Annotated in this window: 49 protein-coding genes and 2 pseudogenes (2 of these 51 running past the window's edge); 9 read left to right on the forward strand and 42 right to left on the reverse strand. The window is 45.1% G+C overall.

All coding sequences use genetic code 11. The features are described from left to right. The 3 genes from R7M92_RS13850 to R7M92_RS13860 form a co-directional block, all read right to left on the reverse strand. Window positions 1-353, reverse strand: partial view of an aspartate aminotransferase family protein gene (locus R7M92_RS13850; RefSeq protein ID WP_318133653.1) — the beginning only. The gene continues 979 nt to the left of window position 1, outside the view; 353 of the gene's 1332 nt are visible here — the first part of the coding sequence; it begins with the start codon at window positions 351-353; its stop codon lies beyond the left edge, outside the window. A 208-nt stretch (window positions 354-561) separates the two neighbouring features. Further along, complete coding sequence (locus tag R7M92_RS13855) at window positions 562-1830, reverse strand: O-acetylhomoserine aminocarboxypropyltransferase/cysteine synthase (protein ID WP_318133655.1); 1269 nt, start codon at window positions 1828-1830, stop codon at window positions 562-564. Between the two features lie 117 nt (window positions 1831-1947). Beyond that, window positions 1948-2859 (reverse strand): LysR substrate-binding domain-containing protein, encoded by a 912-nt coding sequence (locus R7M92_RS13860; RefSeq protein ID WP_017635708.1) that lies wholly within the window; start codon window positions 2857-2859, stop codon window positions 1948-1950. Window positions 2860-2965: 106 nt separating this feature from the next. On the opposite strand from R7M92_RS13860, the gene R7M92_RS13865 reads away from it, so the two are divergent. Then, the gene (locus R7M92_RS13865; protein WP_213877597.1) at window positions 2966-4222 is read left to right on the forward strand and encodes a D-amino acid dehydrogenase; all 1257 of its coding nucleotides are present in this window, start codon (window positions 2966-2968) and stop codon (window positions 4220-4222) included. Between the two features lie 308 nt (window positions 4223-4530). Further along, window positions 4531-6078 (forward strand): alanine/glycine:cation symporter family protein, encoded by a 1548-nt coding sequence (locus R7M92_RS13870; protein WP_005381681.1) that lies wholly within the window; start codon window positions 4531-4533, stop codon window positions 6076-6078. Window positions 6079-6178: 100 nt separating this feature from the next. On the opposite strand, the gene R7M92_RS13875 is transcribed toward R7M92_RS13870, so the two are convergent. The 5 genes from R7M92_RS13875 to guaB form a co-directional block, all read right to left on the reverse strand. After that, on the reverse strand, window positions 6179-6769 hold the full coding sequence (locus R7M92_RS13875) for an acetate uptake transporter (protein WP_005381682.1): 591 nt from the start codon (window positions 6767-6769) through the stop codon (window positions 6179-6181). 182 nt (window positions 6770-6951) lie between these two features. Continuing rightward, a complete protein-coding gene (locus R7M92_RS13880; protein WP_206949575.1) occupies window positions 6952-8655 on the reverse strand; it encodes a chitinase in 1704 nt (567 codons plus the stop codon). A gap of 212 nt (window positions 8656-8867) precedes the next feature. Continuing rightward, window positions 8868-10391 carry a Na+/H+ antiporter NhaC family protein gene (locus R7M92_RS13885; RefSeq protein WP_005381684.1) on the reverse strand — a complete coding sequence of 508 codons (1524 nt, stop codon included), beginning with the start codon at window positions 10389-10391 and terminating at the stop codon, window positions 8868-8870. A gap of 165 nt (window positions 10392-10556) precedes the next feature. Further along, window positions 10557-12110, reverse strand: coding sequence for a glutamine-hydrolyzing GMP synthase (guaA, locus tag R7M92_RS13890; protein ID WP_005381685.1), 1554 nt, complete (start codon window positions 12108-12110; stop codon window positions 10557-10559). Between the two features lie 99 nt (window positions 12111-12209). Next, the gene (gene guaB, locus R7M92_RS13895) at window positions 12210-13676 is read right to left on the reverse strand and encodes an IMP dehydrogenase (RefSeq protein WP_017633908.1); all 1467 of its coding nucleotides are present in this window, start codon (window positions 13674-13676) and stop codon (window positions 12210-12212) included. A 231-nt stretch (window positions 13677-13907) separates the two neighbouring features. On the opposite strand from guaB, the gene xseA reads away from it, so the two are divergent. Further along, on the forward strand, window positions 13908-15239 hold the full coding sequence (gene xseA, locus R7M92_RS13900; RefSeq protein ID WP_085569930.1) for an exodeoxyribonuclease VII large subunit: 1332 nt from the start codon (window positions 13908-13910) through the stop codon (window positions 15237-15239). A 13-nt stretch (window positions 15240-15252) separates the two neighbouring features. Here xseA and R7M92_RS13905 read toward each other — a convergent pair whose 3' ends face one another. From R7M92_RS13905 to trmJ, 20 genes are all read right to left on the reverse strand, one after another. Next, entirely contained in the window at window positions 15253-15477 is a 225-nt protein-coding gene (locus tag R7M92_RS13905; RefSeq protein WP_005381691.1) for a zinc ribbon domain-containing protein, read from the reverse strand. 309 nt (window positions 15478-15786) lie between these two features. Then, on the reverse strand, window positions 15787-16662 hold the full coding sequence (locus R7M92_RS13910) for an alanyl-tRNA editing protein (protein ID WP_318133669.1): 876 nt from the start codon (window positions 16660-16662) through the stop codon (window positions 15787-15789). 59 nt (window positions 16663-16721) lie between these two features. After that, window positions 16722-18218 carry a ribosome biogenesis GTPase Der gene (gene der / locus R7M92_RS13915; protein WP_017820569.1) on the reverse strand — a complete coding sequence of 499 codons (1497 nt, stop codon included), beginning with the start codon at window positions 18216-18218 and terminating at the stop codon, window positions 16722-16724. Window positions 18219-18385: 167 nt separating this feature from the next. Beyond that, a complete protein-coding gene (gene bamB / locus R7M92_RS13920; protein ID WP_005381696.1) occupies window positions 18386-19546 on the reverse strand; it encodes an outer membrane protein assembly factor BamB in 1161 nt (386 codons plus the stop codon). 12 nt (window positions 19547-19558) lie between these two features. Further along, on the reverse strand, window positions 19559-20173 hold the full coding sequence (locus tag R7M92_RS13925; RefSeq protein WP_318133658.1) for a YfgM family protein: 615 nt from the start codon (window positions 20171-20173) through the stop codon (window positions 19559-19561). 126 nt (window positions 20174-20299) lie between these two features. Continuing rightward, entirely contained in the window at window positions 20300-21568 is a 1269-nt protein-coding gene (gene hisS / locus R7M92_RS13930; protein ID WP_005381698.1) for a histidine--tRNA ligase, read from the reverse strand. 26 nt (window positions 21569-21594) lie between these two features. Further along, complete coding sequence (ispG, locus tag R7M92_RS13935; RefSeq protein WP_005381699.1) at window positions 21595-22713, reverse strand: flavodoxin-dependent (E)-4-hydroxy-3-methylbut-2-enyl-diphosphate synthase; 1119 nt, start codon at window positions 22711-22713, stop codon at window positions 21595-21597. A gap of 6 nt (window positions 22714-22719) precedes the next feature. After that, on the reverse strand, window positions 22720-23670 hold the full coding sequence (gene rodZ / locus R7M92_RS13940) for a cytoskeleton protein RodZ (RefSeq protein WP_262647262.1): 951 nt from the start codon (window positions 23668-23670) through the stop codon (window positions 22720-22722). 436 nt (window positions 23671-24106) lie between these two features. Beyond that, a complete protein-coding gene (locus tag R7M92_RS13945) occupies window positions 24107-25234 on the reverse strand; it encodes a bifunctional tRNA (adenosine(37)-C2)-methyltransferase TrmG/ribosomal RNA large subunit methyltransferase RlmN (protein ID WP_318133660.1) in 1128 nt (375 codons plus the stop codon). Window positions 25235-25607: 373 nt separating this feature from the next. Then, window positions 25608-26033, reverse strand: coding sequence for a nucleoside-diphosphate kinase (gene ndk, locus R7M92_RS13950; protein ID WP_005381702.1), 426 nt, complete (start codon window positions 26031-26033; stop codon window positions 25608-25610). A 95-nt stretch (window positions 26034-26128) separates the two neighbouring features. Continuing rightward, window positions 26129-27427, reverse strand: coding sequence for an aminopeptidase PepB (gene pepB, locus R7M92_RS13955; RefSeq protein ID WP_005381709.1), 1299 nt, complete (start codon window positions 27425-27427; stop codon window positions 26129-26131). 161 nt (window positions 27428-27588) lie between these two features. Further along, the gene (iscX, locus tag R7M92_RS13960) at window positions 27589-27783 is read right to left on the reverse strand and encodes a Fe-S cluster assembly protein IscX (protein ID WP_005381711.1); all 195 of its coding nucleotides are present in this window, start codon (window positions 27781-27783) and stop codon (window positions 27589-27591) included. 44 nt (window positions 27784-27827) lie between these two features. Then, entirely contained in the window at window positions 27828-28166 is a 339-nt protein-coding gene (gene fdx, locus R7M92_RS13965; protein ID WP_005381713.1) for an ISC system 2Fe-2S type ferredoxin, read from the reverse strand. 13 nt (window positions 28167-28179) lie between these two features. Further along, window positions 28180-30033 (reverse strand): Fe-S protein assembly chaperone HscA, encoded by a 1854-nt coding sequence (hscA, locus tag R7M92_RS13970; RefSeq protein ID WP_065274208.1) that lies wholly within the window; start codon window positions 30031-30033, stop codon window positions 28180-28182. Between the two features lie 21 nt (window positions 30034-30054). Next, window positions 30055-30570, reverse strand: coding sequence for a co-chaperone HscB (gene hscB, locus R7M92_RS13975; RefSeq protein WP_033905803.1), 516 nt, complete (start codon window positions 30568-30570; stop codon window positions 30055-30057). A gap of 55 nt (window positions 30571-30625) precedes the next feature. Further along, on the reverse strand, window positions 30626-30949 hold the full coding sequence (gene iscA, locus R7M92_RS13980) for an iron-sulfur cluster assembly protein IscA (protein ID WP_005381717.1): 324 nt from the start codon (window positions 30947-30949) through the stop codon (window positions 30626-30628). Between the two features lie 70 nt (window positions 30950-31019). Beyond that, entirely contained in the window at window positions 31020-31403 is a 384-nt protein-coding gene (iscU, locus tag R7M92_RS13985) for a Fe-S cluster assembly scaffold IscU (protein ID WP_005381718.1), read from the reverse strand. Window positions 31404-31441: 38 nt separating this feature from the next. Continuing rightward, window positions 31442-32656, reverse strand: coding sequence for an IscS subfamily cysteine desulfurase (locus tag R7M92_RS13990; protein WP_005381719.1), 1215 nt, complete (start codon window positions 32654-32656; stop codon window positions 31442-31444). Between the two features lie 28 nt (window positions 32657-32684). Beyond that, the gene (iscR, locus tag R7M92_RS13995) at window positions 32685-33191 is read right to left on the reverse strand and encodes a Fe-S cluster assembly transcriptional regulator IscR (protein ID WP_005381720.1); all 507 of its coding nucleotides are present in this window, start codon (window positions 33189-33191) and stop codon (window positions 32685-32687) included. Between the two features lie 125 nt (window positions 33192-33316). Beyond that, entirely contained in the window at window positions 33317-34036 is a 720-nt protein-coding gene (gene trmJ / locus R7M92_RS14000) for a tRNA (cytosine(32)/uridine(32)-2'-O)-methyltransferase TrmJ (protein ID WP_005383693.1), read from the reverse strand. A 231-nt stretch (window positions 34037-34267) separates the two neighbouring features. Here trmJ and suhB point away from each other — a divergent pair, with 231 nt between their 5' ends. Beyond that, window positions 34268-35071 carry an inositol-1-monophosphatase gene (suhB, locus tag R7M92_RS14005; protein ID WP_005381722.1) on the forward strand — a complete coding sequence of 268 codons (804 nt, stop codon included), beginning with the start codon at window positions 34268-34270 and terminating at the stop codon, window positions 35069-35071. 209 nt (window positions 35072-35280) lie between these two features. On the opposite strand, the gene secF is transcribed toward suhB, so the two are convergent. The 6 genes from secF to R7M92_RS14035 form a co-directional block, all read right to left on the reverse strand. Next, a complete protein-coding gene (secF, locus tag R7M92_RS14010; RefSeq protein ID WP_005383689.1) occupies window positions 35281-36228 on the reverse strand; it encodes a protein translocase subunit SecF in 948 nt (315 codons plus the stop codon). 14 nt (window positions 36229-36242) lie between these two features. Beyond that, window positions 36243-38099, reverse strand: a complete 1857-nt coding sequence (secD, locus tag R7M92_RS14015) for a protein translocase subunit SecD (RefSeq protein WP_005381724.1) — start codon at window positions 38097-38099, stop codon at window positions 36243-36245. A gap of 21 nt (window positions 38100-38120) precedes the next feature. After that, complete coding sequence (yajC, locus tag R7M92_RS14020; RefSeq protein WP_005381725.1) at window positions 38121-38450, reverse strand: preprotein translocase subunit YajC; 330 nt, start codon at window positions 38448-38450, stop codon at window positions 38121-38123. Between the two features lie 177 nt (window positions 38451-38627). Further along, window positions 38628-39764: a tRNA guanosine(34) transglycosylase Tgt gene (gene tgt, locus R7M92_RS14025; RefSeq protein ID WP_186584453.1), complete on the reverse strand. Its 1137-nt coding sequence runs from the start codon at window positions 39762-39764 to the stop codon at window positions 38628-38630. Window positions 39765-39911: 147 nt separating this feature from the next. Continuing rightward, window positions 39912-40964, reverse strand: a complete 1053-nt coding sequence (queA, locus tag R7M92_RS14030) for a tRNA preQ1(34) S-adenosylmethionine ribosyltransferase-isomerase QueA (RefSeq protein ID WP_005381728.1) — start codon at window positions 40962-40964, stop codon at window positions 39912-39914. Window positions 40965-41232: 268 nt separating this feature from the next. After that, window positions 41233-42399: a trypsin-like serine protease gene (locus tag R7M92_RS14035; RefSeq protein ID WP_213886794.1), complete on the reverse strand. Its 1167-nt coding sequence runs from the start codon at window positions 42397-42399 to the stop codon at window positions 41233-41235. A gap of 312 nt (window positions 42400-42711) precedes the next feature. Here R7M92_RS14035 and R7M92_RS14040 point away from each other — a divergent pair, with 312 nt between their 5' ends. Next, complete coding sequence (locus R7M92_RS14040) at window positions 42712-43161, forward strand: CBS domain-containing protein (RefSeq protein ID WP_017820562.1); 450 nt, start codon at window positions 42712-42714, stop codon at window positions 43159-43161. Between the two features lie 123 nt (window positions 43162-43284). Here the strand turns inward: R7M92_RS14040 and aceA are convergent, their stop codons facing one another. The 3 genes from aceA to R7M92_RS14055 all read right to left on the reverse strand — a co-directional run bounded on the left by aceA (window position 43285) and on the right by R7M92_RS14055 (window position 47858). Continuing rightward, on the reverse strand, window positions 43285-44598 hold the full coding sequence (aceA, locus tag R7M92_RS14045; protein ID WP_005381733.1) for an isocitrate lyase: 1314 nt from the start codon (window positions 44596-44598) through the stop codon (window positions 43285-43287). Between the two features lie 120 nt (window positions 44599-44718). After that, entirely contained in the window at window positions 44719-46347 is a 1629-nt protein-coding gene (gene aceB, locus R7M92_RS14050) for a malate synthase A (protein WP_005381735.1), read from the reverse strand. 605 nt (window positions 46348-46952) lie between these two features. Next, on the reverse strand, window positions 46953-47858 hold the full coding sequence (locus tag R7M92_RS14055; RefSeq protein ID WP_005383681.1) for a hydrogen peroxide-inducible genes activator: 906 nt from the start codon (window positions 47856-47858) through the stop codon (window positions 46953-46955). Between the two features lie 199 nt (window positions 47859-48057). Here R7M92_RS14055 and R7M92_RS14060 point away from each other — a divergent pair, with 199 nt between their 5' ends. The 3 genes from R7M92_RS14060 to ppk2 all read left to right on the forward strand — a co-directional run bounded on the left by R7M92_RS14060 (window position 48058) and on the right by ppk2 (window position 50542). Beyond that, window positions 48058-48669 (forward strand): peroxiredoxin C, encoded by a 612-nt coding sequence (locus R7M92_RS14060; protein WP_005381738.1) that lies wholly within the window; start codon window positions 48058-48060, stop codon window positions 48667-48669. A 282-nt stretch (window positions 48670-48951) separates the two neighbouring features. Then, on the forward strand, window positions 48952-49695 hold the full coding sequence (locus R7M92_RS14065; RefSeq protein ID WP_411974281.1) for a copper homeostasis protein CutC: 744 nt from the start codon (window positions 48952-48954) through the stop codon (window positions 49693-49695). Between the two features lie 70 nt (window positions 49696-49765). Then, window positions 49766-50542: a polyphosphate kinase 2 gene (gene ppk2, locus R7M92_RS14070; RefSeq protein ID WP_005381743.1), complete on the forward strand. Its 777-nt coding sequence runs from the start codon at window positions 49766-49768 to the stop codon at window positions 50540-50542. A gap of 62 nt (window positions 50543-50604) precedes the next feature. On the opposite strand, the gene phoU is transcribed toward ppk2, so the two are convergent. The 5 genes and pseudogenes from phoU to R7M92_RS14090 form a co-directional block, all read right to left on the reverse strand. After that, window positions 50605-51303 carry a phosphate signaling complex protein PhoU gene (gene phoU / locus R7M92_RS14075; protein WP_238966672.1) on the reverse strand — a complete coding sequence of 233 codons (699 nt, stop codon included), beginning with the start codon at window positions 51301-51303 and terminating at the stop codon, window positions 50605-50607. Between the two features lie 30 nt (window positions 51304-51333). Continuing rightward, window positions 51334-52152 carry a phosphate ABC transporter ATP-binding protein PstB gene (gene pstB, locus R7M92_RS14080; protein ID WP_005381745.1) on the reverse strand — a complete coding sequence of 273 codons (819 nt, stop codon included), beginning with the start codon at window positions 52150-52152 and terminating at the stop codon, window positions 51334-51336. A 2-nt stretch (window positions 52153-52154) separates the two neighbouring features. Next, window positions 52155-53123: pseudogene (gene pstA, locus R7M92_RS25090) on the reverse strand (phosphate ABC transporter permease PstA); the annotation flags it as partial. Between the two features lie 473 nt (window positions 53124-53596). Next, window positions 53597-53828, reverse strand: a pseudogene (locus R7M92_RS25095) (phosphate ABC transporter, permease protein PstA); the annotation flags it as partial. A 30-nt stretch (window positions 53829-53858) separates the two neighbouring features. Continuing rightward, the gene (locus R7M92_RS14090; RefSeq protein ID WP_318133665.1) at window positions 53859-56063 is read right to left on the reverse strand and encodes an ABC transporter permease subunit; all 2205 of its coding nucleotides are present in this window, start codon (window positions 56061-56063) and stop codon (window positions 53859-53861) included. A 207-nt stretch (window positions 56064-56270) separates the two neighbouring features. Between R7M92_RS14090 and ppk1 the strand changes: the two genes are divergently transcribed. Next, on the forward strand, window positions 56271-57671 hold the 5' portion of the coding sequence (ppk1, locus tag R7M92_RS14095; protein WP_005381748.1) for a polyphosphate kinase 1. The gene runs 690 nt beyond the window's last position; only the first 1401 of its 2091 coding nucleotides appear in the window; the start codon lies at window positions 56271-56273; its stop codon lies beyond the right edge, outside the window.

Genomic DNA, 57671 nt, shown 5'->3' on the forward strand with positions numbered 1-57671 from the left:
CCTGATTCCACGAAATACTGCCGCGCCATTTTTAGTGCCGACTCCACCGCTTCTGATCCTCCACTGACTAAATACACATGGTTGAACTGTTCAGGCATGTGCTGACAAATCAATTCTGCTAGGCGCTCACTGTTGTCACTAGTAAAAAATCCAGTATGAGCAAATGGCACTCGCTCGATCTGTTCCAACATGGCTTTTTTAACGGCGTGATGACTGTGGCCAAGGTTTGATACCGCAGCACCACCACAAGCATCGAGATACTGCTTTCCATGCTTATCGAATAGATAAACACCTTCACCTCTATCGATGATTGGTAGCGTGGCATGGCAATGACGGTGAAATACGTAAGACATTTGAGTCCCTTCCAATGTGTAATACTTGCACACATCATCAGGAACAACCCCAAACGTGACAAGAGAATAAATCTCACCCTCTATGAGCTTTTGGAATACCACAAACCAAAAACACCAAAACCCTTGATATTTAAACAATAAAATAAAAATAGGCCAGCTTTTTTAAAGGCTGGCCTATGGGTAACCCAAAGCTAAAAACAGAATCGTTTTACGCGTTTAGTGCCTGTTCTAAATCGGCTAGAATATCGTCAATATGTTCAATACCCACCGATAAACGAATCATCTCTGGAGACACACCAGCTTGTTTTTGTTCTGCTTCGCTCAATTGACGATGAGTCGTCGATGCAGGATGGCAAGCCAATGATTTTGCATCGCCAATGTTCACCAAACGCTTAAAGATTTTCAAAGCATCATAAAAACGCACACCAGCGTCATAACCATCTTTTAAACCAAACGACAAAATCGCAGAAGGCTTACCTTTCATGTATTTTTCGGCGAGATGGAAGTGTTCAGAACTTGGCAATCCGGCATAACTTACCCAACTGACTTTGTCATTCTGTTCCAAGAATTCAGCCACTTTGAGTGCGTTATCGGTATGGCGCTCCATACGCAGCGGTAACGTTTCTAGCCCTTGCATAAGCATAAATGCATTCATCGGTGATAATGCGGCTCCGGTATTACGCAGTGGTACGGTACGCGCACGCCCGATAAATGCCGCCTCACCAAACGCTTCGGTATACACCACGCCGTGGTAAGAAGGTTCTGGTTGGTTGAAAACAGGAAAGCGGTCTTTGTGCTGCGCCCAAGGGAATTTACCTGAATCCACAATCACGCCACCTAATGTGGTGCCATGCCCACCAACGTATTTAGTGAGAGAGTGAACTACGATATCCGCACCAAATTCGATGGGTTTGCAAAGCACTGGCGTCGCAACGGTGTTATCCACAATCACAGGTACGCCTTGTGCATGAGCAAGCTCCGCCACACGTTCTAAATCGATGATATTACCCGCAGGGTTACCAATGCTCTCGCAGTACACCGCTTTGGTATTTTCATCAATTAATTCGGCCAAACTTTCTGGCTTGTCATCTTTAGCAAACTTCACCTGAATACCTTGATTTGGGAGCATGTGCGCAAACAAGGTATAAGTACCGCCATAAAGTTGCGGCGTAGAAACGATGTTATCGCCCGCTTGCGCTAAGGTCAGAATTGCATAGTTAATCGCTGCACTCCCCGCACTCACGACCAATCCAGCAATGCCGCCTTCTAACGCCGCCATGCGTTTTTCCAGAACATCGTTAGTCGGATTCATGATGCGAGTGTAGATATTCCCCGGCACTTCCAAGTTAAACAGATCAGCGCCGTGCTGCGCGTTGTCAAACTCGTACGCGACTGTTTGATAAATCGGCGTCGCGACAGATTTAGTGGTAGGGTCAGTTTCGTAACCAAAATGGATGGATAGCGTTTCGTCTTTCATGTTCTTCCCTGTCTTTCATCACTCAAATAGCGGCAAGCAAAGCACTTACCTTGCTTAAAACTTATATTGCCCAATTTTTCAACAAATAACGTAGGGATGAATCACAGAGATAAAACGCTAATTCAACTGTCCAAGTAACCAGTGACGAAACGTTTCTGTCGCATTCGTACGTGTGTTCATGATCAAGTAATACCCTGCATTGGCAGGAATCGGTTTGAATGGAGAAACCAAACGCTCTGTCGTCAATTCATCCTCAATCAGTGCCATTCGTGCCATCGCAATCCCAACGCCTGCTTCGGCTGCAGACATCGCCATATCCGTTCGATTAAAAAAGTGTCCGATATCGGTTTTAAAATCCAACCCCATCGCTGACGCCCAATATAGCCACTCATAGTCACGCGTCGCTTTTTCCCATGGCATCGCATCGTGTAGTAGCGTCGCCTCTTGCCATTGCTTCACTGGCATTGAGTTTTTTTGCTCACCAAACAACGTTTTTAGCCAGCCATGATCCTCAAGGTATTTTGGACTCATCACCGGTAGCAGATGCTCATCCAAAATCAGCTCCGCGTTAGCATTTCTATAAGGATGAAGACCATAGTCAATTGCGACGTCATAGTCTTTTATCTCACTATTTACCAGCGCACCTTCCGCAAAGATTTGTACTTGGATATCCGGATTATCATGATGGAAGCTTTCGAGCTTTGGGACTAACCATTTGAAAGCAAAAGAAGGCGTCAACTTCAAACGAATTTCATTGGTTTGCTTTTCTACTTTGAGCTCATCAAGCAATTTGCTCAGTTCCGAAAAGTGAAACTGCGTCGCTTGGTGTAACTGAGTGCCTTTTACGGTTAAACGAATACCGCGAGAGTGGCGTTCAAATAAAGTAAAACCTAATAACGCTTCCAAATGAATAATTTGTTGGCTTATGGCACCAGTGGTGAGGTGTAAATGTCTTGCAGCACCAGTAAAGCTGTTGTACTCCGCGACTTGGCTAAATAAACACAAACCACTTATCAGATTACTTTTCATCCTTGAGCCTATAGTTTTTCTAAACGCTGTGTGTAATTTATATCGATTGTTAACAAAAGGTAAAGAAAAGAAACTGAGCACTCTGATAAATGTGTGGAGTGCATCAATGGAAGTCATCGTATTAGGCAGCGGCGTTATCGGCTTAACCTCTGCTTGGTATTTATCTCAAGCAGGCTATCAAGTTACCGTCATTGACCGCCAAGCAAGCAGTGCCATGGAAACGAGCTTCGCCAATGCCGGGCAGATCTCATATGGCTATTCTTCGCCTTGGGCTGCGCCTGGTGTTCCTGTTAAAGCCATTAAGTGGTTAATGGAGGAGCATGCTCCACTTAAAATCAAACCCACTCTGAATGCCGACATGATCCGCTGGGCAAGTAAAATGGTCGCGAACTGCACCCTACCTCGCTATCAAGTTAACAAGGCTCGCATGCTTTCTATCGCTAACCACAGCCGTATTTGCTTAGAACAGTTACGCCAAGAACACGCCATTGAGTATCAAGGACGTCAGTTTGGGACCTTGCAAGTATTCCGAACACATCAACAGCTGCAAGCCATTGAAAAGGACATGCAGCTCCTTGAACAAAGCGGAACCCGATTTAAGCTAATGGACGTCGAACAATGTATTGAACAAGAGCCAGGGCTTGCACTTGTGAAAGACAAACTGGTTGGTGGCTTGCATCTACCTGATGACGAAACGGGCGATTGCCATCAATTTTGCCAACAACTAACGGAGCTTGCTAAGGCACACGGTGTCCGATTTGAGTTCGATACTGAAGTAAGCAATTGGGTTACAGTAGGCAAAAAGATCATAGGTGTCCAAACGAACCGAGGACAATTTAAAGCAGACCAATATGTGGTGGCCTCTGGCAGCTACTCTACAGCGCTACTCAAGCAACTCGATATTGATATTCCGGTCTACCCTGTCAAAGGCTATTCACTCACCATCCCGATGGAAGATGAACACTTCTCTCCTCGATCTACTGTGATGGATGAAACCTATAAAGTCGCTATGACTCGATTTGATGACCGAATTCGCGTAGCTGGCACCGCAGAATTAGCAGGGTTTGATGCTTCCCTTCCACAAAAGCGCAAAAACACTATCGAAATGGTCATCCGTGATCTTTTTCCTCGTTGTGGTGACTTCAGCCAAGCTGAGTTTTGGAGCGGCTTTAGGCCAATGACGCCTGATGGCACACCAATTATCGGCGCGACTAAATACGATAACCTTTTTACTAACACCGGACACGGAACTCTGGGCTGGACGATGGCTTGTGGTTCAGGTCAATTGCTAGCAAGCGTAATGAAAGGTGAAAAAACAAAAGTGATGGATAATGCGGAACTTAACCTTTGTCGTTACGCCTGAGCACATGACTGAACAAAAAAATAGACAGACACTTACTCCACAAAATGCATAACCATTGGCATTTTTAACTCATCAAAATCGCAGCACATTTAAATGACAATGTGCTGCATAATTAGTCATCAGGCAAATCTTCTACCTAAAAGGAGCAAATAAGCAACAAGAACCAAATTTTAACAACTACTCTCCATTCTGTGTTCATCATCACGCTACAAAGGATTTGTAGCTAAAAAAGTTAACAATTGCATTACATAAAGGGTAATGTATTGTGTGAAAAACAACCACAAACACAACTAACAGGGAAAATACTCATGCAGTCATTAGTTGATTTTCTGAATGGAATTATTTGGAGCCCGGTACTGATCTATTTGTGCCTTGGCGCAGGTTTGTTCTATTCAATCATGACGCGTTTTGTACAAATTCGTCACTTCTTTGAGATGTGGCGCTTATTACTTTCAGGGAAGAGTTCAACAAAAGGGATATCATCATTTCAGGCACTTGCTGTTTCACTATCTGGCCGTGTAGGTACAGGTAACATTGCTGGTGTTGCCGCTGCTATCGGTTTCGGTGGCCCAGGCGCCGTATTCTGGATGTGGGTCGTAGCCTTCTTTGGCGCTGCAACCGCATACGCAGAATCAACACTTGCACAAATTTATAAAGAAGAAGACGAAGGCGAGTTCCGTGGTGGCCCTGCTTACTATATTGAGAAAGCAATGGGACAAAAATGGTACGCTTGGATCTTTGCTATCGCGACCATCTTTGCTTGTGGTGTTCTACTTCCTGGCGTTCAATCGAACAGTATCGGTAACGCTGTAGAAGCCGCATTTGGCTCAGGTGACATGATTGAAACCGCTATTGGTACCTTCAGTTTTGCTAAAATTTTCACTGGTACGGTTGTTTGTGTCATTTTGGCTTTCATCATTTTTGGTGGCGTAAAGCGTATCGCGAACTTTACCCAAGTCGTTGTGCCATTTATGGCGTTAGCTTACATCATTACTGCGTTTGTCATCATCCTTCTAAACATTGGTGAGGTTCCACGCATTTTCGGCATGATCATTGGTGACGCGTTCACACCAATGGCAGGCGTTGGTGCAGCAATCGGCTGGGGTGTAAAACGTGGTGTCTACTCCAACGAAGCAGGTCAAGGTACTGGTCCTCACGCAGCAGCAGCAGCGAGTGTTGATCACCCAGCTCAGCAAGGTCTTGTTCAATCTTTCTCTATTTACATCGATACATTACTTGTGTGTTCAGCAACCGCGTTCATGATTCTTATCACTGGCGCGTACAACGTAAATGGTGCGATTGAAGGTACATTCCTGGTTCAAAACCTACCAGCGGATATTGGTGCAAATGGCCCTGTGTTTACACAGATGGCGATCGAAAGCGCACTACCTGGCGTGGGTAAGCCATTCATCGCAATCGCTCTATTCTTCTTCGCGTTTACGACCATTCTGGCTTACTACTACATTGCAGAAACGAACATTGCTTACATTCGTCGTACGTTCAAAGTAAATGGACTGATGTTTATTCTGAAAGTCATCATTATTTCATCCGTGTTCTACGGAACCGTGAAAACCGCCAACTTAGCATGGGCGATGGGTGATGTAGGCGTAGGACTGATGGCGTGGCTAAACATCATCGGTATTTTGATCATCTTCTTTATGTCGAAGCCTGCACTCAAAGCATTGAACGACTACGAAGAGCAACAAAAACGTGGTGTGACCGATTTTACATTTAACCCTGTTGCACTGGGCATTAAAGGCGCAGATTACTGGGAAGATAAGTACCGACGTAAAACGGGTAAAGCACCAACGGCAGACAGCAATAGCGCAGAAACTGTTGAGCAACCATCAACATAGCGTTATCACATAAATAAGAAAAAGCAGTGGTCCGATTGAGGACATAAAAAAGGGGGATTAACCAATGGTTAATCCCCCTTTCTTCATTATGAGTAACAGCTTAGGCGATAACCGCTTCAACTTTACGAGCGATTTTTGCTTTACCGACAGGTAATACTTCACGACCAAATTCGTTGTTCAGTACTTGCGCCATTGCAAAGTAAATTGCACTTGCGCCACAGAAGATACCCTCGAAGCCAGCGATAGCACCGATCACTTCGCTACCAGTGAAATCACGAGCAGCAAGCAAGAAGAACAGGATAGTTAGAGAACCAAATACCACTTGCTTCGCTGTTGGGTAACATAGAGAACCAATGAACATGAAACCAGTGAAGATGCCCCAAAGCGCTAGGTACCAACCCATAAAGCTTGCAGGGCTTGCAGGAAGACCCATGTGAGGCATTACGATTAGACCAACCAATGTTAGCCAAAATAGACCGTAAGAAGTAAACGCAGTTGTGCCGAACGTATCACCGCGTTTAAAACACATGATGCCAACGATTACTTGGCTAAGGCCACCGTAAAAGATGCCCATCGCTAGAATCATAGAGTCAATTGGGAAAAATCCTGCATTATGAATATTGAGCAGAATAGTGGTCATACCGAAACCCATTAGACCTAGCGGTGCTGGGTTAGCCAGTTTTGTCGACATGTACAAATACCTTTTTTCAAAAATGTTGATAAAAAATGCGCGCGAATTTTAATGGGCTCCAGAACAAAAGAGAAAAGCTGTTATTGAAAACTTAGATTCCATAAATAAACCACTACATATATAAAAAAAGACCCTGCAAAAAAGCAGAGTCTTTATAGATGGTTAGGTTGTTTTTTACTCGATCACTGACAAGAAATCTCGTCCCAGAACCAGTTGCTTTGCGTTGGGCTTTCCCACACTCCTGGGCCATTTTTCGCAACAAAACATTTGTTTTGGTACGTCACTTTATCGCCGTTAGCGACTTGCGTTACACCTGGCTCCCACTGAATAAAATTGCCTGTCACTGGTGGTTCTGGCTCGGTTACTGGCGGCTCAGGTTCTGTGACGGGCGGCTCTGGCTCAGTCACCGGTGGTTCAGGTTCCGTTGTAGGCGGCTCCGTAGGAGTGCCTGAAACCAGCTTCCACGGGTCTCCTTTCGTTGGCTCATTACCTTGTGACCACCATTTCGCTTCGTAAACAGCACCTTGGTAAGAGACTTGTTCCCCCGTGTTATATACTTTGCCAGAATCCCAAGCTGCCACACCACCTACAGGCGGATCGACCGGATCCACTGGATCTAACTTGTCAACTACACGAACTTCTGGCCAACCCGCATGAGATTGGTAGAAGTTAGTTACACATTTCTCATAATCACCCGCAACTAGCGCAGAGTAAGCCGTTTGGAAACCAACAAGTTCACATTCAAAAGAGTGGCCTCCCGGACGATCTGAGTAGTATTTCCAGTTTCCATCCCAGTTGGTGTACAACACGTCTGTCGCACCATTCAGATTTAAGCTACCGTAAGGCGTCTGCTGCCAACAGGTATTGGTCTCATCGGCTTCAATTGGAATTTGATAATGGGCGGCAAGACCTTCCCAATAACGAATACGGTTAACAGGTTGACCTTTATCCTTGTTTTGCTCACCACACTCAATACCACCATTGATCACGTTGATGGTGGTACCAAAGCCGTAACCAATGCCAGCATCAAGCTCACGCTGTGAAGGCACCCAAGTACGGTCAATCACATGTAGCATTGCAGGTTTCGGTGCTTGTGGGGTTAGGAAGAACCAGATAGCCGATGCTAAGTTCAGCCACGAATCCGCAACCAAGCCTGGATTTTTTAGCAATACAGATGCATCACCATCAAACATCACTTCAGAGAACGCGCCATAGTTAAAATGGTAAGAAAGCTGTTTTGCACCACGTCCAAAGTAACCTTGTCCAGGTTCACATGGCCAGCGTTTGTTTTGCCAGTCATTTTGACCACAACCTGTTGTGTAACCTTCTTGCCCTTCAGACCATCCCATTTCTCGCACATGAACCAAAGCTTGCTGCCACTCTTCCAACCCTAGCGGATTATCCGATACGTTATCGATCGAAATATGGCCACCGGTTTCTTGTGCAAAGTGAGCAAACGCTGTCACGATCGATTTTTTACAAATTGCATCCGAATCACGACCGTCTGTGTACTCACCACAGAATGCAGGGAACTTACCAATTGCACGTAGGAAACGCGTGTAAGTGTATTCAGGTGCCGCCATTTGAGTCAGGAAGTCCCACTCACTTTCGGGGAATACACGCTCTACACGCTTCACGTTTTCTGGGTTGGTTGTCGCCCCTGGAACAATCGCTTCAACCACTGAGTTCGGGCGTGTCTCTAATGCTTGTGACCAAATGGCATACATAGGATCAGAAGTTTTGCTTTGCTCTACGGCTTGAACGTCACCACGAGCAATAACATAACCATTCGGATTTTGCGGATCGGGCTGAATATTCATACTCGCATTCACTTGTGCTGCTAAGACACAACTCAATGCAAGAGGAAGATGTTTGAGTGCAAACATGTCTAGTCTCCGGATTTCAACAATACAATATACGAGGAATAACTAGACATATAGTGGATCATATATACGAAACACCGAGCCAAGTACGTTGATTCTGCGAGACAACATGAATAAATAGGTCCTCACACACATTTTGTCACAAGAAAAATGTTACCTTGACTCAAAAGAAAAGCGGAGACCCTGTGAGCCTCCGCTTTGTGATGTTTCTCTCTTTATTGTTCTGCCGAAACCACCTCTAGCTTCGCGGTTGACTTTTGTTTAGACAGCACAAAATAAACCACACACTGAGAAATAATTGCGGCAAGCACAATCACTGGTGAGGCGTTGATTCCAGCTAAAAGAAAACACCCCAATGCGATCATTCCATTGAGTAATGCGTAAGGTAATTGTGTACGGAAGTGCTCATACTGTTCACACCCCGCTCCTGTCGACGACAAAATCGTAGTTTCAGAGATGGGAGAACAGTGATCGCCAAACAAGCCACCAGATAATACCGCACCAATACAAACCAACAGTGGTGCATCAATCGCGACGGCAGTTGGGATCACTAATGGCATCATGATGGCAAACGTCCCCCAAGATGATCCCGTAGCGAACGAGATAATACCGGCCAGTAAAAACGCAACCGCTGGCAATAACCAGTAAGGGAAACCGGCTTGAGCTTGTTCAGCAATGTATGCTGCTGCACCTAATTCTTTCCCAACCGAGCTAAGCGCCCAAGCCAATACCAGAATCACCGCCACTGACATCATGTTTGACATCCCTTTCAGATAAACCTGAATACCATCCGAAAGCTTTCTTACGCCATAAAACGCCATCAGCGCAATTAAAGTGAAGGCCGCGAAGAAATATGCAGAAGAAAGTGCAGCCCTGAACGTTGAGCCTGCTACTTTTTGAAATGGAAAACCGTGTGGCACCAGAATGGTACATAGAACCACCAGCATAACGAGCAAAGGTGCCCATACAAAACTGGATTTTGCATTTTTATGCGTAAACACATTCATGGACTCCTGCACTTTCCCAAAGTCGGAGCCCTGCTCTGCTAGTTGTTCAGCCTTCGCCATCGGTCCGAAATCTAATTTGAAGAAAGAGACAATCGGCACAATCGCGATCGCAAGAAAGGCGTAAAACTGATACGGGATCGCACCAATGAAAGCATCCCAGTCACTCATACTGACATTCAGGGCAGTAAACTCTTTTTGAATCAACCCCATGATGTAAACACCCCATCCGATAAAAGGAATCAAGATTGCGACCGGAGAGGAAGTTGAATCGATAATAAAAGCTAATTTTTGGCGTGATACTTTTAACTTATCAAATAAAGGGCGAAAAACAGGGCCAACAATCAGTGGTGTACCAAGGTCTGAGAAGAAAATAACAACACCACCGAACCATGCGGACAGTTGAGCTTGGCATTTACTCGCCACCCATTGAGTAACCTTTTTAGCAAACGCCACACCACCGCCAGATTTCTCCATCAAGGCAACAAAGCCACCAATAAAGACCAAGAGCAAAATGACGCCCGCATTGTAGCTGTCAGTTAATTGCGGCAGTAGATAGCTTTTCATCAATGCACTAAACGAGTCTAGTGGCCCTTTTTCGACAAATGTCCCTTCGAGCATAGCGACACCACTCACCACACCCGCGAATAAACCAACAACGACATTTCTTGTGGTCAGCGCGAGGAAAAGAGTAATAAGGATGGGAATGAGAGAGGTAACGTCAGCCTGTTCCATAGCAATACCATTTATGATAATTAAACAATTAAAATGAATATATATTTGATTTAATCGCATGTATATATCTCTCACAAAAAAGTTGAGCCACCTCTTCACAAACTTGAAGTACAAAAAAACCAGCCCGAAGGCTGGTTCTTATAAACTCAACTGTCTAGAGGAAAATTATTCCCACTCGATAGTCGCTGGTGGCTTACCTGAAATGTCGTAAACAACACGAGAAATGCCATCAACTTCGTTGATAATACGGTTAGAAACCTTACCTAGGAAGTCATATGGTAGGTGTGCCCAATGAGCAGTCATGAAGTCGATAGTTTCTACCGCACGTAGAGACACAACCCAATCGTACTTACGGCCATCGCCCATTACACCAACAGAACGTACTGGTAGGAATACCGTGAACGCTTGAGATACTTTGTTGTATAGATCAGCTGCGTGAAGCTCTTCAATAAAGATAGCATCAGCACGACGTAGCAAGTCACAGTATTCTTTCTTGATTTCACCAAGAACACGAACACCTAGACCTGGACCTGGGAATGGGTGGCGGTAAAGCATGTTATAAGGCAGGCCTAGCTCTAGACCAATCTTACGTACTTCATCTTTGAACAGCTCACGTAGTGGCTCAACAAGACCCATTTCCATGTCATCTGGAAGACCGCCCACGTTGTGGTGCGATTTGATCACGTGCGCTTTACCAGTCTTAGATGCAGCTGACTCGATTACATCAGGGTAAATCGTACCTTGAGCTAGCCATTTCGCGTTTTTCAGCTTCTTAGACTCTTCATCGAATACATCTACGAATACGTGACCGATAGTCTTACGCTTCTCTTCTGGGTCAGACTTGCCTTCAAGTGCTTTTAGGAAGCGTTCTTCAGCGTCAACTTTGATGATGTTCAAACCAAATTGGTCGCCGAACATATCCATTACTTGTTGACCTTCGTTTAGACGAAGTAGACCGTTATCAACAAATACACACGTTAGCTTGTCGCCGATTGCTCGATGAACCAGCATCGCAACTACCGATGAATCAACACCACCAGATAGACCTAGGATAACTTCGTCGTCACCCACTTGCTCTTTAATGCGAGCAACCGCGTCTTCGATGATAGATTCCGAAGTCCATAGACGCTCACAGCCACATACGCCAAGAACAAAGTTCTCAAGCATTTGTAGGCCACCTTTTGTGTGTGTCACTTCTGGGTGGAACTGAACACCGTAGTATTTCTTCTCTTCGTTCGCCATCGCAGCGTAAGGACAAGTGTCTGTCTCACCAACTTTTACGAAATCGGCTGGGATCTCTACTACTTTGTCGCCATGGCTCATCCAAACGTCTTGAGTTGCTTCAAGATCTTTAAATAAGGCACATTCACCAGAAACTTTAACCTGAGCGTAGCCAAACTCACGTTCGTTAGAGCCCGCTACTTTGCCTCCTAGCTGTTCCGCCATGGTTTGCATGCCGTAACATACGCCAAGCAAAGGAACACCAGAATCAAACACATATTGAGGCGCGCGTGGAGAGTTCTCTTCCGTTACGCTTTCTGGACCGCCAGATAGGATAATGCCATCTGGGTTGAATTCGCGAATATCCGCTTCTTCTACATCCCAGCTCCATAGTTCACAGTAAACGCCGATTTCACGTACGCGGCGAGCTACTAATTGAGTGTACTGAGAACCGAAGTCCAAGATCAGAATACGTTGGTCATGGATATTTTTAGTCATTTTGAGCAGTCTTTTTAAGGCTAAGTGATTAAAACCGAGGCGAGTGTACTCGCCTCTTCTTAATGCTTCAAGGAAAAAGCAAACGTTTCCGTTGGGTAATTAGTTCCCTAGACGGTAGTTCGGCGCTTCCTTAGTAATTTGAACATCGTGTACATGAGACTCTTGCATACCTGCACCAGAGATACGTACAAATTCAGCTTTCGTACGCATATCTTCGATAGTTGCAGAACCAGTTAGACCCATGCTTGAACGTAGACCACCCATTTGTTGGTGTACGATCTCTTTTAGACGGCCTTTGTATGCGATACGACCTTCAATGCCTTCTGGTACTAGCTTGTCCGCTGCGTTGTCAGACTGGAAGTAACGGTCAGAAGAACCTTGAGACATAGCACCAAGAGAACCCATGCCGCGGTAAGATTTGTAAGAACGGCCATTGTATAGAATCACTTCACCCGGCGCTTCTTCAGTACCAGCAAACATAGAACCAACCATCACACATGATGCGCCTGCTACGATTGCTTTACAGATATCACCTGAGAAACGGATACCACCGTCAGCAATAACCGGAATACCATAATCATTAGCCACTTCTGCCGCATCTGCGATTGCAGTGATTTGTGGAACTCCCACACCCGTTACAATACGAGTTGTACAGATAGAACCAGGGCCGATACCAACTTTCACTGCGCTTACGCCAGCTTCGATTAGTGCTTTAGCACCAGCACCTGTTGCTACGTTACCACCGATGATGTCTAGATCTGGGTAAGCAGCGCGAGTTTCGCGGATGCGGTTTAGTACACCTTCAGAATGTCCGTGTGAAGAGTCGATAAGTAGAATGTCAACGCCTGCTTCAACTAGAGCAGCAACACGCTCTTCGTTACCAGCGCCAGCACCAACGGCTGCGCCAACACGTAGGCGACCACGCTCATCTTTACATGCGTTTGGTTTACGTTCTGCTTTGTGGAAGTCTTTCGCAGTAATCATACCGGTTAGTTGGAACTCATCATTCACAACCAATACTTTCTCTACACGAGCTTCGTGCATTTTCTCTTGCACTTCTTCTCGTGTTGCACCTTCTTTAACTGCTGCCAACTTCTCTTTTGGCGTCATTACTGAAGATACTTTCTTAGAAAGGTCCGTCACAAAACGAACGTCACGACCAGTGATAATACCAACAAGCTCATTGCTCTCAGTGACAACAGGGAAACCTGCAAAACCATGCTTTTCAGTGAGTGCAACAACATCAGCGATGGTCGCGTCAGGGTTTACAGTAACCGCGTCAGTTACCATACCAGCTTCGAACTTCTTAACTTTACGAACTTCGGCTGCCTGCTGCTCAATAGACATGTTCTTGTGGATAAAGCCAATGCCACCCTCTTGCGCTAGCGCAATTGCTAGACGAGCTTCAGTAACAGTGTCCATAGACGCTGAAATCATTGGGATGTTTAGGGTGATGTTCTTAGTTAGCTGAGTGCGAAGATCAGCTGTGTTTGGGAGAACGGTGGAGTGTGCTGGCACAAGTAGTACGTCATCGAATGTCAGCGCTTCTTTGGCAATTCTTAGCATTTGCAATATCTCACAATTAGAGGAGTAAAAAGAACAATCCAATCTCATCGTTTCGCATAATGAGGGTAACCTGCGTTAGCAACTAGCTACATTTGGATTAGATATTGCGGAGGGATTATACGGTTAACGCAATCGCTTGACCACAAATTTTTTAATTTTTTTCTTGCAATTACCCTCTTGTTATGTATTATATTGCCGCTAATTTCCATACTCACGTCTAAGAGATTAGCTGTGCTCTCCAAGACCAATCAAAACATCTTTACTGTTTCTCGTCTCAACGCAGAAGTTCGTTTACTCCTTGAAAACGAAATGGGGATCGTTTGGCTCGTCGGAGAGATATCCAACTTTTCAGCTCCTGTCTCTGGTCACTGGTACCTCACTCTTAAAGACTCTCGCGCTCAAGTTAAATGTGCCATGTTTCGTGGTAACAATCGCCGCGTTACTTTCAAGCCCGCTAACGGTAATCAAGTCCTAGTAAAAGCTCGTCTGTCTCTTTATGAGCCTCGCGGTGACTACCAATTGATCATCGAAAGCATGCAACCGGAAGGTGATGGCCGTCTTCAACAAGAGTTTGAAGAGCTGAAAATGAAGCTTGCAGCAGAAGGGTTGTTCGCGCAAATCAATAAGCAATCTTTGCCTGAGCACCCTAAACGTGTTGGCGTCATCACATCGAAAACTGGTGCCGCGCTTTACGATATCTTAGACGTATTGAAACGTCGTGATCCTTCCCTACCTGTTGTGATTTATCCGACAGTGGTACAAGGTGAGGACGCAGCCATTCAAATTGCACAAGCCATTGGTCGCGCTAACAGCCGTGATGAATGTGATGTGCTAATTGTGGGCCGAGGTGGTGGTTCATTAGAAGACTTATGGTGCTTTAACAACGAGATATTAGCTCGCACGATTGCAGCAAGCCAAATTCCTATTATTAGCGCCGTTGGACATGAAGTTGACGTGACAATAGCTGATTTTGTCGCCGACGTACGCGCGCCTACTCCATCAGCAGCCGCTGAGCTAGTAAGCCGTGATAACAGCCACAAAGATCAAGCTTTAGTTACCCGCCAGCATAAGTTAGCGAGCGCGATGCGTTACTACCTAGCACAACAAAAGCAGCAATCTGCTCAATTAGTGCACCGTCTAGAGAGACAGCACCCAAGCTATCGCTTGCAACGTCAGACGCAACAGTTAGATGAGTTGGACATGCGCTTACAGCGAGCGATGAGTCGTTTTATTGCCTTGCGTCAACAGCGAATCGAGCGTCAACATTATCGGCTGCAATTAAATTCTCCTGTAACACGCCTTGCCGAGCAGAAGTCGAAGCTAGAACGTGTTGAGCAAAAGCTCATGGATGCAATGGATCGCAAATTACTGACTATGCGCCATCAACTCGCGATTGCCGCAGAAAAGTTGGACACCGTCAGCCCACTAGCGACATTGAAACGAGGTTACTCAATTACTCAAACTGAGCAAGGTAAAGTAATTACGCAATCTTCAGATGTAAAGTCGGGAGATGTATTGATTACCTGGTTAGCCGAAGGCGACGTTCGTTCTACCGTTAACTGAATACAAACTCTGGTTAACTGACTTTCTGGAACTCAAATCGGACACGTGATTTTGATTTGAGTTCATTACACACATTACAAAAGTAACTCGCAGCACCGCATGCTTGCAGCTTCTCCAGCTCCGCCTCACAATCAGGGCAAAAACCTACTTTTTTAAAATCCGATTCACACTGTGCACAATGGTATTGTCCTGTCCATTCCAGTTCGACATTGCAAGTCGGGCAAATGTTCTGCTGCATATCCCGTTCCTCTCTCTAAACTAAGCAATTTCGAGTAACGCATGCTACTCAAAATAACCAACAAGTATGTTGATCTTCATCACCGCCCCAACAAGTTTCACGAGGCGTTAACCATACTTGATACGTAGGATCTTATACTGATCGTCTGATATTTACTCCTTGATCAGCGATCACCCCTTAAAAGAATATTTATATAACCACACACCGAAAGCATAAGTTACATATTCTGCATTCCAATTTAAGATAGAATAAAAAACCTTATGGGGATTTAATTAAACGAAAAATCAGAATTTAATAAAAAGATCTTATTCAAAAAGCAGTGTTTACATTGGTGTGCATTTCGATAGTTTGAGCGTCGAGCTCAACGAGTTTAACTTGGATAAAAGCAAACTCATTTAAATGGCTCGCATGCGTTCCACCACAAGGGATTACCGCTAATTGACCTTCCCCTAAATCGCACTTCCAATAGCGAGAATCCGTTAAGCTTTCGCCGTGGCATTCCATGGTGATCATCGCATCTCTTTGAAGCCATTCAACCAGTTGGCCATTCACTTTTTCTGCAATCGCCTGGAGGTCATTCAGCATATCTGCACTGTTTAATCCTCTTTTACGGAGTGTTTTGCCTAAACGGTACGTATCGAGGCACTTGTCTGGAGTGACATAACTCGTGACTTGCGCATAGCTATTAAAGTCATAATAACCATGTGGGTCTTTGCGGTCTGCGTCTTTTCGCCAATAGTCTTCCGATAGTACTTTATTCAACGCCAAATACGCTAAGTGTCCTGCAGTGTGGCCTCGACTCAAAGCATTTTGATAGTCTTTATCTACCGCTAATGTTACCAAGTCATTAATTGCACATGATTCCGTGCGTGATAAAACATGCACGACGACAAACACCCAACCTTCAGCATCACGCTTTACAGGGATGTCACTACCCACATACAGAGCACCACTTTCCTGTTCCACTGCCCCAACTTGGCAATCTACTACGTCATGCTCAGCCCCATTCACCTTCAACGTTCCTTTGTCTGCAGGGTGATCCGGCCATATGTGACTAACGGGATGGAACGGCGTGACATCTGTAATAACGTAAGTCACTTCTTCCGTATATTGAACGAGCTGTATTTGTGCTTCTAATTGCCATGTTTGATGACAAAAACGAGTCTTTGTTGCTGTGATAGTCATTTTTACGATTACTTTTGATAAAAAAATACCCAAGTAGAAACTTGGGTATTCGAATTTCATTATTTATTGCGGTTTTTCACCATCGACATCATACGCTTACGTTTACGCTCTTGTGATAGCGTAAGCTTATTCGTACGGTTCTCGTATGGGTTATCACTGTTGTGGAAGTTAATGCGAATCGGTGTTCCCATAATTTCCAGAGACTTACGGAAGTAGTTCATCAGATAACGTTTATACGAATCTGGCAATTCACGAACCATGTTACCGTGGATAACAACGATCGGTGGGTTGTAACCACCTGCGTGTGCGTATTTGAGTTTGATACGACGACCACGAACCATTGGCGGTTGGTGATCATCCACAGCCATCTTCATGATACGCGTCAGTACTGACGTACCCACACGCGTTGTCGCCGAGTTATATGCTTCTTGGATAGATTCAAACAAGTGACCAACGCCAGTACCGTGCAGCGCAGAGATAAAGTGGATACGCGCGAAGTCGACGAATCCTAGACGGCGGTCCAGTTCTTTCTTCACGCTTTCTTTCACGTCACTGTCTAGACCATCCCACTTGTTAACGGCGATGACAATTGAGCGGCCAGCATTCAGTGCAAAACCAAGCAAGCTTAGGTCTTGGTCTGAAATATTTTCACGAGCATCAATCACTAGTAGAACGACGTTTGCATCTTCTACCGCTTTCAGCGTCTTAACAACAGAGAACTTTTCAACCGTTTCATTGATACGACCACGACGACGAACACCTGCGGTGTCAATTAGTACGTATTCGCGTCCATCACGCTCCATCGGGATGTAGATAGAATCGCGCGTTGTACCAGGCATATCGTATACAACCACACGTTCTTCACCCAGAATACGGTTAGTCAGTGTCGATTTGCCTACGTTAGGACGACCGATGATCGCCAACTTAATCGGCTGCTCTTGAAGGCGTTTGAATTCAGCTTCTGCGTCTTCTTCAGTGTAATCTTCAACAAGAGGCTCTTCGTCTTCGAATCCAGTCAGGTCTTCAATCTCACCTTCTTCAGATTCACTTGTTAGTAGATCATCAAAGAATGGAGATAAAGCACGCTCAAGCAAAGCGGTCACACCACGGCCATGAGCGGCCGCAATCTGGTACATATCATCCACGCCGAGCTGCCAAAAGTCAGCACACGCCGCATCGGCATCAATACCATCGATTTTGTTTACTACCAGCATCGCTGGCTTTTCAATTTTACGCAGATGCGCAGCAATTGCTTCATCTGAAGGTGTCAGACCAGCACGACCGTCAACAAGGAACAATACAACATCAGCCTCATCAATCGCGGCTAATGACTGTTCTGCCATCTTTGTTTCCACGCCTTCTTCTGTGCCATCGATACCACCAGTATCAATCACAATGAATTCGTGCTCTTCACCAAGTCTCGCCTGGCCATATTTACGGTCTCGCGTTAGGCCTGGAAAGTCCGCAACCAACGCGTCACGAGTGCGAGTCAATCGGTTAAATAGTGTAGATTTACCTACGTTCGGACGCCCTACTAGAGCTACAACAGGTACCATAACAACCTCTACAATAATCTTTCTTCTGTAGTTATAGGTAACGACTTGCTCGATGCCAAATCAAACCAGCTTTTTACCTATAACCACGTCAGGGTTAATAAATTCAAACAACAAAACGGCTCCTAGCTGTCACCAGCCAGGAGCCGAATGTGAATTATATCACGATATTATTCGTTAATGGTTAGTTTCTTTACATCGCCGTTGCGAGTTGTAATCACATAACCATCCGACAATAACGTCGGGCCAACTGCCAAGCCACTATCATCGACAAACTGCTGCGCAACAAATTCGCCCGTTGAACGATCCATCCAGTGAAGGTAACCAAGCGTGTCACCGACAACGAGATAATTGCCAACAATAACTGGCGCTGTAAGTTGTCGGTGCTCAAGCAAGCTGTTTTCCCACAACTCAGTTCCGCTTCGTGAATCAACGGCAACAACATGATCTTTTTCCGTTATCACAAAGATGCGACTACCATCTGTAGAAATGTCTGTCGCAGATGAGTAATTACGCTTCCAAATCGGGTTCGCTGAACGCAAGTCAATGGCGATAAGTTGACCATTGTATCCAATGGTGAAAAGAGTACCGCCTAGCACAATTGGCGATGAATCAACGTCAACCAAACGATCAATTTCTGTCGCGCCTTTTGGCGTACCAACAGGCTGTTGCCAAATCAACTGACCACGCTCAACGATAGCAGCTGCGAGTCGGCCATTTGCCGTTCCCCAAAATACACCGCCGCCAATTGCAGTCGGAGTACTGTCGCCACGTAAAGTTAAGTTCGGCACTTCTGTACTCAATGCCCAGCGTTGCTCACCTGTACTCTCATTAAGGGCAATCAACATGCCTCGGCTAGTATTGATGATAATAAGGCCTGAATCTGCAACTGGCTTCGCCAGTACCTCACCACCAACTTTTACACGCCAAACAATTTCACCTGTTTCTTGGTCAAGAGAGATGACTTCACCATTCTCAGAGCCAATGTAAAGGTTTCCGTATGCCGCTGTGATACCACCAGAGAGACGAGCAATGACATCTTCTTCTAGGTCCGTTTGCCAACGTTGTTTACCGTTTTCAGGATCCAGCGCTTTTACTAAGCCATCACGACTTGCCACGAACAATGTATCATTCGCAAATACAGGGGATAGTTTTGAAAAGTAATGACCAACACCATCGCCAACCGATGTGCTCCACTCACTACTGGTTGTAAACTGACTGTCTACCTGAGGTAGTGGCGCCATTACAATGGTGTCTTTCTCACCTGCACAACCGGCAAGTACTCCCATTGTTAACGCCCCTAGCAAGGCTTTCTTAAAGACTCTTTTCATCCAATGCGGTCCTTATTTCGCCAGATCGTCCAATTTCATTTGTAGTGTCGGGCTTGCATCTGCCGCTTGCTGAGCTTCAGTATACGCAGCGTACGCAGCATCTTTGTCACCTTGGCGAATCGCAATATCGCCACGAAGTTCAGCAATACGACCTGTCCATGCTGTATCAGTGACGTTACTTAGCTCTGCCGTTGCAGCGTCGAAGTTACCCATTTCCGTCTCAATACGCGCAATGCGGTAACTAATCAATGGTAACAACGCAGCATCTTGAGTGTGGCTTTGCGCCCACTTCAGTTGCTCCAATGCAGCAGAAAGGTCTTGAGCTTCAACTTGTGCTTTAGCAAGTTGTAGCGCAGCCAATACTGAATATTCTTTTACTTCATTTGACTCAATGAAAGCTTTCACGTCAGCTTGAACATCAGTGCCTTTGTCTTGCAAAGCATTCATTGCTGTCGTGTAGCTTTGAGAAGCTGCTTCACTCGCCTGAATCACAGAATCCTGGTAGTAACGCCAGCCGAATAGACCACCTAAACCAACAACCGCACCGATGATGACGGCTTTGCCGTTTTCCTTCCACCAGTCTTTAATGGCTTCAACTTGTTGTTCTTCAGTATCGTAAAGTTCCACTTCCTGTCCTCTTAAAACATGTAAATGGCAGCTTAGCTGCCATTGTTCCTATTTCGTTTAAAGGCTCCACATTTGGGAGCCTTAGCTTACGAACTAGGATGTAATTTTGTTAGATTACTAAAAGACTTAAATCAGTGCTGCGATCTTTTCTGCAACTTCTGCTTGGTTGTAAGTCTCTTGCTCACCACCAGCTAAGTCTTTCAGTACTACGGTATTATCCGCAACTTCGTTTTCGCCCAGAACCAATGCTACAACAGCACCAACTTTGTCTGCGCGTTTAAACTGTTTCTTGAAGTTACCGCCACCGAAGTGATTCATCACACGAACGCCTGGAACAGACTCGCGAAGCTGTTCTGCTAGCTTCATTCCTGCCATCATGGTGCCTTCACCCGCAGTGACTACGTACACGTCAACACTGCGACGAACGTCTGTTAGTTCCAACGTTTCTAGCATCAGTACTAGGCGCTCTAGGCCCATTGCAAAGCCAACCGCTGGTGTTGGTTTACCACCTAATTGCTCTACAAGGCCATCGTAACGACCACCTCCACATACAGTGCCTTGAGCACCTAGGCTCTCAGTGATCCACTCAAATACCGTGCGATTGTAGTAATCCAGACCACGAACTAGACGTTCGTTAACTGTGTATTTGATACCTGCGGCGTCTAAAAGTTCACATAGACCTGCGAAGTGTGCTTTAGATTCTTCACCCAAGTAATCTGAAAGGCGAGGCGCATCACCTAAAATAGCTTGAACGTCTGGGTTCTTCGTATCCAGAACACGCAGTGGGTTCGTGTGCATGCGACGCTTACAATCTTCATCTAGCACATCAATATGTTGCTCAAGGAATGCAACCAGTGCAGTACGGTAGTCTGCGCGGTCTTCTTGAGAACCGATAGAGTTCAGCTCAAGACGAACATGTTCATTGATACCTAGCTCACGCCATAGACGCGCCGTCATCATGATAAGCTCTGCATCAACATCTGGACCATTTAGACCAAACACCTCAACACCACACTGGTGGAATTGACGGTAACGACCTTTCTGCGGACGTTCATGGCGGAACATAGGCCCCATGTACCACAGACGCTGTTCATCACGGTTGATCAGGCTGTTTTGGATACATGAACGTACACAACCCGCCGTACCTTCTGGGCGAAGTGTTAGGCTGTCGCCGTTACGGTCATCAAAAGTGTACATTTCTTTTGAAACGACGTCTGTTTCTTCACCAACAGCGCGGCTGAATAGGTTTGTTTCTTCAACGATTGGCATGCGCACTTCGTTATAACCGTATGCGCTAATTACATTTTTCACTGTGTTTTCTAGTTTTTGCCACAGTGGCGACTGAGTTGGGAGGCAATCGTTCATGCCTCGAATTGCTTGAATTGTTTTTGCCACAATACTTACCGTAATTCTCGTTGAGATTAATCTTGTACTTTAACTTCGATGCGGTTTTCGCCATTCATCATAGCTGCTTTCGCACGGATCTTAGCTTCTAGCTTATTCACAAGGTCATCGTTATCAAAGCGCTCTTTCTGGCGTTTACCATCTTCGTAGAATGCGCTCTTCTTGTTACTACCTGCTAGACCTAAGTGAGAAACTTCTGCTTCACCAGGGCCGTTTACCACACAACCGATGATAGACACATCCATTGGCGTGATGATGTCTTCTAAACGTTGCTCCAGTGCATTCACCGTACCAATCACATCGAATTCTTGGCGTGAGCAGCTGGGGCACGCAATAAAGTTGATGCCTCGAGAGCGAATGCGCAGAGATTTAAGGATGTCGAAACCGACTTTGATTTCTTCAACTGGATCGGCCGCCAAAGAGATACGCAGCGTATCGCCTATCCCTTCAGATAACAGCATACCTAAGCCAACAGATGACTTAACAGCGCCAGCTCGAGCACCACCCGCCTCTGTGATACCTAAATGAAGAGGCTGATCGATTTTCTTCGCCAGCAGACGATATGAATCCACAGCAAGAAAAACGTCTGAAGCTTTCACGCTAACTTTAAATTGGTCAAAGTTAAGACGATCGAGATGATCTACGTGACGCATCGCCGATTCAACCAAGGCTTCTGGCGTTGGTTCACCGTATTTCATCTGTAAATCTTTTTCCAAAGATCCACCATTGACGCCAATACGGATCGGGATGTTTTTATCGCGAGCGCAATCAACAACAGCGCGAATACGCTCTTCATTGCCGATGTTACCTGGGTTGATACGTAAACAGTCAACTCCGTACTCCGCAACTTTCAGCGCGATACGATAGTCGAAATGAATATCAGCCACTAATGGTACAGAAACTTGCTGTTTAATCAGTTTGAAAGCTTCTGCTGCGTCCATCGTAGGTACAGAAACTCGAACGATATCTGCGCCGACTTTTTCTAGTGCTCGGATTTGAGCGACTGTCGCTTCTACGTCAGTCGTGCGAGTGTTAGTCATTGACTGTACTGCAATTGGCGCACCATCACCAATTGGCACATCACCCACATAAATACGCGTCGATTTACGACGAATAATTGGAGATTCGTGTTGCATAATTTTTTATAACGGTAGAGTGAATCTAGCTACTTTGCCTGAAGTATACCCAGAAAGGTCGACAGGTTCACTTGCAAATGTCATTGTAACCCCTTCCGGTGCGCCCAATATCACTTTAAATGGCGCTTTTCCGGTAAGTTCTACATCTTGTCCTGGCTTATGAGTACCACTTACCAGCGTTTTACCATTGGTGTCTTTTACTTGAATCCAACAGTCCGCTTTAAACTTCATAGTAAGAAGTGTCATGCCTTCAGGTACTACTGGCGCAGGCTGTTCCTCTTCCGCCGCTTCAATCACGGCAACAGGTTCTTCAGAATCTACGCTTGTTGTATTTTCAGTGTCAGTCAGCAAAGGATCCGCCCCTTGCTCAACGGGGGCTTCAGTCGATTCAGCAACGCCTTCATTAGTTGAAGCAACTTCTTCAGGAGTGCTTGCGATTAACTCTTCAGCCGTCATCAAATCGATATCAGCTAATTCTTGAGCTGTGGGCTGCGGCGCTTCAACACTTGAATCCGTTACTTCCTTAGTTAGGCTATTCTCTTGTTGGTTTTGCCACCACCATGCCGCTGAAATGCCAATAATGACCAGCCCGATAACCCAAGTAAGGAGCATAATACGGCTATTGTGCTTCTCGTCTTTTGTTTTACGAGAGAAGCTTTGCATTTCAATTTCTTGCTCTTGAGGCTGAGCATCGGCAGTCTGCTCTAACGCCGTCAAAACCACCTTCTCATCAAGACCTACGAATTTAGCGTAAGAGCGTAAGTAACCACGCGTAAATGTCGCGACTTGTTGAGATTCAAATCGGTTATTTTCAATATCTTCAATCACAGAAATGCGAAGCCTCAGGCGATCGGCAACTTGCTTTTGGCTCATTCCCAAGGATTCACGTTTGTTTTTCAGTAATGTGCCAGCTTCAATAGAGAGTGGCACTTCATTCGTATTTTCGTGTTCTGTCATAATGGCGGTATTTAATCTGTTTTAGTGGCTAACGTGGTCATGTATTTTCGTTATTGTTCTTAAGCCTCTTTAAAAGATAGCTAGCCTAAACGCGTTAACCAAAAATAATAATTTTAAGAAACTCTCAGCGATCTGAGTGCGAATACCCGTTTTGCAAAAATCAGCAAAACGTATGTGAGAAAGTGCTGAGAATTATCGGTGTCATCGTTAGTGTTACATATCATGATAAGCGAATGCGCAACGAAGACAAAAACTCTTTACACTCAAACTAACAGATAGCTCAAGCTTTTGTCCAAACTTTGACAAAGGAATTCGAAATTATACCCAAATAACCTTAGGTTGAAGAGTGATAGTCCCAAATCTTGGCGAAAATGTCCTAAACAATAAACAAAATAGCCAGAGCGAATGGCTCTGGCTATTTTTGAATTCCGGTCGTTTATACAGCTTTCACTTCAATGGTATCGGCACCGCGTGACGCTTTCAGCATTGCCGTACGTTTAGTTCGGTCAATTACATCACCGACCAACTGACCACATGCGGCATCAATGTCATCACCACGTGTTTTACGAACCGTAACTGTGTGCTCGTATTGCATCAATGTTTTTTGGAAGCGATCAATACGTGAGTTACTTGGTTTGTTGTAAGGTGAACCTGGGTACGGGTTAAACGGAATCAAGTTAATCTTACATGGTGTGTCTTTCATCAATTCAGCCAGTTCACGAGCATGGTCCATGTCATCGTTCACATGATCAAGCAACACGTACTCGACTGTTACCTTGCCACGGTTTGCATTCGATGAAGCAATGTAACGACGAACGGATGCTAGGAAATCTTGAATATCCCAACGATCGTTAATTGGCATGATTTCACTACGCAGCTTATCGTTTGGCGCATGAAGAGAGATCGCTAACGCAACGTCGATTTTGCCCGTCATCTGATCCAGACCAGAAACGACACCTGATGTTGATACGGTTACGCGACGCTTCGACAAACCAAAGCCAAGGTCATCCAGCATTAACTCCAATGCAGGAATCAAGTTCTTCATATTAAGAAGCGGCTCACCCATGCCCATCATCACGACGTTCGTAATTGGGCGACGGCCTGTTTCTTTCTCAAGACCAATTTCACGTGCAGCACGCCACACCTGACCGATGATCTCTGAAACTTTCAAGTTACGGTTAAAGCCCTGCTGTGCTGTTGAGCAGAACTTACATTCCAATGCACAACCTACTTGAGAAGATACACAAAGCGTTGCGCGATCATCTTCTGGAATGTAAACCGTTTCTACATCCTGATCACCAACCTTCATTGCCCACTTGATCGTGCCGTCTGAAGAATGCTGAGCTTCTGCTACAGTTGGTGCTTTAATTTCGCACTTGTATAAAAGCTTTTCGCGCAGCTTCTTGTTGATGTTTGTCATTTTTTCGAAGTCATCTACACCGAAATGGTAGATCCACTTCATAACCTGATCGGCACGAAACGCTTTCTCGCCAAGTTCTTCCGCGAAAAACTGACGCATGCCTTTGCGATCAAAGTCGAGTAGATTGATTTTTTCAGTGGTCATGTTGCCTCTCAATGACTGAAACAAGAATAAGGGCGCGAATTGTACAGCCTTTATGCAGCTACAACAAGGGGTGTAAGACCCTGAGTTTGCTAAGGCATTAAAATAAAAACGATTAAATTTTAATCAGACTTTACGGTAAGAATAATGATTAGACAACCGACAACAAAAGCGTAGAAGTGGTACAGAGAAAACAGTGAGAACAAACACACGTAACTAAGCTTTCACCCCTGTAAGATGCTCAGATTAGCCAATATCTTCGCGAATAATTACGAATGAACTCGCCGGTGAAATGGAGAATGCGGAATAAAAAACCTCGGACAATTCCGAGGTTATTACGAACTAGATCATCACGCAAAAGTGATGCATGAACGAGTTAGCGAGAGAAAACTTCTGATTCAGGGAAGAAAAACTCAATTTCACGAGCGGCAGACTCAGGGCTATCGGAACCATGAACTGAATTGTGACGCATGCTGAGTGCGTAATCAGCACGCAAAGTGCCACATGCCGCGTCCTCTGGGTTGGTTTTACCCATTAGCTCGCGGTAACGTGCAATCGCATTTTCACCTTCCAATACCTGAACCATAATAGGACCAGATGTCATGAACTCTTTTAGAGGAGGGAAAAACTCTTTACCTTCATGCTCTGCATAAAAGCCGCTTGCCTGATCTTCTGTCAGGTGAACCATTTTGGCAGCGATGATACGTAGGCCAGCCTTTTCAATACGATTGTAGATTTCACCAATTAGGTTTCGCTCTACAGCATCAGGCTTAATGATTGAAAATGTTCTTTCTAGAGCCATAAAATTTCCTTTCTGTACTTGTAATAATAGTTGTGCTTTTAAAGTGACTTACTGGGTAAGAGCAGCACTCAAACAAGAGAGTGCTGCAATCAATCTTATTTTCCAGCTTGCTCATTGAGGAAACGAGCAAGTGTACGAACACCCATACCCGTTGCTCCCGCAGCCCATTTATCAGAAGCGGCTTTACGATACGTACCCGCACAGTCGAAATGTAACCAGCCTTTTTTGTAGTCCTCAACGAAGTAAGACAAGAATGCAGCTGCAGTGCTTGCACCTGGAGAATAATCACCAGAGCTGATATTAGATAAATCGGCAAAATTAGATGGCAGCATTTCTCGATGGAAGTCAGCAAGTGGTAGCGGCCACAAGCCTTCTTTTTCCTGGTTTGCCGCCGTAAGCGCTTGATGCGATAGCTCATCATCAAAGCTCATTAGCGCATGGTAATCGTTACCTAACGCATTCTTCGCTGCGCCTGTTAGCGTCGCGCAGTCAATAATTAACTCAGGCTTTTGCTCACTGGCGTAGATAAGACCGTCGGCAAGCACCAAGCGACCTTCCGCGTCGGTATTCATAATCTCAACGGTTTTGCCGTTTTTGTAAGTGATGATGTCGCCAAGCTTAAGGGCACGGCCAGAAACCATGTTCTCAGCACAACACAAGATCAGTTTTACGCGCTTGTTTAAACCGCGCAAGATAGCTAATCCTAGGCCACCAGTTATAGTACCCGAGCCACCCATATCTGCTTTCATTGCACTCATGAAGGTAGAAGGCTTCAAGCTGTAACCACCGGAATCAAAGGTGATGCCTTTACCCACAAGACATGCGAATACAGGTGCGTTTTCGTCACCAGTTGGGTTGTAGTCTAACTGAAGCATCGCAGAAGTACGCTCAGAACCACGGCCTACTGCGTAAATACCTTCCCAACCTTCTGCCAACAAGTCTTTGTCTTTGACGATACGAGCTGTCACCGTGCCTTTCGGCGCAACAGATTTGATGAATTCAGCAGCCATTGTCGCTAGCTGACGAGGAGCAACTTCTTCTGCCGTTTTGTTGATAATATCGCGGGTAAAATCAGTCGAAGTAATACGAGCTTGAAGCTCTGCTTGATCTTCATCAGACAATGCTGCCCACTCAACTGAGCCATGTTTTTTAGGGTTACGGAACCCTTGGTGGAAAGCCCATACGCTCTCTAGATCCCAGTTATCACCAGAAAGAAAAATAGAACGAATTCCTTGGCCATCTAGCTGACGAGCTGCACGTTGAATTGCGCCGAGATCATGACCTTCACCTAAGTGAATAGTTGCGCCGTTTTCAGCGAATGAAAGCAGTGCTTTTTCACCCCAATGTGGTGCTGCCGACTCTTGACTTAAAAATACAGACATCTGTGTAGACATGGTTTCTCCTTGTCTTATAGCAGCGTTGCCTACGCTGCTTCTTTTAAATAACTCACGGATGTTAGCATTATGTAGGGCAAAAATGTCAATTGGATAAAAAAACGGACCTAAAGGTCCGCTTTTTTTAGTAAGAATTGTTAACTAGGCTGTGTTTTACAGACTTAGTCTGCTTCGTCCATCCAGCACATGATAACGGCTTCTAGAATCTTTTCATTAGAACGGTTTGGCTCATCGTCAAACTCATCTAACTCCATGATCCATTGATGAAGATCGGTAAAACGCACTGTTTTTGGATCGACATCTGGAAACTTGTCACAAAGTTCAATCGCGATATCGCGAGAATCTGTCCATTTCATTGCTCATCTTCCTTTTGCTTCTTCCCTATATTGGGAAGATAGTTTTAGTGATCTTCTGAAGCGTGGTTTAATGTGTATTTAGGAATTTCTACCACCAAGTCTTCATCAGCAATTCTCGCCTGACACCCTAGGCGTGACTCAGGCTCTAGACCCCACGCTTTATCTAGCATGTCGTCTTCTAGTTCTTCACTTTCTTCGAGTGAATCAAAACCTTCACGGATGATTACGTGGCAGGTAGTACACGCACATGACTTCTCACACGCATGTTCAATACCGATACCGTTTTTTAGCGCTACGTCTAGAACGGTGTCACCAGAGTTTGCTTCCAACACTGCACCTTCTGGGCACAAATCGTCGTGTGGTAATACAATAATCTTAGGCATAACTACTTATCTCTTATATATCGTCTACTGATTGACCTGACAACGCAGCTCGAATCGATTTATCCATACGGCGTGATGCGAAATCTTGGCTCGCTTTATCGGTATCTTTAATGCCTTGCTCTATCGCATCTGCATCATCACCATTACGCAGCTCAATCAAGGCTTCGATGGCTTTAATCAAGTTTTGTTTCTCTTGTTCTGATAGTAAGTCATCACCATCAGCTTGCATCGCTGCAATCAAACCTTCTATCACTCGGTCGGCTTCAACACGCTGCTCAGCTAAGGCACGAGCTTGCATGTCTTCTTTTGCGTGCGTCATTGAATCACGCAACATATCCGCCACTTCATTGTCACTTAAGCCGTAAGAAGGTTTTACTTGAATCTCTGATTGAACACCAGTGCTCTTCTCCATTGCCGTAACAGAAAGAAGGCCATCAGCGTCAACTTGATAAGTCACGCGAATATGTGCCGCACCCGCTGCCATCGGAGGAATACCTTTTAACGAGAAGCGAGCAAGTGAACGACAGTCATCAACCATTTCACGTTCACCTTGTACCACATGAACACTCATCGCCGTTTGGCCATCTTTGAATGTGGTAAATTCTTGCGCACGCGCAACGGGAATCGTAGTGTTGCGGGGGATGATCTTCTCGACCAAACCACCCATGGTTTCAATACCGAGCGACAGTGGAATCACATCAAGAAGCAACATTTCAGAGTCAGGCTTGTTACCCGCGAGAATGTCTGCTTGGATACCCGCGCCGATTGCAACAACTTCATCTGGGTTAATGCTTGTCAGTGGTGTACGGCCAAAGAATTCGCCAACCATTTCTCGTACAAGCAATGTGCGTGTTGAGCCACCGACCATGACTACTTCAAGTACATCTTCCGCATCTACATCTGCATCTTTCAGCGCACGGCGGCAAGACATCAGTGTTTTCTTCACTAGCGGACGAATCAGATCTTCGAACTGCTCGCGAGTCACGGTGCCTTTCCAGCCAAAAACGTCAACGTCAACACTGTCTTGCTCAGAGAAAGCAATCTTAGCTTCAGTAGCAATGTTCAACAGTATACGGTTCTTTTCTGCAGAAAGCGGCGCTTCTAGACCCGCTTGCTCCATTAAATAATCGGCAAATAGATGGTCGAAGTCGTCACCGCCTAATGCAGAATCGCCACCTGTTGCTAATACTTCAAATACGCCTTTCGATAAACGTAGGATAGAGATATCAAAAGTACCGCCACCTAGATCGTAAACCGCAATCACACCTTCTTGACCAGAGTCTAGGCCATAAGCAATTGCCGCAGCGGTTGGTTCGTTAAGTAGACGGAGAACATGAAGACCAGCTAATTTCGCCGCATCTTTTGTACCTGCACGTTGCGCGTCATCAAAGTAAGCAGGAACGGTAATAACTACACCAGCTAACTCACCACCTAACGTATCTTCAGCTCGCTTACCCAATACTTTTAGGATGTCCGCAGATACTTCAATCGGGTTTTTGTCACCTTGAGGTGTTTGCAGAATTGGCAGGCCGTTTTCACTCTCTTTAAAACGATAAGGAAGTGAAGAGTAACGGGACTGAATGTCCTTTAATGAACGACCGATCAAACGTTTTACAGAGATAATCGTGTTCTCTGGTTCAAACTCTGCTTTGGCTTTGGCTTCGTGGCCGACCGTTAACGTTTCCTCAGCGTAATTAACGACTGAAGGTAAAATAGTACGGCCCTGCTCGTCCGCAAGTGGAGTTGCATCGCCGCTACGTACAGAAGCAACCAAAGAGTTGGTAGTACCTAAGTCGATACCCGCTGCTAACTTATGCTCATGAGGTGCCGAGCTTTGGCCCGGTTCTGCGATTTGAAGTAGTGCCATGATAGGTCCTTGTCACGCTTACTAGCCGAGGAGTTTGTCTTCGACTAGCTCAATTTCGTTCTTTAGTTTGGCAATGAATTTTAGCTTACGAACTCGGTCTGCGGCTTCAGCCCATAGACCATCATCAAGCTCTTGCTCGACGCTTGCCAGATGCTGTTTGTACATTTTGCTGACCTTAGAGTCGAAGTCAAAAAGCGCCGATTCAGGATCGGACTTGTCAGCAATCTCTTCCAGTTCTTCGCGCAGTTCCATTTGCTCCATTAAGAACATCGGATCTTGCATTGTTTGCTGTTCACCTCGGATCTCAACACCTTGCTCTGCGAGGATATACTCGGCGCGAGAAATAGGATTTTTCAGAACTTGATAGGCATCGTTGATTTGCGCCGCCTTTTGCACCGCCATCAAACGGTCACGTTCTGAGCCCGTTGCAAAGTTATCCGGGTGGAAGCGTTTTTGTAGTTCTCGGAACTGAGAAGAAAGAAGGCTACCATCCAGCTTAAACTGACTTGGTAGCCCAAATAATTCAAAGTGATTCATTAAGTTCGGGTCCTAGTAAAGCCTTCCGGACTCGTTTGCCCAGAAGGACAATCAATTAGACGTTGAAGCTTTCACCACAACCACATTCACTTTTCGCGTTAGGGTTGTTGAATTCAAAACCTTCATTCAACCCTTCTTTCACGTAATCCAATTCAGTACCATCTAGGTACACTAAGCTCTTTTGATCGATGATAATTTTCACTCCAGAGAGTTCAAATACTTCGTCTTCTTCATTGAGCTCATCAACAAACTCAAGTACGTATGCCATGCCGGAACAACCAGTCGTCTTCACTCCAAGACGTAAACCGATACCCTTGCCTCGGTTATCTAGGAATGCTCTTACGCGACTTGCCGCTGATTCTGTCATTGTGATGGCCATACTGCACCTTAGTCTGTCTAAATTTCGATTGGAATGGGAGCGTCAAAGCTCCCATTATATTACGGAATAATTATTCTTGGTGTTTTTTCTTGTAGTCAGCAACCGCTGCTTTGATTGCATCTTCAGCAAGAATAGAACAGTGAACTTTCACTGGTGGAAGCTCTAGCTCTTCAGCAATCTCAGAGTTTTTAATTGCTGCCGCTTCATCAACTGACTTACCTTTTACCCACTCAGTTACTAGTGAGCTTGATGCGATTGCACTACCACAACCGTATGTTTTGAACTTCGCATCTTCGATGATACCTTCAGGTGTCACTTTGATTTGAAGCTTCATTACGTCACCACACGCAGGAGCGCCAACCATGCCGCTACCTACTGATGGATCTTCTTTATCGAATGAACCAACATTACGTGGGTTCTCGTAGTGATCAATTACTTTTTCGCTGTATGCCATGATAAATTACCTCGAATCCTCTATTTCAATCCCTGAGATTAATGGTGAGCCCATTCAACAGTGCTCAAATCAATCCCTTCTTTGTACATATCCCATAGAGGAGACATGTCGCGTAGCTTAGTCACTGCAACGCGGATTTGTTCAATTGCGTAATCAATTTCTTCTTCAGTCGTGAAACGACCAAACGAGAAACGAACCGAGCTGTGAGCCAATTCGTCATCCATGCCTAGGGCACGAAGAACGTAAGAAGGCTCAAGACTTGCAGACGTACAAGCACTACCAGAAGATACCGCTAGATCTTTAAGCGACATTAGTAGTGATTCACCTTCTACGAATGCGAAACTGATGTTTAGGTTGTGTGGTACACGCTGCTCAAAGTCACCGTTTACCGTCACTGCTTCTAAGTCTTTCACGCCATCAAAAAGACGGTTACGAAGCGCTAAAGCATGATCGTAATCTTTTTGCATGTCTTCTTTTGCAATGCGGAATGCTTCACCCATACCTACGATTTGGTGAGTAGGTAGTGTACCAGAGCGGAAACCACGCTCATGACCGCCACCGTGCATTTGCGCTTCAAGACGAATACGAGGCTTACGACGTACATAAAGTGCACCGATACCTTTAGGACCGTAAACTTTGTGAGCAGAAAGTGAAATTAGATCAACTTTCATCTCTTGAACGTCGATTGGTAATTTACCAGCAGATTGCGCAGCGTCCACGTGGAAAACAATTTTACGCTCACGGCACAGTTCGCCGATCGCTGTAATGTCTTGAACCACACCAATCTCGTTGTTTACATGCATAATAGACACAAGCACGGTGTCATCACGCATGGCTGCTCTAAGCTTCTCTAGATCGATCAAGCCATTTGATTCTGGCTCAAGGTAAGTCACTTCAAAGCCTTCACGCTCAAGTTGACGACATGGGTCAAGAACGGCTTTGTGCTCTGTTTTACAAGTGATTACGTGCTTGCCTTTCTTCGAGTAAAAGTGCGCTGCACCTTTAATCGCAAGGTTGTCTGATTCTGTCGCACCAGATGTAAATACGATTTCGCGAGGATCTGCATTTAGAAGGTCAGCAATTTGCTCACGAGCAGTATCGACCGCTTCTTCTGCCTGCCAGCCGTAACGGTGCGAACGTGACGCTGGGTTGCCAAATGTGCCATCCATTGTCATGTACTGAACCATTTTTTCAGCAACACGTGGATCAACTGGACATGTAGCGGAATAATCAAGATAAATCGGCAGTTTCATTCTCTACTCCAATGTAAAAAGCTGACCGCTAAGAGCGGACGTTTACACCGATGGGCGCGGCGGTTGTATTTTTGTTTGATAGCCCATGGGTTACCGCCAGATCAATGTCCTGACGATCAGAAATTTCGAGTACTTCATTGTCTGTCATCAACTCACCAAGAGTGATGTTATTCAAAAAGTCACTAATGCGAGAGCTTAGGTCACGCCACAGCGTGTGAGTAAGGCAACGTGTTCCACCTTGGCAATCTCCTTTACCTTGGCATTTAGTTGCATCTACTGACTCATCAACGGCAGCAATCACGGTACCAATAGCGATACTGTGAGCGTCGGCACCAAGTCGGTAACCACCACCAGGACCACGAACGCTGGCAACGAGACCTGCTTTACGCAATTTTGAAAATAGCTGCTCTAAGTAAGAGAGCGAGATCCCTTGACGCTCTGAAATATCAGCCAGAGGTACAGGGTTTTGTTGCGAATGCAGTGCCACATCCAGCATGGCTGTCACCGCATATCTTCCTTTAGATGTAAGTTTCATACCACACCGTATCCACATGGTTTGTAATGGTTAAGATTTTTCCATACCTGAGTAATTTGGTCAAGTATTTATTTGACCATTTTACTCAGGTATTCATCCTTACACCTAAAGTGGTTATTATTCACTCAGAACTTCTTTTCTATCGAAGTCAAAACGCCTCGTAGAATATTAAGTTCTTGGGTTTCTGGTCGAGCACGAGAGAACAAACGGCGCAACTTATTCATCACCTGTCCAGGTTGCTCTTTGTTAATAAACTGGGTCTCAACCATCACCTTTTCAAGATGCTCGAAGAACATTTCGAGTTCTCGATGACGCGGGTATTCTTCCGATTCATTTGGGGAAAACTGGCTTTGCTCTAAGTTCAAGTGTGCAACTCGCACTTCGTAACTGAGAGTTTGTACAGCCATCGCTAGGTTAAGCGAGCTGTACTCAGGATTAGCGGGAATACAAACATGGTAGTGGCACTTTTGTAGCTCTTCGTTTGTCAAACCAGTTCTTTCTCGGCCAAACACGAGCGCAACCGGATGCTTTCGGCCTTCAACTGCAAATTTCTCACCGCATTCACGTGGTTCGAGCATTGGCCATTCTAATGTACGAGAGCGGGCGCTAGAACCCACAACAAGGCCACAATCTTCAACCGCTTCTTCTAATGTGCCGACAATCTTTGCATTTTGAGCAATATCACCAGCACCCGCAGCTAAAGCAAGAGTTTGTTCATCCACTTCACATTGTGGATCGACTAATACTAGTTGGTTTAAACCCATCACTTTCATTGCTCGAGCTGCTGAGCCAATATTGCCTGAATGAGAGGTACCTACGAGTACAATTTTTACTTGATCCAACATCTGTGTTTGCTACCTAAATTAAAACCGCAGAATGTTATCATAGTTTTTTAAGACACCCTAGAGGCAAGCAGACCTCTCTTCTCATTCTTGGTTATTGTTCTCGTCCGCAGTATGCTCTGTACACTCAACCAGTCGCATTTAGAACAAAAAATAACCACTTCCCTTTTTAATTATCTCTGGTATACTCGCCGCCGCTTTCATTTGTTCTTTAACATCCGTTGGGAAATTCGTATGCATCCAATGCTAAACATTGCTATTCGCGCTGCGCGAAAGGCAGGCAATCATATTGCTAAATCATTAGAAAACACTGATAAAGTAGAATCTACTCTTAAAGGCACTAATGACTTTGTCACTAACGTAGACAAAGAAGCAGAATACATCATCATCGATACTATCAAGCAGTCTTACCCTGAGCACTGTATCGTTGCTGAAGAACAAGGTCTTATCGAAGGTAAAGATAAAGACGTACAATGGATCATCGACCCACTGGATGGCACCACTAACTTTGTAAAAGGTTACCCAACTTTCGCGGTTTCTATCGCTGTTCGTATTAAGGGCAAAACTGAAGTTGCTTGTGTTTACGATCCAATGCAAAACGAGCTATTCACTGCGCAACGCGGTGCCGGCGCTCAACTAAACAGTGCACGTATTCGTGTTGCTCAACTAAAAGACCTTCAAGGTACTGTTCTAGCAACAGGCTTCCCATTCAAGCAGAAACAACACGCTGAGTCTTACATCAAGATCGTTGGTGCGCTATTCACTGAGTGTGCTGATTTCCGTCGTAGCGGCTCTGCTGCTCTAGACCTTTGTTACGTGGCAGCTGGCCGTGTTGATGGTTACTTCGAACTAGGCCTAAAACCTTGGGATATGGCAGCAGGTGAGCTTATTGCTCGTGAAGCTGGCGCAATCCTAACAGACTTTGCTGGCGGCACTGACTACATGAAGTCTGGTAACATCGTTGCTTCAAGCGCTCGTGGCGTAAAATCTATCCTTAAGCACATCCGCGAAAACGGTAACAGCGCGATCCTTAAGTAAGATTTGAAAGTCATATTTAGCCCGTCACGCTGATGACTTTAGAAAGCCCCGCTCAATGAGCGGGGCTTTTTTGTATCTACCGAACCGTATCTACTTAGCTGCAATGTAAGGCTCTCCATACAATGAGGTTCGGCAAGCTCACGACTCTATTCAGATACAAAAAAACCGCTGATTGTTCAGCGGTTTTTGTTTTCGGTTCTCAATCTGCCTTATGGCATTTCGTCGAACTCTGCACCTTCTTTTTCTACTTGAGGTGGCATCAAGTGCTCTTTCTGGATACCCAGTTTTAGAGCCAGTGCTGATGCTACGTAGATAGAAGAGTAAGTACCTACAGTGATACCGAGTAAAAGTGCGGTTGCAAAGCCGTGAATCATAGCACCACCCTGCATGAACAGTGCAATTACCACGAACAACGTCGTACCAGATGTAATCAATGTACGGCTCAATGTTTGAGTGATTGAAGCGTCCATGATGTCCGAAGGTTCACCCTTACGCATCTTACGGAAGTTTTCACGAATCCGGTCAAATACAACGATGGTATCGTTGAGTGAGTAGCCCACAACCGTCAGTAGCGCAGCTACGATAGTCAGGTCAACTTCAATTTGTAGAAACGAAAAGACACCTAGCGTGATAATTATATCGTGAGCCAATGCCATTACCGCACCAGCCGCTAGACGCCATTCAAATCGCATCGATACATAAAGCAGGATACAGATCAGCGATACCAAGATCGCTAGACCACCAGCTTCTGTTAGCTCATCACCAACGTTGGGACCTACGAACTCAATACGACGCATTTCTACGCTTTCGCCAGTACCATCTTTGATAGCACCAATGATTTGGTTACCTAGCGTTTCACCAGAAACGTCATCACGTGGACGAAGACGGACCATGACTTCACGAGCACTACCGAAGTTTTGTACTGTCGCATCGCCAAAGCCTTTTGAATCTAGTGCTGCACGAATCTCTTCAAGGTTTGCTGGCTGTTCAAAACCGACCTCGATAAGCGTACCGCCAGTGAAATCTAGACCCCAATTAAGCCACTTGGTTGACAAAGTGAAGATAGAAGCAGCAATCATTATAATTGAAAAAACGAATGCTACTTTCGACCAACGCATAAAGCCGATCGTCTTCTCTGCTTTTAGAATTTGAAACATATTAATTCCCAGCCTTAGATCGACAATTTATCAACGCGTTTGCCACCGTAGATCAGGTTCACGATACAACGTGTACCAATAATGGCGGTGAACATTGAAGTTAAGATACCGATAGATAGAGTAACTGCGAAACCTTTCACCGCACCTGTACCGACCGCAAATAGAATGATTGCAGTAATTAGTGTTGTGATGTTCGCATCAGCAATCGTGCTGAATGCATTCGCGTAACCTTGGTGAATCGCTTGTTGTGGACTGCGTCCATCACGAATTTCTTCACGGATACGCTCGAAGATCAGTACGTTCGCATCAACCGCCATACCGACTGTTAACACGATACCGGCTATCCCTGGAAGCGTCATGGTAGCGCCTGGAATCATCGACATAACACCAATGATAAGCACCAAGTTTGCCATTAGAGCGATGTTTGCAATCAAACCAAAGCCGCGGTAGTAAAGCAGCGTAAATAGCATTACGGCAACCATACCCCAGATACATGCTTGGATACCCATATCGATGTTTTGCTGGCCCATTGATGGACCAATGGTACGTTCTTCAACGATAGAGATAGGTGCAATCAGTGCACCAGCACGTAGTAAAAGTGCTAGGTTGTGTGCTTCTGCAGCAGAGTCGATACCTGTGATACGGAAGTTACGACCAAGAGCCGATTGAATCGTTGCTTGGTTGATGACTTCTTCATGCTTATCCAGAATAACTTTGCCTTCAGGCGTACGACGGCCACTGTCTTTGTATTCTGCAAACACGGTAGCCATTAGCTTACCAATGTTCTTCTTAGAGAACGCAGACATCTTATTACCACCTTCGCTGTCTAGCGAGATGTTAACTTGTGGACGACCATATTCATCAACACTTGAGCTTGCATCTGTGATGCTTTGACCGCCAAGAATAACGCGCTTCTTAAGCACAACTGGGCGACCATCACGGTCCATCTTGATTTCACTACCTGCTGGCGCACGACCATTTGCCGCTGCCGATAGGTCAGCTTTATCATCAACTTCACGGAATTCAAGCGTTGCCGTAGCTCCGAGAATTTCTTTTGCACGAGCAGTGTCTTGAACACCAGGCAGTTCAACTACAATGCGACTAGCACCTTGACGTTGAACCAATGGTTCCGCAACACCTAGTTCGTTGACACGATTACGTAAAATCGTAATGTTTTGCTCAACAGCATAGTTACGGATCTCTTGTAAACGTTGCTCAGTAAAGGTTGCAGTAAGAGCGTAACGGCCATTTGAATCAGAATCGACAAAAATCATGTCCGGGTGATTCTTTTCTAGCGTTGCTTTCGCTTCTGCTAATTGCTCTTCGTTACGCAACAACACTTCTACCGCTTCTTTTCCAGAAGGGCGGATTGCACGGTAACGAATCTTGGCGTCACGAAGTTCGCTACGGAAAGCTTCTTCTTGTTGACCAACAAGCTTTTCCATCGCTGCATCCATATCCACTTCCATTAAGAAGTGAACACCACCGCGAAGGTCAAGACCTAGCTTCAATGGTGACGCGCCAATCGCTTCTAGCCAATCGGGTGTAGAAGGTGCAAGGTTAAGTGCAACAATTGTGTCTTTGCCTAGCGCTTCGCTGATGACATCACGAGCACTGATTTGTGTGTCAGTGTCGTTAAAACGAACAAGAATTGATCCATCTTCGAGAGCAATGGATTTATGAGAAAGTTGCTCTTTGTTAAGAGCAGTAGTGACAGCATCCAGCGTTGACATATCTACAGAGGCGCCACGCGCCCCTGTAACTTGAATAGCCGGATCTTCACCGTAGATATTTGGAAGTGCGTATAACGCAGCGGTGATGATGGCAAAAAGCACCATCAAGTACTTCCATAATGGATAACGGTTTAGCACAGCGAGGATCCTTTAGCTGTTTTATAGAGACTTAAGCGTACCTTTTGGTAGCACTGCAGTGATGAAGTCTTTCTTGATTACTACTTCATTGTTCGCGTTAAGCTCAATTGAAATGTAGTCATTGTCTTCAGCAATCTTAGTGATTTTACCCACTAGGCCACCGCTAGTTAAAACTTCGTCGCCTTTGCCCATAGAAGCCATTAGGTTTTTGTGTTCTTTTACGCGTTTCGCTTGTGGGCGGTAAATCATGAAGTAAAAGATCACTGCGAACATGCCAAGCATGATTAGCATTTCAAAACCACCGCCTGCTGGCGCACCTTCTGCTGCTGCGTGAGCCTGAGAAATAAACATTAAAACATCCTCATTATATTTTATTGATAATCAAACAAATTGGGCTTTCGCATTTTAGATTCAAGTCTGAGAGTAACTAATAGAGATCGCTCTCTCAAAAATAACGTGCGTTAGCCTACTTTATTAGCAAAAGCCTTTGGCGACATACCAAAGGCTTTAATTCTTTTAGTTTTTCAATTACTGCTCTTTTGCTAGTGGTGGCACTTCACGGCCACGACGCTCATAGAACTCAGTAACAAATTCATCGAAGCGATCTTCATCAATTGCTTTACGAATGCTTTCCATCAGACGCTGGTAGTAACGCAGGTTATGGATTGTATTCAAGCGAGCGCCTAAGATTTCATTACAACGCTCTAAATGGTGAAGGTACGACTTGCTGTAGTTTTGACAAGTGTAACAGTCACAATGCGGATCCAATGGTGTTGTATCCGTTTTATGTTTCGCATTACGGATCTTGATCACACCACCAGTCACAAATAAGTGACCATTACGTGCGTTACGCGTTGGCATTACACAGTCAAACATGTCGATACCACGACGAACACCTTCAACCAAGTCTTCTGGCTTACCTACGCCCATCAAGTAGCGAGGTTTGTCTTCAGGAAGTTGAGGACAAGTATGCTCAAGAATACGGTGCATGTCTTCTTTAGGCTCACCTACTGCCAAACCACCAACCGCGTAACCGTCAAAACCGATTTCCGTTAGACCTTTTACCGACACATCACGTAAATCTTCGTAAACACCACCTTGAACAATACCAAATAGGTTGTTCGGGTTTTCTAGCTTCTCGAAATGGTCACGTGAACGCTGTGCCCAGCGTAATGACATTTCCATCGATTTCTTCGCTTCATCGTGTGTCGCTGGGTAAGGCGTACACTCGTCAAAAATCATAACGATGTCAGAGCCCAGGTCTTTTTGAATTTCCATCGACTTTTCTGCGTCCATGAAAATCTTGTCACCGTTTACTGGGTTACGAAAATGGACACCTTCTTCAGTGATCGTACGCATCTTACCAAGGCTGAATACTTGGAAGCCGCCTGAATCAGTAAGAATAGGACCGTGCCAGTTCATAAAATCGTGCAGGTCACCGTGCATTTTCATCACTTCTTGACCAGGACGTAGCCACAGGTGGAACGTATTACCTAGCAGAATTTCTGCACCAGTACCTTTTACTTCTTCTGGTGTCATACCTTTAACGGTACCGTAAGTACCTACTGGCATGAACACAGGAGTTTGAACAGTGCCGCGTTCGAAAGTCAGTTGACCACGACGTGCATTGCCGTTTTTCTTCTTAAGATCGAATTTTAATTTCACGATGCCTCCGGGTGTCAGAGAAACAGTCTGACTGAGTGTTTAGGGCTCTACCCTACTTTAAGGAGCGGTCGCTTTTCCTTGCGAGAGACAAAGCAATGGATGCTTTATTTCCTAGCTTACTGCTAGCACTCGTAAATCTATTTTTAACTACGCCGTTTTCTTCTTGATGAACATTGAATCGCCATACGAGAAGAAACGGTATTTGTTTTCCACCGCATGTTTGTAAGCATTCATGGTGTTCTCGTATCCAGCAAATGCACTCACCAACATGATCAGTGTTGATTCAGGCAAGTGGAAGTTTGTGATCAAGCAATCCACCAACTGATATTCGTAACCAGGGAAAATAAAGATTTCTGTATCGCCAAAGAATGGGGCCAGCTCAGTCCCTTTTTGCAATGCGTCTTGCGCTGCACTTTCAAGTGAACGCACAGATGTGGTACCAACAGCAATAATTCGTCCGCCACGCGCTTTCGTCGCTTTAATTGCTTCGACGACTTCTTGCGGTACTTCTACGTACTCGGCATGCATGTGGTGATCGTTGATATTTTCCACTTTTACTGGCTGGAATGTACCCGCCCCAACGTGCAAAGTAACGTAAGCAAACTCTGCACCTTTCGCTTTGATTTTCTCCAAGAGAACATCATCAAAGTGAAGGCCCGCTGTTGGTGCCGCAACCGCACCTGGCTTTTGATTATATACCGTTTGGTAACGCTCTTTATCTGCATCTTCGTCTGGACGGTCGATGTAAGGAGGAAGCGGCATATGGCCGATTTCTTCCAGAATTTCTAGTACCGTCTTATCAGAACTAAATTTCAGTTCAAATAAAGCATCATGGCGTGCAACCATTTCTGCTGAATATTCATCATTCTCGCCAACAATAATGGTTGTACCTGGTTTTGGTGATTTAGAGCAACGAACGTGCGCGAGGATGCTTTTCTCATCCAACATGCGCTCCACTAGCACTTCTAATTTACCGCCCGACTCCTTGCGGCCAAAAAGACGAGCAGGAATAACACGAGTATTATTAAACACCACTAAGTCACCGGGTTGAACTTGGCCCAATACATCAGTAAATGTGCCATCAATGAGCTCTCCGGTATTGCCGTCCATTTGCAGCAGTCGGCTAGCGGTACGCTCTGGTTGAGGGTAGCGAGCGATGAGTTCATCTGGAAGGTCGAAATGGAAATCTGATACTTGCATGTTACTTGTCTTATCTATTGGTCAAATCACGTCTAGACGACGATAAAATTGCGACGAGTTTTTCGCAGCAGACTAGTATATGTTTACATGCTGCAATAGCAAGCAAATCACCAGAATATAGCAGTAAAAGCCATGGTGAAGAGTGTAATAAAACGTGAAAAGCCTCGATTACTTGGCACTATTTTTAATTTGAGCCCAAAAGAGAAAACATGAAAAAAGCAAAGCAGCGTATACCGCTGCTTATTAGTTTGGCATTCCAATCGCCCTATCAAACCTCACGCTTTCGCCACAAGAATAACGGCACGAATAAACCCAATAACCAAAACCCTAGACTGCCACCTTCATCATCTGAGCCTTTGAAATCACAGTTATTGGTCGCAATGCCATCGTGACACTCTTTATTGTCACCACTTTCATTGTTAGCACTTTTGATAAAATTCGGCGCAACGATGTAACGACTTGGTGGCGCATCGGCAGTGATGTAAGACTGTACCCAGTCGTAATAGTGGCTCACCTTGGTGTAGAAACTTGGGATCGTCAAAGAGCCACACGTTGGTAGAATAAGGGGGCCGCCACTAACAATACCAATTTGTTTGCCGGTCGCCACATCGACCAACGGGCCACCACTGTCACCTTTACATGCAGAGTTGCCATATTGAGTATGGCTATCTGGCTCCAATACATGGTTTTGTGTTGGTAGCGTACAAATTTTGGTTTGGTTGTCTCTTGAATCAATGATCCCCGGAAAACTGCTGCCAATTTCTAAACGCTCATAACATTTGTCGATGGGTAAAAATGTGCTAATGGTGGTTTTGAGCGTATTAGAAGGTTCAGAAGCATCCGGCTGAGTAGCCCCCCATCCAAACACTTGCACATTTTCGACACGTTGATTGGTCAGGTAATTATCGTTCCAATCCGCCACCAAACGTGCTTCGATACTCTCCATGTCAACTTTACTCGCTAGGTCAGCAAAGTTCGCGTTTGCCACTGGGCGCGTGAGATACAGCAACGCGATGTCTGAATCTAAACCGGTTTGGATAGGTTTCACGTTGCCATTACCGTCGGTCTCAGCTTTTGAAATCCGAGTGTAATCCGGATGAACCACAACGTGAGACACCGGATAGAAGTTATCAAGCCCTGCAGAATTAAGTTCATACACATTCGCATTCACCGACAGCTCACCCGGCGGGGTCACATAGTAGGTTGCTTCATTGGTTCCTTGTCCCATCACCACACAGTGCGCCGCAGTCAGTACCCATTGCTCTGTCAGCATCGTTCCACCACACAGCGGAAACTCTGCCATATTACTTGCTCTCAAAGTAACGCGGTCAACATGATCGGTTTGTTCATCTCCTAACACAATCGCCTGTGTTGATGGCACACTGAATGCCGCCACTGCCAGCGCAATAAGTTTGTTACACGTTGTTCGTTTCATCTAGGTTGCTGTCTTCAATTTGGTAAGCCTGGACGTATCTTCTTCGAGAGAAGAATCTTGGAAAATCCAGCGAATAAAAATGTGCGATTCAATTCATTGGATTACCTTGGGGACACATTCAATATCAACTAAAAATGCCAACTGACTCGCACACAAACCGACTTATTCAAATTAATAAAAACACCAATAAAACACAGATTACGCAGCCCATCAGCATTGTGCTATTTAATTGATGAAAAACGAGTTAGCTCCCAGATATACAGAAAAATATTCTCTATATTTAAGAGAAGGACAATGCCGCTGGAGGTCTCTATGATCAAGGTTGAAGACATGATGACTCGTAATCCTCATACCTTACTGCGCACGCACACCTTGCGTGATGCAAAAAGCATGATGGATGCGCTTGATATTCGACACATTCCGGTTGTTGATGCCAATAACCACTTACAAGGCTTGGTGACTCAACGCGACATTCTTGCTGCTCAAGAATCGAGCTTGCACCCAGATGAGGCTGAACAATCTTTTACTTTAGACACACCGCTCTACGAAATGATGCACACCAATATCATGACGGCAGAGCCTATCGCGGGGCTCAAAGAGAGCGCTATCTATATGCAAAAGCATAAAGTTGGCTGTCTACCTGTTGTCACCAAAGGTCGATTGGTCGGCATTATTACTGATAGTGACTTCGTGACGATTGCGATTAACTTATTGGAACTACAAGAAGAAGTGGAACCTGAAGAAATCGAGCAGGAAGAGTAGTACGCAAGCGTATTCTCTTTGTTGTAAGTTTCGTTTTTACACCGGTTAAACGAAAAAAGAGCGGCAGGGTTGCCGCTCAAAATGCCATTACTGACGCTGATTAAGGAAGTGTTTCTCTGCCAATTAGAATTGGTCTTCTTCGGTCGAACCTGTCAATGCTGTCACTGAAGAGTTACCACCTTGGATAGTATTGGTCATTCTATCGAAGTAACCTGTACCTACTTCTTGTTGGTGCGCAACAAACGTATAGCCTTTTTCAGCTGCTTGGAATTCAGGACGCTGAACTTTCTCAACATAATGACGCATACCTTCACCTTGAGCGTAAGCGTGTGCCAGTTCAAACATGTTGAACCACATGTTGTGAATGCCTGCTAGCGTGATGAATTGGTACTTGTAGCCCATGTCTGCAAGCTCTTGTTGGAACTTAGCAATGGTTTCTGCATCTAGGTTTTTCTCCCAGTTGAATGAAGGCGAGCAGTTGTACGCCAACAATTGATCTGGGTATTCAGCGTGAATTGCTTCTGCAAACTTACGTGCTTCTTCCAAACATGGCGTAGCCGTTTCACACCAAATCAAGTCTGCATATGGTGCGTAAGCCAGACCGCGAGAAATCGCTTGGTCGATACCCGCGCGAACGCGGTAGAAACCTTCTTGAGTACGCTCACCTTCAATAAAGTCTTTATCATATGGGTCGCAATCTGAAGTAATGAGATCCGCCGCATTCGCATCAGTACGAGCAATAACTAATGTTGTTGTTCCCGCTACGTCAGCAGCCAAACGAGCTGCAACGAGCTTTTGTACCGCTTCTTGCGTAGGAACTAATACCTTACCCCCCATATGACCACACTTTTTAACCGATGCTAACTGGTCTTCAAAGTGAACGCCCGCGGCACCGGCTTCGATCATCGATTTCATTAGTTCGTAAGCGTTAAGCACACCACCAAAGCCCGCTTCAGCATCCGCTACGATAGGTAGGAAGTAATCAATACCACCTTCATCTTCAGGCGTCTTACCAGCAGCCCACTGAATTTGGTCTGCACGACGGAATGAGTTGTTGATACGCTTTACTACTGACGGTACAGAATCTACTGGGTAAAGAGATTGGTCTGGATACATCGTCGAAGCGGTGTTGTTATCCGCCGCTACCTGCCAGCCTGACAGATAGATCGCTTCAATACCTGCTTTAGCTTGTTGAACCGCTTGACCACCCGTTAGCGCACCAAGACAGTTTACGTAACCTTTTTTCGCACTACCGTTGACCAGTGACCAAAGTTTGTCTGCACCACGTTGTGCAATTGTGTTTGCAGGCACCATAGAGCCACGCAGTTCCACCACTTCCTCGGCAGTGTAAGTACGCTTCACATTTTTCCAGCGTGGGTTAGTTGCCCAGTCTTTTTCCAGAGCTTCAATTTGTTGGCGGCGAGTTAAGTTAGTCATTGGTCTATCCCTCTTTATAATTTGCACTTTATGCGTGTGCGTTGAGTTTCCGTTCTCAGGCAGTACTTCCCTATCTGCCTTGAAAATCCTTCACGTTATTGGTGTTACAGTTATTCTTTATTAATCCAGGTAGTCATAACCAGGAACTGTCAAAAAGTTGGTCAGTTCATCGCTCGTCGTGAGCCTTGCCATTAAGTCTGCTGCTTCTTCAAATCGACCCGCATGGTAGCGCTGCTCGCCAATTTCTTGCTTCACGACTTCAATCTCCTCTTTGAGATAGAGCTCGAACAGCTCTTTAGTGACCTTTAATCCGTTGTCTAGCGACTTGCCGTGTTGAATCCATTGCCAGATAGAGGCGCGTGAGATTTCTGCCGTTGCTGCGTCTTCCATCAGTCCGTAAATCGGCACACAACCATTGCCAGAAATCCAAGCTTCGATGTATTGCAGCGCAACGCGAATATTGTGGCGCATTCCGCCTTCAGTGCGCTCGCCTTCACAAGGCTCAAGCAGTTCAGCTGCTGTAATAGGCGCATCCTCTGCACGGCTCACATCCAACTGGTTGGTGCGTTCACCCAGCACAGCACTAAAGACTTCCATAGCAGTGTCAGCCAAACCTGGATGAGCCACCCAAGTACCGTCGTGGCCGTTGTTAGCTTCTAACGATTTGTCAGTCTGGATCTTGTCTAATACTTTTTGATTCTCTTTCGGGTCTTTAGCTGGGATAAATGCGGCCATTCCTCCCATCGCGAAAGCACCTCGTTTATGGCAAGTACGTACCAATAATCGCGAGTAAGCGTTTAAGAATGGCTTGTCCATCGTTACCACTTGGCGATCTGGCAGTACTCGGTCTGAGTGTTTTTTCAATGTTTTGATATAGCTAAAGATGTAATCCCAGCGACCACAGTTCAAACCAACGATGTGTTCTTTAAGCGAGAACAGAATCTCGTCCATTTCGAATACCGCTGGTAAGGTTTCAATCAGCACAGTCGCTTTGATCGTGCCTGTATCCAAACCGAAGTAGTCTTCCGTGAAATGGAACACTTCGCTCCACCACTTCGCTTCGTGATGCGATTGCAGTTTTGGAAGGTAGAAATAAGGGCCACTGCCTTTTTGAAGTAACGCTTTGTAGTTGTTATAGAAATACAGAGCGAAATCGAATAGCGCACCTGGAATGATCTGACCGTGCCACGTAACGTGTTTTTCTTTTAAATGAAGGCCGCGAACACGGCAGATCAACACCGCTGGGTCATCTTCCAGCTGATAATGTTTGCCATTGCCAGGATTGGTGTAACTGATGGTGCCATTAACAGCATCGCGCAAGTTAATTTGACCATCCAGCACTTTACTCCATGCAGGAGACATTGAATCTTCGAAGTCTGCCATGAACACTTTTACATTCGCATTCAGTGCGTTAATCACCATCTTGCGGTCAGTAGGTCCGGTAATCTCCACACGGCGATCTTGCAGATCTTGTGGGATTCCTAGGATCTTCCAACTTCCTTCACGGATGTCTTGTGTCTCTGGTAGAAAATCTGGTAGCTCACCAGCATCAATACGTGCTTGCTTCTCTTCTCTTGCTTCCAGCAACTGTTCAACACATCCGGCAAATTTTTCACACAGTAGAGATAAAAAGGTTTGGGCTTCAACAGGGAAAATTGCTTGATGTTCTGGAGCAACGACTCCATTCACCTCAAGCATGCCTTGGGTTTGCTTTAGTTGTTGTGTTTTTTGTTCTGTCTGAGCAAGCATAATCATTCATCCTTAACGTGCTTTATCAATCTTGGGCAGTCAGCGTAAAGCTACATTTGTAAGTTATGAACAACAAATTACATCCTTTAACTTTGTGTTCAACTCGTCTAGCTATGTCGATAGATTGCGTAATGCTACGTGTATTTTCAATCTAGACATAAGTCGTATCGCCTTTAAATAAGCTATATCAACAAAGGGTTTAGTGAAACCCCCAATATAAACAAAACAGAAAATTCAAAGTTTTATTCCGCAAGGTAAAAACCATCTATCAAGCACCTTATTTTGCAAGTTATTACGTAATAAAATTACATTAAATTTAAAGTCGTTTTATCATTTCAAACAAGCGTATGAATATAGACTGATAAACAAACACCTTGTATTCACAAGGGCTGAAGAGATGGATTTAAACAGGGGTCAAACAAGACATGCAGGGCTTTGTGTAAAATTAACATTGTGAAATTTCACTATTTTATGAAAGCTTCATCAAAGAAGAGCTGTAAAATTTTACAAGTCAAAGTTTACCAACAGAATAAAATACTAGAAAGCGCACTGTTTCCAGTGCGCTTTTAGATAAATAATGGAGAAGTAAGGGCTAATACTAATAGCTAAAGCAGCTCTGAAACGACTTCTGCGAGTTGATTAAATGTTTTCGTTCTTGACGAGCTCGGACGCCAAACTAAGCCGATTTCGCGATAAGCTTGTTTACCAGGAGGATCGATCACGACTAAATTCTGGTTATGCAGCAAGCCATGGTCGATAGCCATTTGAGGAATGAACGTTGTTCCCAAACCATTCGCAACCATTTGCACCAGTGTATGGAGGCTGGTTGCCGTAAACGGATTGATTTTTTCTTTGTCTGTTAATTTACACGCTGATACCGCATGTTCCGTTAAGCAATGTTCTTTCTCTAGTAGAAAGACGGATTCGTCAGGTAAATCCGCGTAACGAATCGGCACAGGGACCGATTGGGCTTGATTAGCGCTTATAACCATTCGAAACGGATCCTTACCCACTACTCGGCTTTCCATGCCATCAATTTCGACTGGTAACGCTAAAATAAGCACATCCAGCTCACCATGTCTGAGCGCTTGAAGTAAGTTTGTCGTCGTGTCTTCTCTTAATAAAAGATTCAGTTGTGGAAAACGGTAGTTCACCTCTTGTACCAAATCACACAGTAAAAACGGAGCAATTGTTGGTATACATCCTACTTTTAGCTGGCCTTGCATATCGTCGCCTTGGCACATACGTCCAAGCTCGACCAAATCTTGCCCTTTTGCTAACAGCTCTCGCCCCTGCTTTACTACCATTTCTCCTGTTTGGGTAAAAACCAGTGGACTTTTCTTGTCTTTCTTTTCATATAATGGACAGCCAATCAACTCCTCTAAGTTTTGAATACCCTTACTTAAAGTCGACTGACTGACAAAACAACGCTCTGCAGCGTCACTAAAATGTCTTGTTTCATGCAGTGTGACTAAATAGTGTAACTGCTTCAAACTGGGCCATTTATTCATAATTGTATTTGTATCTACCGCCGTTCCAGTGATCGAGTTAAGAGTTTTGTTATTATCGTTTTTTTCGATTAACTCAATCTATTTATTTCGCTTTTTTCAATACTACAATCTGTACTATAGTTTGTCTCGTACAAACACGAACCAAACCGACACAACTGAATTCGGTTTGGAGCTAACCATACTTTTTAGGAGCAAAAAAATGGTACTAGTAGGTCGTCAAGCCCCTGATTTTACTGCAGCAGCTGTTCTAGGTAACGGTGAAATCGTTGAAAACTTCAACTTTGCAGAGTTCACTAAAGGTAAGAAAGCAGTAGTATTCTTCTACCCACTAGATTTCACTTTCGTTTGCCCATCTGAGCTAATCGCATTCGACAACCGTCTAGCTGACTTCCAAGCTAAAGGTGTTGAAGTAATCGGTGTTTCTATCGATTCTCAGTTCTCTCACAACGCATGGCGTAACACTGCTATCGAAGATGGCGGTATCGGTCAAGTTAAGTACCCACTAGTTGCTGACGTTAAGCACGAAATCTGTAAAGCTTACGACGTTGAGCACCCAGAAGCAGGCGTTGCTTTCCGTGGTTCTTTCCTAATCGACGAAGAAGGCGTTGTACGTCACCAAGTAGTTAACGACCTACCACTAGGCCGTAACATCGACGAAATGCTACGCATGGTTGACGCTCTTAACTTCCACCAGAAGCACGGCGAAGTATGTCCTGCACAATGGGAAGAAGGTAAAGCAGGTATGGACGCATCTCCAAAAGGTGTTGCAGCGTTCCTATCTGAGCACGCAGCTGACCTAGGCAAAAAATAATAGACCTTCACCCTAGCTCAACGGGTGTGATGGTTGGATGTATATAAAGCAATAAGCTAATGCGGAAAACCGCAAACGCCAATCAGTCTAAGTAAAGTCCTATCAAAGCCCAGAGCCTCTGCTCTGGGCTTTCTTTTTCCTTCAGATAAACCGCCAAATGAGGTAACGCTTCAGCGTAAACTTTACCTCTATTTATCATCCCCTCCATACAGATTCTGCTTACTGGCCCTGTTAATATCTTAGCCACAACACTTATTTGTAACGTTAGCAGGATGAATGAACGTGGTTACTCACCTAGAAGTCTGTATTGATAATATTGAATCTCTGCACTACGCCATTGCTGGCGGCGCCACTCGGATTGAACTTTGCTCCTCTTTGGCTTTAGGCGGACTAACACCCAGTTATGGCTTTATGCAGCAAGCGGCTAAGCTTTCGAGTGTTCCAGTTTATGCCATGACCCGCCCACGCCAAGGTGACTTCTTCTACAATGAAGAAGAGATCGAAATGATGCGTTGGGATATTGAAGCCGCTAAACAAGCTGGCTTGAATGGTGTCGTGCTCGGCGTGCTCACTCAAGACGGCGACATTCATATGCCGTACGCAACGGCACTGTGTGAATTTGCTCAAGCGCTTGGCTTAGGCGTGACTTTCCATCGTGCCTTTGACCAGTGTCGTGACGCTGAAAAAGCTTTGGAAGAAGTGATCAGCTTAGGTTGTGAACGTATTTTAACCTCCGGTCTTGCGCCTTCAGCACCACAAGGGATCGATGTGCTTAGAGCTTTGGTTAAGCAAGCCCAAGGGCGCATAGCAATCATGGCGGGGGCTGGCGTTAATGCGAGTAACGTACGTGCGTTAGTAGAAGACACTCAAGTTCCTGAAATCCATCTGTCAGGCAAAACCACACGCCCTAGCCAAATGACCTTTGTTGCTGAACAAAGCAAAATGGGCGCATCCGATGTCGATGATTTTTTAATCCCCATCACAAGTACACAAGCCATTACCGATGTCGTAGCAGCTCTCAAATAGACCACCGTAACCTCACGCGCATAGCTTTTGAGTGCTAACATATTGTTTATCAAGGAGTGAGGAAAGGTGTATGTCTAAATTGAAGAAAAAGGAATACGAAAAGGAGCTCAAAAACCTTCAAGTTGAGCTCGTAAAACTTCAAGAGTGGGTCAAACACAAAGGGTTAAAGGTAGTGGTTTTGTTTGAAGGACGTGATGCTGCGGGCAAAGGCGGAGTGATAAAGCGAATTACAGAAAAGCTAAACCCGCGTGTTTGTCGCGTGGTCGCTCTGCCTGCACCGACCGAAAAAGAAAAAACGCAATGGTACTTCCAACGTTACGTCGCTCATTTACCATCTGCTGGTGAAATCGTTTTATTTGACCGAAGTTGGTATAACCGAGCGGGTGTCGAAAAAGTCATGGGGTTCTGTACGCCTGATGAATACGAAGAGTTTTTACGCTCTTGTCCTGAATTCGAAAGAATGTTGCAACGCTCTGGGATTATTCTGATTAAGTATTGGTTTTCGGTTTCAGACGAAGAGCAGGAAAAACGTTTTCTAGGTCGAATTAATACGCCGATCAAACGTTGGAAATTCAGCCCCATGGATTTAGAGTCACGTCATCGCTGGGCGGAGTATTCGGAAGCAAAAGATAAGATGTTTGCCTATACAGACACGAAAAACTGCCCTTGGTGGGTCGTCCCTTCTGATGACAAAAAGAAAGCGCGCTTGAACTGTATCAGTCATTTACTAAGCCAGATTGATTACAAAGCACTTGAGTACTCACCCATCGAATTACCTGAACTCAATAAAGAAGGTTACGTCAGAGCGCCCATTGATGATCAGACCTTCGTTCCTGATAAATATTAACGTGCTTTCCTTCTCTCTAATAAATAGGCCAGCCTAAAAGCTGGTCTATTTGTTGAAGTCAGTTACTTCAGTACGTCATCAATACTTTGATCACCTAGGTGGCGTACATCTTTCCCTTTCACAAAGTAAATAATGTATTCACAGATGTTCTGGCAGCGGTCCCCCACGCGTTCAATCGCGCGTGCCGACCACATCACTTGAAGAATATTAGGGATATTTTTTGGATCTTCCATCATGTAAGTCATCAACTGACGAATCACCGCTTCATACTCGGCGTCTAGTTTGTCATCTTGTTTATGCACCTCTGCTGCCGCTTCTACATCCATGCGGGCAAACGCATCTAAAACCTGATGCAGCATATTAATTGCCTGACGGCAGAGAGGCTCTAACGACACTTGGAATTGTCGTTCTTTTGATGATGGGCTTTCAATGGCAACGTAAGCAATGCGTGTCGCCACATCACCGATGCGTTCTAAATCCGTGATCGTTTTGATGATAGCCATGATTAAGCGCAAGTCTTTTGCCGTTGGCTGACGCTTAGCAATAATGCGTGTACAGGCGTCATCGATCGAGACTTCCATCGCATTCACTTTATGATCGTCACGCACAACCTTACGCGCCAGTTCGATGTCTTCTTTATGCAAGGCTTGAATAGAATACGAAAGCTGCTGCTCTACCAAGCCTCCCATGGTTAATACATGAGTACGAATCGATTCTAGCTCTACGTTAAATTGCCCTGAAATATGACGTCCAAAGTGCATGATGTTCCTTATTCCGTATAGAGTCGCGACTTAACCGTAGCGACCCGTAATGTAATCTTCGGTCTGTTTCTTCATTGGCGAAGTGAAGATCGAGTCCGCGTCAGAGTATTCAATTAACTTACCCATATGAATGAATGCAGTATGATCGCTCACTCTCGCCGCTTGTTGCATGTTATGGGTAACGATAACGACAGTATATTGAGTCTTCAGCTCATTGATAAGCTCTTCAATAGTTAAAGTTGAGATTGGATCCAGCGCTGATGTTGGCTCGTCCAATAACAGGACTTCCGGCTCAATCGCAACCGCGCGCGCAATGACCAAGCGCTGTTGCTGACCACCAGATAAGCCAAATGCGTTCTCATGCAAGCGGTCTTTTACCTCATCCCACAACGCCGCCGAGCGCAAGGATCGCTCCACTGCGTCATCTAAACTACGGCTGTTTTTTACACCTTGTAAGCGTAAGCCATAAACTACGTTTTCATAAATAGACTTAGGAAATGGATTGGGTCTTTGAAACACCATCCCCACTCGGCGTCGAAGTGTCGCAACATCGACATTAGGATGATAAACATTCTTGCCATGGAGACGCACTTTACCTGTGACTCGACACCCTTCCACTAAGTCGTTCATGCGATTGATGCAACGTAATAACGTCGACTTTCCACACCCTGAAGGACCGATAAAAGCGGTGACTCGCCCTTTGGGAATTCGCATCGAAATATCATGCAGCGCCTGAGTTTGACCATAGAACAGATTAAGGTTCTCGATTGAGATGGCTGTTTGTTCATCCGTTAAATTATGAACATCCAATGGTGGCTCATAACCTAATGTACTATCAAAATTAAACATACTTAATCTTGTCCTAACGTTCTGTATTTTTCTCGTAAATTATTGCGAATACTGATTGCTGTTAAGTTTAGCCCGACAATCACTGTCACGAGTAAGAAAGAGGTGGCATAAACTAATGGTCGCGCCGCTTCGATGTTGGAGGTTTGAAAGCCAACATCGTAAATGTGAAAACCTAAATGCATGAACTTTCTATCCAAATGCACATAAGGGAATTGTCCGTCAACCGGTAAACTGGATGCCAATTTCACGACCCCCACCAGCATCAGTGGCGCTACTTCGCCAGCTGCACGCGCAATCGCAAGGATCAAACCTGTGATAATAGCTGGCGTCGCCATAGGCAAAACCACGCGCCATAGCGTTTCGAACTGAGTTGCACCAAGTGCCAGAGAGCCATGTCGTACTGAACTCGGAATACGAGTTAAACCTTCTTCCGTCGTAACAATCACAACTGGAAGCGTCAGCACGGCAAGAGTTAGTGCAGACCATAACAAACCCGGCGTACCAAAGGTTGGTGCCGGTAGCTTCTCCGCATAGAATACGTTGTCGATAGAGGCACCAATCGTATAAACGAAGAAACCTAAACCAAACACGCCATAAACAATCGATGGAACACCCGCTAGGTTTATAACTGCAATACGAATAACTCTGGTTAGAGCGTTATTCTTAGCATATTCATGTAGATAGATAGCGGCGATCACCCCAAGTGGCATCACAATGATCGACATAATGAGTACTAAGAAAACCGTACCAAATATCGCAGGGAACACGCCTCCTTCGGAGTTTGACTCTCTTGGATCTTCAGATAAAAACTTCCAAACCTGTTTTCCCCAATGCATGACTTTATCAGGCAGTGACATTTGGTTTGGATACCAGTAGTCCAAAATATCTTCGAGCGGAATCGATACTTGTGACCCGGTCATATCCTCGACAATCAAGGCATAGTCAGAGAGCTGAAGTCGTAAACCATCAAGTTGCAAATCTAACGTCTCAAGCGCTTTCTCTATCTGCTCTTTTTTCGTCTGATTTTCCTTTAAGAAGCTTTCTGTCAGCGTGTCATTCAATTCATGCTTGCGCTTTTCTAATCGCAACTGCTCTAGCTTCCAACCAAGCTCTTTAAGCTGATCGACCACCAAAGAATCAATCTCATGGCGCAGAGTTTCTGCATCATCAAGCTTTTTATTTAGTACCGATTGAATATCACTGGTGTATATATTATCGCCATCTTGAAACGCCACCAGCTTACCAAAGAAATAACCACCGCTACTGCGCTCTATCACCGCCCACTCTTTTGGCGTAGTGGGCTCATCCAACTGCATTTGCAATACGGAGATAAAATCGGCGGGATACAACTCTCGGTTAGCGATTTTGATGTTGAGTCGCGTGGCAAAATCTTCATCGTCTTCTAACTGTTGTGCTGCGCTTTCAGGCAAATAACTCTTCGGTACAAAGCTGCGCTCATACACTTGACCAATCAGAATAGTATTTTCATGTAGCACTTCGCCTTGTACAGGTGTCAGCGCTGCAACATTCCACTGATACAAGGGCGCTGGCCAAAAGTAAGTCAGGCCTTTCCAGCCGATAAGGAGTAACAACCCTAATACCGACAACAAACTGATGCTGACTGCACCGCCTGTTAGCCATATCCACGGTGCGCCAGAACGAATCCAATTTAACACGTTATTACTCGCTCTTTATTCAAACCATTATTACAACGCACGGTACTTATCTCTCAGTCTCTGACGAACCCACTCCGCAAGCGCGTTTACTGCAAACGTAAACACAAATAAAATCAATGCAGCTAGGAACAGCAGGCGATAATGCGAACTTCCAACTTCCGACTCTGGCAACTCAACGGCGATGGTCGCCGACAGGCTGCGCAATCCTTCCAAAATATTCCAATCCATTAATGGCGTATTGCCCGTTGCCATTAACACAATCATGGTTTCGCCAACAGCGCGTCCCAGGCCCATCATAATGGCAGAAAAAATACCTGGGCTTGCAGTAAGCAAGACAACATAGATTAAAGTTTGCCAAGGCGTGGCCCCTAATGCCAAAGAGCCATCCGATAAATGCTTCGGTACAGAGAAAATGGCATCTTCGGCAATGGTAAAAATCGTCGGGATAACAGCAAACCCCATCGCTAACCCCACCACCAATGCATTGCGTTGATCGTAACCAATACCATGCTCGGTTAAGAATAAGCGCATATCGCCACCAAAGAACGTCTGCTCAATCGTAGGCGAAATCCACACTCCAAGCCCAATCAGTACCAATATGACAGGCATGAGCACTAAAGCATGCCAACCATTAGGCAGACGATTCCGCAGAGGTTGCGGTATTAATGCCCATAGCCCGCCCATAATCATGGTGCTCAAGGGCAAAACAAACAGCATAACGACGATCGTAATCAGGTGATCTTCGACAATAGGCGCGAACCACAATCCCGCGAGGAAACCTATGATCACCGTCGGCAGTGCTTCCATTAGCTCAATCGAGGGTTTTACGACACGACGCATGCGTGGCGACATAAAGTAAGCCGTATAAATAGCACCTAGCACTGCGAGCGGTACTGAAAACAGCATCGCAAACATCGCCGCTTTTATCGTTCCAAACGCAATAGGTACTAGGCTGAACTTAGCCTCAAAGTTATCGCTCGCCGAAGTCGATTGCCACACAAATTCAGGCTCAGGATACCCTTCGTACCACACTTCTTGCCATAATGAAGACAATGAAATTTCCGGGTAGGCATTGTCCACTTCCGCAACATTTAACGCATTATTTTGCCAAGTGATTAAGTAGCGTTCATTGTTAGACATTGCTGCGATTGCGGGCGCTTGATTGTACGCACGCTTAAACAACACCAGTTTTTCACTAGTTGTATAATGACTTTGCAACGTGCCGTTGGTGTAAAAGCTATAAAATCCTTTTCGATGAGAATCCGGCAACAAATACTTAAGCTCTGATGCCAATTTAAAATCACGAATATGCGTTAACGTGCGTTTTTCTTCTTGCAGCGTATCAAACCATTGCGACACCCGACCATCGTTGTGCGTCACCAAAAGCGAGTAAGCACCAGCCAATAAGTCTATCGTACGAACGGAATGCTTCTTATCACCTTGAGTTAGGTCGACCACCTCTCGCACAGCAAATTTACGTGCGGTTTTCTTTAACACGATCAACTCAGAGCCATCGCGCAAATAAAGCGTTTCACCATCAGGTGTCAATAACATTTGCTGAGGTGCATCAAAGCCTGAAGAGAACGTAAAATCGATCGTTGTCGGAGGTGTACCCAAAGACGAAGCCACTTGCCAACGAGCCTTTACTTCACCGCTTTGCTTCTGCCAAACAATCGTTGGTAAGGGCGTCGAAGCTGCAAATACAAACTGAGTCACAGGATCTTGAGGCGTACTTAGTGTCAGATCCATGCTGGTGTCTAGCTCAATCACTTCCGGAGGACGTGTATTTTCTCTCAATGTGGCATTAAATTCTGGCTTGAAAAGGTTCGCTTTACCCTGCCCATCAACAAATCCATACCAACCTAGCCCAGGAGCAGATTGAGAGAAAGCGACGGGTTTCTGGACGATTTGCTGTTTATACACCGCAGGTTTCGTAGGATCGTCCATCGACAAATATTGAATCTCACCACTTTGGGTTAGAACGAACGCGAGCTGAGCGTAATCATCCACTGAAATCGCAAGTGGTGTTTCAATATGAGTGGCTCGAATGGCTTGGTTGGTTTTGATCTCCGCATCAGAAAAAAGCGGAATGATCACCATGGCGAGGTAGACAAAGATCAAAATAAGCGCCGCGAGTACGCCGACACCACCGGATGTCACTGCAAGTCGAACTAAACGATCTTTTATCAGTCGTTTCTTATCTTTTTCCTGCAATGAAAACTCGGCTTGTGCCATTTAAATCTCTACCTTTTTTGACTTAGTACTAGAATATGTCGTTAAGATGACAATTATATTACAGATCACATTAAACACCTGAAAAGAATACAACTCTTATGCAATGCGTGGTATGAAATAAATCTGTAATGAAAATCTCATAATGTTCTCACTCATCCATTTTTCCAAGATGAGTACGTAATACTTCACTTTTGGCTAGGTAAGGTTATGAGCGCAGAAAAACTATATATAGAAAAAGAACTGAGTTGGTTGTCTTTCAACGAACGAGTATTACAAGAAGCTGCCGATAAAACCGTCCCTTTGATCGAACGTATTCGCTTTCTTGGGATCTTTTCCAACAATTTAGATGAATTTTACAAAGTACGCTTTGCGGACGTGAAGCGCAGAATCCTAATCAGCCAAGAGCGCGGTGGCAGTGATAGCCCTAAACGACTGTTAACCAAAATGCAGTCGAAAGCACTAAAGCTTAACGAACAATTTGATGAGCTTTACAGCGAATTGATTCGAGAAATGGCACGACGTCGCATTTTCTTGGTCAACGAACAACAACTGGATGAATCGCAACAAAAGTGGATCGCAAAATACTTCCGTAGAGAGGTAATGCCGCATATCACTCCCCTCCTAATGAAAGACGAGATCGATGTTCTGCAATTTCTCAAAGACGAGTACGCTTACATCGCCGTAGAACTGCGTAAAGAAGAACATTACCAGTACGCTCTGATCGAAATTCCGACCGATCACCTTCCCCGCTTTGTGATGGTACCAGAACAGAAAGGAAAGCGCCGAAAAACCATCATCTTACTTGATAATATTATCCGCCACTGTTTGGACGAGCTGTTCAAAGGCTTTTTTGATTATGATGAGCTTAGCGGCTATGCGATGAAAATGACGCGTGACGCTGAATACGATTTACGCAATGAAATCGAGTACAGCTTGCTTGAACAAATGTCAGAGGGGGTCAATCAGCGACTGACAGCAAAGCCCGTTCGCTTCGTCTACGAACGCGATATGCCGCCTCAAATGTTAGAGTTTCTGTGTAACAAACTGAATATCTCTAACTACGATAACCTTATCCCCGGCGGACGCTATCACAACTTTAAAGACTTCATCGGCTTTCCAAATGTTGGACGAGAATATCTTGAAAATAAACCTCTCCCGCCAATGAAATGTGCCGATTTCGAAGGTTATGCCAACAGCTTTGACGCGATTAAAGCGAAAGATATTCTGCTCTATTATCCCTACCACACTTTTGACCACATTAGTGAGTTAGTGCGCCAAGCCTCCTTCGATCCCAAAGTACTTAGTATCAAGATTAACATTTATCGCGTCGCGAAAGATTCTCGCTTGATGAACTCTTTAATTGATGCGGTGCACAACGGCAAAAATGTCACTGTGGTCGTAGAACTGCAAGCTCGCTTTGATGAAGAAGCCAATATCGAATGGTCAAAAGTATTAACCGAAGCGGGTGTGCACGTCATCTTTGGTGCGCCTGGTCTTAAGATTCACTCAAAGCTACTGATGATTAGCCGCCGTGAAGGTGAAGAAATTATTCGCTACGCACACATCGGCACAGGCAACTTCCATGAGAAGACGGCACGAATTTATACC

The organism is Vibrio sp. Vb2880 (assembly GCF_033337975.1).
Classification (GTDB): domain Bacteria; phylum Pseudomonadota; class Gammaproteobacteria; order Enterobacterales; family Vibrionaceae; genus Vibrio; species Vibrio alginolyticus.

What these genes read in the sequence shown, in the direction of transcription:
- R7M92_RS13855 (WP_318133655.1), bottom strand. Translation starts at nt 1,830, where the DNA reads ATGAAAGACGAAACGCTATCCATCCATTTTGGTTACGAAACTGACCCT.
- R7M92_RS13860 (WP_017635708.1), bottom strand. Translation starts at nt 2,859, where the DNA reads ATGAAAAGTAATCTGATAAGTGGTTTGTGTTTATTTAGCCAAGTCGCG.
- R7M92_RS13865 (WP_213877597.1), top strand. Translation starts at nt 2,966, where the DNA reads ATGGAAGTCATCGTATTAGGCAGCGGCGTTATCGGCTTAACCTCTGCT.
- R7M92_RS13870 (WP_005381681.1), top strand. Translation starts at nt 4,531, where the DNA reads ATGCAGTCATTAGTTGATTTTCTGAATGGAATTATTTGGAGCCCGGTA.
- R7M92_RS13875 (WP_005381682.1), bottom strand. Translation starts at nt 6,769, where the DNA reads ATGTCGACAAAACTGGCTAACCCAGCACCGCTAGGTCTAATGGGTTTC.
- R7M92_RS13880 (WP_206949575.1), bottom strand. Translation starts at nt 8,655, where the DNA reads ATGTTTGCACTCAAACATCTTCCTCTTGCATTGAGTTGTGTCTTAGCA.
- R7M92_RS13885 (WP_005381684.1), bottom strand. Translation starts at nt 10,391, where the DNA reads ATGGAACAGGCTGACGTTACCTCTCTCATTCCCATCCTTATTACTCTT.
- guaA (WP_005381685.1), bottom strand. Translation starts at nt 12,110, where the DNA reads ATGACTAAAAATATCCATGACCAACGTATTCTGATCTTGGACTTCGGT.
- guaB (WP_017633908.1), bottom strand. Translation starts at nt 13,676, where the DNA reads ATGCTAAGAATTGCCAAAGAAGCGCTGACATTCGATGACGTACTACTT.
- R7M92_RS13905 (WP_005381691.1), bottom strand. Translation starts at nt 15,477, where the DNA reads ATGCAGCAGAACATTTGCCCGACTTGCAATGTCGAACTGGAATGGACA.
- R7M92_RS13910 (WP_318133669.1), bottom strand. Translation starts at nt 16,662, where the DNA reads ATGACTATCACAGCAACAAAGACTCGTTTTTGTCATCAAACATGGCAA.
- der (WP_017820569.1), bottom strand. Translation starts at nt 18,218, where the DNA reads ATGGTACCTGTTGTAGCTCTAGTAGGGCGTCCGAACGTAGGTAAATCT.
- bamB (WP_005381696.1), bottom strand. Translation starts at nt 19,546, where the DNA reads ATGAAAAGAGTCTTTAAGAAAGCCTTGCTAGGGGCGTTAACAATGGGA.
- ispG (WP_005381699.1), bottom strand. Translation starts at nt 22,713, where the DNA reads ATGCAACACGAATCTCCAATTATTCGTCGTAAATCGACGCGTATTTAT.
- rodZ (WP_262647262.1), bottom strand. Translation starts at nt 23,670, where the DNA reads ATGACAGAACACGAAAATACGAATGAAGTGCCACTCTCTATTGAAGCT.
- R7M92_RS13945 (WP_318133660.1), bottom strand. Translation starts at nt 25,234, where the DNA reads ATGACCACTGAAAAAATCAATCTACTCGACTTTGATCGCAAAGGCATG.
- ndk (WP_005381702.1), bottom strand. Translation starts at nt 26,033, where the DNA reads ATGGCTCTAGAAAGAACATTTTCAATCATTAAGCCTGATGCTGTAGAG.
- pepB (WP_005381709.1), bottom strand. Translation starts at nt 27,427, where the DNA reads ATGTCTACACAGATGTCTGTATTTTTAAGTCAAGAGTCGGCAGCACCA.
- iscX (WP_005381711.1), bottom strand. Translation starts at nt 27,783, where the DNA reads ATGAAATGGACAGATTCTCGCGATATCGCGATTGAACTTTGTGACAAG.
- fdx (WP_005381713.1), bottom strand. Translation starts at nt 28,166, where the DNA reads ATGCCTAAGATTATTGTATTACCACACGACGATTTGTGCCCAGAAGGT.
- hscA (WP_065274208.1), bottom strand. Translation starts at nt 30,033, where the DNA reads ATGGCACTACTTCAAATCGCAGAACCGGGCCAAAGCTCGGCACCTCAT.
- hscB (WP_033905803.1), bottom strand. Translation starts at nt 30,570, where the DNA reads ATGAATCACTTTGAATTATTTGGGCTACCAAGTCAGTTTAAGCTGGAT.
- iscA (WP_005381717.1), bottom strand. Translation starts at nt 30,949, where the DNA reads ATGGCCATCACAATGACAGAATCAGCGGCAAGTCGCGTAAGAGCATTC.
- iscU (WP_005381718.1), bottom strand. Translation starts at nt 31,403, where the DNA reads ATGGCATACAGCGAAAAAGTAATTGATCACTACGAGAACCCACGTAAT.
- R7M92_RS13990 (WP_005381719.1), bottom strand. Translation starts at nt 32,656, where the DNA reads ATGAAACTGCCGATTTATCTTGATTATTCCGCTACATGTCCAGTTGAT.
- iscR (WP_005381720.1), bottom strand. Translation starts at nt 33,191, where the DNA reads ATGAAACTTACATCTAAAGGAAGATATGCGGTGACAGCCATGCTGGAT.
- trmJ (WP_005383693.1), bottom strand. Translation starts at nt 34,036, where the DNA reads ATGTTGGATCAAGTAAAAATTGTACTCGTAGGTACCTCTCATTCAGGC.
- suhB (WP_005381722.1), top strand. Translation starts at nt 34,268, where the DNA reads ATGCATCCAATGCTAAACATTGCTATTCGCGCTGCGCGAAAGGCAGGC.
- secF (WP_005383689.1), bottom strand. Translation starts at nt 36,228, where the DNA reads ATGTTTCAAATTCTAAAAGCAGAGAAGACGATCGGCTTTATGCGTTGG.
- yajC (WP_005381725.1), bottom strand. Translation starts at nt 38,450, where the DNA reads ATGTTTATTTCTCAGGCTCACGCAGCAGCAGAAGGTGCGCCAGCAGGC.
- queA (WP_005381728.1), bottom strand. Translation starts at nt 40,964, where the DNA reads ATGCAAGTATCAGATTTCCATTTCGACCTTCCAGATGAACTCATCGCT.
- R7M92_RS14035 (WP_213886794.1), bottom strand. Translation starts at nt 42,399, where the DNA reads ATGAAACGAACAACGTGTAACAAACTTATTGCGCTGGCAGTGGCGGCA.
- R7M92_RS14040 (WP_017820562.1), top strand. Translation starts at nt 42,712, where the DNA reads ATGATCAAGGTTGAAGACATGATGACTCGTAATCCTCATACCTTACTG.
- aceA (WP_005381733.1), bottom strand. Translation starts at nt 44,598, where the DNA reads ATGACTAACTTAACTCGCCGCCAACAAATTGAAGCTCTGGAAAAAGAC.
- aceB (WP_005381735.1), bottom strand. Translation starts at nt 46,347, where the DNA reads ATGCTTGCTCAGACAGAACAAAAAACACAACAACTAAAGCAAACCCAA.
- R7M92_RS14055 (WP_005383681.1), bottom strand. Translation starts at nt 47,858, where the DNA reads ATGAATAAATGGCCCAGTTTGAAGCAGTTACACTATTTAGTCACACTG.
- R7M92_RS14060 (WP_005381738.1), top strand. Translation starts at nt 48,058, where the DNA reads ATGGTACTAGTAGGTCGTCAAGCCCCTGATTTTACTGCAGCAGCTGTT.
- ppk2 (WP_005381743.1), top strand. Translation starts at nt 49,766, where the DNA reads ATGTCTAAATTGAAGAAAAAGGAATACGAAAAGGAGCTCAAAAACCTT.
- phoU (WP_238966672.1), bottom strand. Translation starts at nt 51,303, where the DNA reads ATGCACTTTGGACGTCATATTTCAGGGCAATTTAACGTAGAGCTAGAA.
- pstB (WP_005381745.1), bottom strand. Translation starts at nt 52,152, where the DNA reads ATGTTTAATTTTGATAGTACATTAGGTTATGAGCCACCATTGGATGTT.
- R7M92_RS14090 (WP_318133665.1), bottom strand. Translation starts at nt 56,063, where the DNA reads ATGGCACAAGCCGAGTTTTCATTGCAGGAAAAAGATAAGAAACGACTG.